Origin of the sequence: Bradyrhizobium sp. 172 (assembly GCF_023101065.1) — a bacterium.
Taxonomy (GTDB): Bacteria; Pseudomonadota; Alphaproteobacteria; order Rhizobiales; family Xanthobacteraceae; genus Bradyrhizobium; species Bradyrhizobium canariense_D.
This window is the reverse complement of sequence record NZ_CP064702.1, coordinates 115,343-171,854: the sequence shown is the minus strand read 5'-3', so window position 1 is coordinate 171,854 and position 56,512 is coordinate 115,343. Positions and strand designations below refer to the sequence as shown.

General features: G+C 60.9%; 48 protein-coding genes and 7 pseudogenes (2 of these 55 cut by a window edge). 33 read left to right on the top strand and 22 right to left on the bottom strand.

What is annotated here, in order from left to right; translation table 11 throughout:
- From IVB07_RS39385 to IVB07_RS39340, 10 genes and pseudogenes are all read left to right on the top strand, one after another.
- A protein-coding gene (locus tag IVB07_RS39385; RefSeq protein ID WP_247768014.1) for an MDR family oxidoreductase crosses the window boundary here: on the top strand, window positions 1–885 show its 3' portion. It extends 99 nt beyond the left edge of the window; only the last 885 of its 984 coding nucleotides appear in the window; its start codon lies beyond the left edge, outside the window; its stop codon occupies window positions 883–885.
- Between the two features lie 97 nt (window positions 886–982).
- A complete protein-coding gene (locus IVB07_RS39380; protein ID WP_247523885.1) occupies window positions 983–2,191 on the top strand; it encodes a PLP-dependent aspartate aminotransferase family protein in 1,209 nt (402 codons plus the stop codon).
- Window positions 2,192–2,229: 38 nt separating this feature from the next.
- Window positions 2,230–2,721, top strand: a complete 492-nt coding sequence (locus tag IVB07_RS39375) for an ester cyclase (RefSeq protein ID WP_247768013.1) — start codon at window positions 2,230–2,232, stop codon at window positions 2,719–2,721.
- A gap of 1,312 nt (window positions 2,722–4,033) precedes the next feature.
- Window positions 4,034–4,300: a DUF2939 domain-containing protein gene (locus IVB07_RS39370; protein WP_247376622.1), complete on the top strand. Its 267-nt coding sequence runs from the start codon at window positions 4,034–4,036 to the stop codon at window positions 4,298–4,300.
- A gap of 19 nt (window positions 4,301–4,319) precedes the next feature.
- Window positions 4,320–4,835 carry a hypothetical protein gene (locus IVB07_RS39365; protein ID WP_247367233.1) on the top strand — a complete coding sequence of 172 codons (516 nt, stop codon included), beginning with the start codon at window positions 4,320–4,322 and terminating at the stop codon, window positions 4,833–4,835.
- A 441-nt stretch (window positions 4,836–5,276) separates the two neighbouring features.
- Window positions 5,277–5,894, top strand: a complete 618-nt coding sequence (locus IVB07_RS39360; RefSeq protein ID WP_247367234.1) for an NYN domain-containing protein — start codon at window positions 5,277–5,279, stop codon at window positions 5,892–5,894.
- Window positions 5,895–6,145: 251 nt separating this feature from the next.
- Window positions 6,146–6,324 (top strand): annotated as a pseudogene (locus IVB07_RS39355) (Fic family protein); the annotation flags it as partial.
- 83 nt (window positions 6,325–6,407) lie between these two features.
- Window positions 6,408–6,881 carry a transposase gene (locus IVB07_RS39350; protein WP_247564001.1) on the top strand — a complete coding sequence of 158 codons (474 nt, stop codon included), beginning with the start codon at window positions 6,408–6,410 and terminating at the stop codon, window positions 6,879–6,881.
- Window positions 6,862–7,215 carry an IS66 family insertion sequence element accessory protein TnpB gene (gene tnpB / locus IVB07_RS39345; RefSeq protein WP_148750250.1) on the top strand — a complete coding sequence of 118 codons (354 nt, stop codon included), beginning with the start codon at window positions 6,862–6,864 and terminating at the stop codon, window positions 7,213–7,215. The genes IVB07_RS39350 and tnpB overlap by 20 nt, the downstream gene beginning before the upstream one ends.
- 52 nt (window positions 7,216–7,267) lie before the next feature.
- Window positions 7,268–8,839 carry an IS66 family transposase gene (locus IVB07_RS39340; protein ID WP_247384585.1) on the top strand — a complete coding sequence of 524 codons (1,572 nt, stop codon included), beginning with the start codon at window positions 7,268–7,270 and terminating at the stop codon, window positions 8,837–8,839.
- Window positions 8,840–8,844: 5 nt separating this feature from the next.
- Here the strand turns inward: IVB07_RS39340 and IVB07_RS39335 are convergent, their stop codons facing one another.
- Together IVB07_RS39335 and IVB07_RS39330 are read right to left on the bottom strand one after the other, a co-directional pair.
- The gene (locus tag IVB07_RS39335) at window positions 8,845–9,033 is read right to left on the bottom strand and encodes a hypothetical protein (RefSeq protein WP_247768012.1); all 189 of its coding nucleotides are present in this window, start codon (window positions 9,031–9,033) and stop codon (window positions 8,845–8,847) included.
- A 653-nt stretch (window positions 9,034–9,686) separates the two neighbouring features.
- Entirely contained in the window at window positions 9,687–11,102 is a 1,416-nt protein-coding gene (locus IVB07_RS39330) for a caspase family protein (RefSeq protein WP_247768020.1), read from the bottom strand.
- Window positions 11,103–11,464: 362 nt separating this feature from the next.
- Here IVB07_RS39330 and IVB07_RS39325 point away from each other — a divergent pair, with 362 nt between their 5' ends.
- Both IVB07_RS39325 and IVB07_RS39320 read left to right on the top strand, forming a co-directional pair.
- Entirely contained in the window at window positions 11,465–12,106 is a 642-nt protein-coding gene (locus tag IVB07_RS39325) for an OmpA family protein (protein WP_247768011.1), read from the top strand.
- Window positions 12,107–13,202: 1,096 nt separating this feature from the next.
- Window positions 13,203–13,436: a hypothetical protein gene (locus IVB07_RS39320; RefSeq protein ID WP_247768010.1), complete on the top strand. Its 234-nt coding sequence runs from the start codon at window positions 13,203–13,205 to the stop codon at window positions 13,434–13,436.
- Window positions 13,437–14,517: 1,081 nt separating this feature from the next.
- On the opposite strand, the pseudogene IVB07_RS39315 reads toward IVB07_RS39320, so the two are convergent.
- The 4 genes and pseudogenes from IVB07_RS39315 to IVB07_RS39300 form a co-directional block, all read right to left on the bottom strand.
- Window positions 14,518–15,061, bottom strand: a pseudogene (locus IVB07_RS39315) (NYN domain-containing protein); the annotation flags it as partial.
- Window positions 15,062–15,446: 385 nt separating this feature from the next.
- Window positions 15,447–16,346: pseudogene (locus tag IVB07_RS39310) on the bottom strand (IS3 family transposase); the annotation flags it as partial.
- Window positions 16,347–17,714, bottom strand: a complete 1,368-nt coding sequence (locus tag IVB07_RS39305; protein ID WP_247337952.1) for an IS110 family transposase — start codon at window positions 17,712–17,714, stop codon at window positions 16,347–16,349. It lies immediately after the preceding pseudogene.
- Between the two features lie 237 nt (window positions 17,715–17,951).
- Window positions 17,952–18,206, bottom strand: a pseudogene (locus tag IVB07_RS39300) (transposase); the annotation flags it as partial.
- 258 nt (window positions 18,207–18,464) lie between these two features.
- Here IVB07_RS39300 and IVB07_RS39295 point away from each other — a divergent pair.
- From IVB07_RS39295 to IVB07_RS39280, 4 genes are all read left to right on the top strand, one after another.
- Complete coding sequence (locus IVB07_RS39295) at window positions 18,465–19,346, top strand: metal ABC transporter ATP-binding protein (RefSeq protein ID WP_247768009.1); 882 nt, start codon at window positions 18,465–18,467, stop codon at window positions 19,344–19,346.
- Window positions 19,347–19,396: 50 nt separating this feature from the next.
- The gene (locus IVB07_RS39290; protein WP_247367300.1) at window positions 19,397–20,212 is read left to right on the top strand and encodes a metal ABC transporter permease; all 816 of its coding nucleotides are present in this window, start codon (window positions 19,397–19,399) and stop codon (window positions 20,210–20,212) included.
- Entirely contained in the window at window positions 20,209–21,147 is a 939-nt protein-coding gene (locus IVB07_RS39285; RefSeq protein WP_247768008.1) for a zinc ABC transporter substrate-binding protein, read from the top strand. Before IVB07_RS39290 ends, IVB07_RS39285 begins: the two co-directional genes overlap by 4 nt.
- 83 nt (window positions 21,148–21,230) lie before the next feature.
- Window positions 21,231–22,496 (top strand): choice-of-anchor tandem repeat NxxGxxAF-containing protein, encoded by a 1,266-nt coding sequence (locus IVB07_RS39280; protein WP_247452603.1) that lies wholly within the window; start codon window positions 21,231–21,233, stop codon window positions 22,494–22,496.
- Window positions 22,497–22,498: 2 nt separating this feature from the next.
- Here the strand turns inward: IVB07_RS39280 and IVB07_RS39275 are convergent, their stop codons facing one another.
- Entirely contained in the window at window positions 22,499–23,512 is a 1,014-nt protein-coding gene (locus IVB07_RS39275; protein WP_247452604.1) for a substrate-binding domain-containing protein, read from the bottom strand.
- A gap of 34 nt (window positions 23,513–23,546) precedes the next feature.
- Window positions 23,547–24,566 carry a cyclase family protein gene (locus tag IVB07_RS39270; protein ID WP_247385343.1) on the bottom strand — a complete coding sequence of 340 codons (1,020 nt, stop codon included), beginning with the start codon at window positions 24,564–24,566 and terminating at the stop codon, window positions 23,547–23,549.
- A gap of 961 nt (window positions 24,567–25,527) precedes the next feature.
- On the opposite strand from IVB07_RS39270, the gene IVB07_RS39265 reads away from it, so the two are divergent.
- The 3 genes from IVB07_RS39265 (at window position 25,528) to IVB07_RS39255 (ending at window position 28,102) form a co-directional block, all read left to right on the top strand.
- Window positions 25,528–26,631, top strand: a complete 1,104-nt coding sequence (locus IVB07_RS39265; protein WP_247452605.1) for a DUF2336 domain-containing protein — start codon at window positions 25,528–25,530, stop codon at window positions 26,629–26,631.
- Window positions 26,628–26,951: a PilZ domain-containing protein gene (locus IVB07_RS39260; RefSeq protein ID WP_247452606.1), complete on the top strand. Its 324-nt coding sequence runs from the start codon at window positions 26,628–26,630 to the stop codon at window positions 26,949–26,951. The genes IVB07_RS39265 and IVB07_RS39260 overlap by 4 nt, the downstream gene beginning before the upstream one ends.
- 101 nt (window positions 26,952–27,052) lie before the next feature.
- On the top strand, window positions 27,053–28,102 hold the full coding sequence (locus IVB07_RS39255) for an HD domain-containing phosphohydrolase (protein WP_247768007.1): 1,050 nt from the start codon (window positions 27,053–27,055) through the stop codon (window positions 28,100–28,102).
- A 261-nt stretch (window positions 28,103–28,363) separates the two neighbouring features.
- Here IVB07_RS39255 and IVB07_RS39250 read toward each other — a convergent pair whose 3' ends face one another.
- Together IVB07_RS39250 and IVB07_RS39245 are read right to left on the bottom strand one after the other, a co-directional pair.
- Window positions 28,364–28,573, bottom strand: coding sequence for a hypothetical protein (locus tag IVB07_RS39250; protein ID WP_247768006.1), 210 nt, complete (start codon window positions 28,571–28,573; stop codon window positions 28,364–28,366).
- A gap of 446 nt (window positions 28,574–29,019) precedes the next feature.
- Window positions 29,020–30,345 carry an extracellular solute-binding protein gene (locus IVB07_RS39245; RefSeq protein WP_247768005.1) on the bottom strand — a complete coding sequence of 442 codons (1,326 nt, stop codon included), beginning with the start codon at window positions 30,343–30,345 and terminating at the stop codon, window positions 29,020–29,022.
- A gap of 370 nt (window positions 30,346–30,715) precedes the next feature.
- Between IVB07_RS39245 and IVB07_RS39240 the strand changes: the two genes are divergently transcribed.
- Window positions 30,716–31,108: a recombinase family protein gene (locus IVB07_RS39240; RefSeq protein ID WP_247452610.1), complete on the top strand. Its 393-nt coding sequence runs from the start codon at window positions 30,716–30,718 to the stop codon at window positions 31,106–31,108.
- 209 nt (window positions 31,109–31,317) lie between these two features.
- Here IVB07_RS39240 and IVB07_RS39235 read toward each other — a convergent pair whose 3' ends face one another.
- Window positions 31,318–34,278: an adenylate/guanylate cyclase domain-containing protein gene (locus IVB07_RS39235; RefSeq protein WP_247768004.1), complete on the bottom strand. Its 2,961-nt coding sequence runs from the start codon at window positions 34,276–34,278 to the stop codon at window positions 31,318–31,320.
- An 81-nt stretch (window positions 34,279–34,359) separates the two neighbouring features.
- On the opposite strand from IVB07_RS39235, the gene IVB07_RS39230 reads away from it, so the two are divergent.
- Window positions 34,360–34,536, top strand: a complete 177-nt coding sequence (locus IVB07_RS39230; protein ID WP_247452612.1) for a hypothetical protein — start codon at window positions 34,360–34,362, stop codon at window positions 34,534–34,536.
- Between the two features lie 342 nt (window positions 34,537–34,878).
- Window positions 34,879–35,255, top strand: a pseudogene (locus tag IVB07_RS39225) (transposase domain-containing protein); the annotation flags it as partial.
- A 616-nt stretch (window positions 35,256–35,871) separates the two neighbouring features.
- On the opposite strand, the gene IVB07_RS39220 reads toward IVB07_RS39225, so the two are convergent.
- From IVB07_RS39220 to madL, 3 genes are read right to left on the bottom strand one after another with little or no spacing between them, the layout of a single operon-like run.
- Window positions 35,872–36,573 (bottom strand): GntR family transcriptional regulator, encoded by a 702-nt coding sequence (locus IVB07_RS39220; RefSeq protein WP_247298853.1) that lies wholly within the window; start codon window positions 36,571–36,573, stop codon window positions 35,872–35,874.
- The gene (madM, locus tag IVB07_RS39215; RefSeq protein WP_247385324.1) at window positions 36,574–37,338 is read right to left on the bottom strand and encodes a malonate transporter subunit MadM; all 765 of its coding nucleotides are present in this window, start codon (window positions 37,336–37,338) and stop codon (window positions 36,574–36,576) included.
- The gene (gene madL / locus IVB07_RS39210; RefSeq protein ID WP_247452614.1) at window positions 37,335–37,769 is read right to left on the bottom strand and encodes a malonate transporter subunit MadL; all 435 of its coding nucleotides are present in this window, start codon (window positions 37,767–37,769) and stop codon (window positions 37,335–37,337) included. Before madL ends, madM begins: the two co-directional genes overlap by 4 nt.
- Window positions 37,770–37,962: 193 nt before the next feature.
- Between madL and mdcA the strand changes: the two genes are divergently transcribed.
- Genes mdcA through IVB07_RS39175 form a run of 7 tightly spaced genes read left to right on the top strand, consistent with a single transcriptional unit; the run spans window position 37,963 to window position 43,974 of the window.
- Window positions 37,963–39,609, top strand: a complete 1,647-nt coding sequence (gene mdcA, locus IVB07_RS39205) for a malonate decarboxylase subunit alpha (RefSeq protein ID WP_247375541.1) — start codon at window positions 37,963–37,965, stop codon at window positions 39,607–39,609.
- A 10-nt stretch (window positions 39,610–39,619) separates the two neighbouring features.
- Window positions 39,620–39,937 carry a malonate decarboxylase acyl carrier protein gene (mdcC, locus tag IVB07_RS39200; protein WP_018456505.1) on the top strand — a complete coding sequence of 106 codons (318 nt, stop codon included), beginning with the start codon at window positions 39,620–39,622 and terminating at the stop codon, window positions 39,935–39,937.
- Complete coding sequence (locus tag IVB07_RS39195; protein WP_247298863.1) at window positions 39,934–40,848, top strand: biotin-independent malonate decarboxylase subunit beta; 915 nt, start codon at window positions 39,934–39,936, stop codon at window positions 40,846–40,848. The genes mdcC and IVB07_RS39195 overlap by 4 nt, the downstream gene beginning before the upstream one ends.
- Entirely contained in the window at window positions 40,835–41,572 is a 738-nt protein-coding gene (gene mdcE, locus IVB07_RS39190; protein ID WP_247452617.1) for a biotin-independent malonate decarboxylase subunit gamma, read from the top strand. Before IVB07_RS39195 ends, mdcE begins: the two co-directional genes overlap by 14 nt.
- The gene (mdcG, locus tag IVB07_RS39185) at window positions 41,565–42,212 is read left to right on the top strand and encodes a malonate decarboxylase holo-[acyl-carrier-protein] synthase (RefSeq protein ID WP_247298867.1); all 648 of its coding nucleotides are present in this window, start codon (window positions 41,565–41,567) and stop codon (window positions 42,210–42,212) included. The genes mdcE and mdcG overlap by 8 nt, the downstream gene beginning before the upstream one ends.
- Window positions 42,209–43,063 (top strand): triphosphoribosyl-dephospho-CoA synthase MdcB, encoded by an 855-nt coding sequence (gene mdcB / locus IVB07_RS39180; RefSeq protein ID WP_247369435.1) that lies wholly within the window; start codon window positions 42,209–42,211, stop codon window positions 43,061–43,063. The genes mdcG and mdcB overlap by 4 nt, the downstream gene beginning before the upstream one ends.
- The gene (locus IVB07_RS39175) at window positions 43,057–43,974 is read left to right on the top strand and encodes an acyltransferase domain-containing protein (RefSeq protein ID WP_247768003.1); all 918 of its coding nucleotides are present in this window, start codon (window positions 43,057–43,059) and stop codon (window positions 43,972–43,974) included. Before mdcB ends, IVB07_RS39175 begins: the two co-directional genes overlap by 7 nt.
- Before the next feature lie 1,169 nt (window positions 43,975–45,143).
- Here IVB07_RS39175 and IVB07_RS39170 read toward each other — a convergent pair.
- Window positions 45,144–45,566, bottom strand: coding sequence for a hypothetical protein (locus IVB07_RS39170; RefSeq protein WP_247298874.1), 423 nt, complete (start codon window positions 45,564–45,566; stop codon window positions 45,144–45,146).
- Between the two features lie 18 nt (window positions 45,567–45,584).
- Window positions 45,585–45,806 (bottom strand): hypothetical protein, encoded by a 222-nt coding sequence (locus tag IVB07_RS39165; RefSeq protein WP_247298876.1) that lies wholly within the window; start codon window positions 45,804–45,806, stop codon window positions 45,585–45,587.
- 1,050 nt (window positions 45,807–46,856) lie between these two features.
- Here IVB07_RS39165 and IVB07_RS39160 point away from each other — a divergent pair.
- A pseudogene (locus IVB07_RS39160) lies at window positions 46,857–46,988 on the top strand (serine acetyltransferase); the annotation flags it as partial.
- Here IVB07_RS39160 and IVB07_RS39155 read toward each other — a convergent pair.
- The 5 genes and pseudogenes from IVB07_RS39155 to IVB07_RS39135 form a co-directional block, all read right to left on the bottom strand.
- A complete protein-coding gene (locus IVB07_RS39155) occupies window positions 46,985–47,854 on the bottom strand; it encodes an ABC transporter permease (protein ID WP_247768002.1) in 870 nt (289 codons plus the stop codon). The pseudogene IVB07_RS39160 and the gene IVB07_RS39155 overlap by 4 nt on opposite strands.
- Entirely contained in the window at window positions 47,847–48,707 is an 861-nt protein-coding gene (locus IVB07_RS39150) for an ABC transporter ATP-binding protein (protein WP_247371431.1), read from the bottom strand. The genes IVB07_RS39155 and IVB07_RS39150 overlap by 8 nt, the downstream gene beginning before the upstream one ends.
- Window positions 48,704–49,654, bottom strand: a complete 951-nt coding sequence (locus tag IVB07_RS39145) for an ABC transporter substrate-binding protein (RefSeq protein ID WP_247768019.1) — start codon at window positions 49,652–49,654, stop codon at window positions 48,704–48,706. The genes IVB07_RS39150 and IVB07_RS39145 overlap by 4 nt, the downstream gene beginning before the upstream one ends.
- A 129-nt stretch (window positions 49,655–49,783) precedes the next feature.
- Complete coding sequence (locus IVB07_RS39140) at window positions 49,784–50,710, bottom strand: TauD/TfdA family dioxygenase (RefSeq protein ID WP_247768001.1); 927 nt, start codon at window positions 50,708–50,710, stop codon at window positions 49,784–49,786.
- Between the two features lie 302 nt (window positions 50,711–51,012).
- Window positions 51,013–52,451: pseudogene (locus IVB07_RS39135) on the bottom strand (NAD(P)/FAD-dependent oxidoreductase).
- A gap of 373 nt (window positions 52,452–52,824) precedes the next feature.
- Between IVB07_RS39135 and IVB07_RS39130 the strand changes: the two are divergent.
- The 3 genes from IVB07_RS39130 to IVB07_RS39120 are packed head-to-tail and all read left to right on the top strand — an operon-like array spanning window position 52,825 to window position 55,308.
- Window positions 52,825–53,661, top strand: coding sequence for a class I SAM-dependent methyltransferase (locus IVB07_RS39130; RefSeq protein WP_247298889.1), 837 nt, complete (start codon window positions 52,825–52,827; stop codon window positions 53,659–53,661).
- A 45-nt stretch (window positions 53,662–53,706) separates the two neighbouring features.
- Entirely contained in the window at window positions 53,707–55,050 is a 1,344-nt protein-coding gene (locus IVB07_RS39125; protein ID WP_247369460.1) for an LLM class flavin-dependent oxidoreductase, read from the top strand.
- A gap of 45 nt (window positions 55,051–55,095) precedes the next feature.
- Window positions 55,096–55,308 carry a hypothetical protein gene (locus IVB07_RS39120; RefSeq protein ID WP_247298893.1) on the top strand — a complete coding sequence of 71 codons (213 nt, stop codon included), beginning with the start codon at window positions 55,096–55,098 and terminating at the stop codon, window positions 55,306–55,308.
- Between the two features lie 750 nt (window positions 55,309–56,058).
- Here IVB07_RS39120 and IVB07_RS39115 read toward each other — a convergent pair.
- Window positions 56,059–56,512: the 3' portion of an NUDIX hydrolase gene (locus tag IVB07_RS39115; protein WP_247298895.1), read on the bottom strand. The gene runs 170 nt beyond the window's last position; the window shows 454 of its 624 coding nt (coding positions 171–624); its start codon lies beyond the right edge, outside the window; its stop codon occupies window positions 56,059–56,061.

Below are 56,512 nucleotides of genomic sequence, written 5' to 3'. Positions count from 1 at the left end.
GAAGTCGAGTTCAGCACGCTGAACTACAAGGATGGACTCGCGATTACCGGCAAGGGCCCGATCGTGAGATCCTTCCCGCTGGTGCCCGGGATCGACTTCGCTGGCGTGGTGTCGTCGAGCTCCGACCCGACCTTCACGCCGGGGGACCGGGTAGTTCTCAACGGCTGGGGTGTCGGCGAACAACATTGGGGCGGCCTGGCGCAGCGAGCAAAGGTCAAGGCCGATTGGTTGATCAAGATGCCGCCCTCAATGCCTTCCCGCCGCGCGATGATCATCGGTACCGCGGGCTATACCGCGATGCTGTCGGTCGTAGCCCTCGAGAAGTATGGCATCCGTCCAGGCGCGGGCGACGTGCTGGTGACCGGGGCCGGCGGAGGCGTCGGCAGCATCGCAATCATGCTTCTCCACAAGCTCGGTTTCCGCGTCGTGGCTTCGACCGGCCGACCGGACGAGGAGCCCTATCTCAAGAGCCTGGGTGCTGCCGAGATCATCGACCGGTCACAATTGTCACAGCCCGGCAAGCCGCTGCAGAAGGAACGATGGATCGCCGCGATCGACTCTGTAGGCAGTCATACGCTCGCCAATGTTTGCGCCGGAATCAAACCGGACGGAGCGGTCGCCGCGTGCGGCATGGCGCAAGGATTGGAATTTCCCGCAAGCGTCGCCCCCTTCATCCTGCGAGGAGTGGCGCTGTTCGGCATCAACAGCGTGACCCGCTCGAAGGCAGAACGCGTCGAAGCCTGGGATCGTCTCGCTTCCTTGCTAACCGAAGCCGATCTGGAGAAGACGGCGGTCGAGATCGGTCTGAATGAGGTCATCGCCGCGGCTCGCGGCCTGATGAGTGGCCAAGTGCGCGGGCGCACCGTCGTCAACGTCAATAGATGACATCGTCCGAAAAGTAGAGAGATGCGGCCGTGGCGGTCCGCCTCGGGGCAAATCTGAAAGCAATGACCGCTCGTCCAAAAATGGGAGATCCCCAAATATGGCTGCTTCGGAAGGAATTGGAACGGACGAACCTGCGTTCGGGTTCTCGACGCGAGCGATCCACCATGGGTATGACCCTGCCCATCACTCTCGCGCGGTATCCCATCCCATTCATATGACCTCGACCTTCGCCTTCGACAGCGTCGCCGAATTAGATGCGGTGGCCGCATTGGGGGGCAAACTGTATGGTCGGGAGTTCAATCCGACGACCGCATTGCTGGAATCCCGTTTGGCAAACTTGGAGGGTGCCGAAGACGCCGTCGTACTGGCCTCGGGAATGGCCGCGTTCGGCGCCCTGGTACTTTCGCTCCTATCCCAAGATGACGAACTCATCGTCCATCGGACCTTATATTCGAATACGACGACCATGACGGAACAGGGCTTGCCGCGCTTCGGCATAAAGACCATCCCTGTCGATCTCAATGACCCCGCCAATCTGGATACTGTTCTCACATCTCGCAGTAGAGCCATCTACTTTGAGACGCCGGTCAATCCCACAGGAGACGTGCTCGACATCGAAGCCATTGCGCAACGTGCTCGGCGGGCCGGCCTCTTGGTCATCGTCGACGGCACATTTGCATCTCCCGCACTGCAGAGGCCTCTCCAATGGGCGGACATCGTGCTCCACTCCCTTACCAAGTATATCAGCGGGCATGGAGACGTTCTCGGAGGGGCTCTGCTGGGGCGGACCGAGTTGATCGACAAAATACGTGATCGCGGCTTGCGCTACATCACCGGTGCCGTCATGTCGCCGATGGTTTCTTCTCTGATTTTGCGCGGGATCAAGACGCTTCCTCTTCGAATGGACCGCCACGGGTCCAACGCACTTGCGATTGCGCACATGCTCGATGCCCACTCGGCGGTAGAGTGGGTGAATTATCCATTTCTGCCGTCCCATCCGCGGCATGCAATCGCAAAGAGACAAATGTCAGCGGGCTCTGGAATGCTGTCCTTTGGTCTACGCGGGGGTTTTGATGCCGCCCGCTGTTTTCTCGACCACCTCAAGCTCGTTACGCTTGCCGTCAGTCTCGGAGATGCTGAAACGCTTATCATGCATCCCGCGAGCCTGGTTCATGCCCGGCGCGCCGTTCGTCCCGAAGCGCGCCTGCAAAGGGGAGTCGGAGATGACCTGATTCGCCTCTCGGTTGGTCTGGAAGACGAGGCAGATTTGCTCGGCGACCTTGAGCAGTCCCTGAATCGTCTCTAGGTCGCCCGCAACGAACGTACGTCAAGGAGAGGCCAAAGATGATTGCGCCGCCGCCAGGACTCGAGCCCGCCATGGACTTTGCTCGGAATACTCTATGCCCTCAGAAAGAGATCGTCCGAAAGTTCTACAAGGAAATGTGGGACAATGCGGACGTTGCTCTAATTCCCGAAATATTTCAGCCTGGCTTCACCTTCCGGGGCTCGCTCGGCCCCGTCCTGGTCGGCTTCGATCAGTTCGCGGACTACGTCCGATGGGTGACAGACTCTCTCGAGAACTATACGTCTGACATCCTTGATCTCTTCGAGGACGGCAACGTGGTCTCGGGCAAGCTGCGCTTCCACGGCATCCATCGAAAGCCGATGTTCGGCCATGCGCCCACCGGACGCCACGTGTGGTGGTATGGTGCGCCGATCTTCACGTTTCGAGGCGACAAGGTGAGCGATCTGTGGGTCTTGGGCGACATCCATGGACTGATCGGTCGTCTCGCGCCGGATGCGACTAGCGAACCGGAATTCACAACAAACAAGTAGCCCATGCTCCATGACCCTTCGCGCCGAGCGGACCACCTCTGGAAACGCAGACAAGCGATGTATACGCCTCCAACCTTCAAGAACGAAGACGTCGAGAGTATCCGCTGAGGGCGGGCGCCTCGTTGTGCGGTAAGACGCGGCGGCCTCACCATTCCCTGCTTTTCCGTAGGGTTTGGCGGAGCCAGCATAGAGGACTTGTAGCAGCGCCTTTTACGGCTACTCTGTGTCCAGCACCCCTCTCGCTTCGCAGCAAAATGTCGATGTCTCCTGTCGCGCGTTTTACGCACGCGATGTACCTCAAAGCTCGGTTAAGATTTCAGCCGCGGCCAAGCCGAAGGTTTGATCAGCGTCTACCGCGCCCTCGGTCCACTGCTTGGGTTTGTCGTTTGGCACCGCCAAGCTCTGGCTCGTCGGGAGAACAGCAAAATCGTTCCGTTCTCGGAACTAAATGCCCGTTAAGTTGAGTTCGGTTCCGCCGAAATGGTGGTTGCAAACGAGACAAAGCTAGGGCAGATTTTTGTCACCGGGGCTGGCTACATATTTCACTTGGTCCTTTTAACCCGGCTTCATTCGACCGTGCGCAGGCCGCAGCGGTTTAAACCTCCCGCTGCGGCCTTCGTATTTGCCATTCGCCCTCCAGCATGAGCCGGCGACCACCACAGATTCCTAAGGTCAATAGCTATGCGCGGCCGCAAAGGCCCCATAGCCGACGATGAGGACGGCTCCGTCGCCAAGGGCCAGCAGCAATAGAAGGGCTGTGACCTTCGAATCGTTTCCTGCCTAGAAGAAGGGGCTGTACGCCAGGGACGTTCTCGCCAACAAGATGCAGATACGTCGCCATTCACCCCCTCGGCCACGGCGTTGCTCGACTAGCCCGCGAAGTAAGAGGGCTCGACTTTGAAGTTTAGCAACTGCTGTTGGGGACGGCCGTATTCCTGACCGTCTGTTTCGGAGTGTCAGCCTGGCGCATCTCGGACGAGAGGGACGTCGAAACCGCCGGTCAAATCCCGCACCAGTCCTTTGGTTTGAAGCCGGCCGCTCAATAGAACATATCGACATCCAGAGAGTCGCATGCCCATAAAGCCTCCCTCAGACCAATGGATAAAGCGGTTGCCTATGCGATCTCGGTATTCATCGCCGTCCTCGGCGTCGGGATCTTTATTGCCGGTATCGGCTCCAGCTCGCCAGCCTTATGGACGTGCCTTGCGGTCGTTCTCATTTCGATTGGTCTAGTGAGTGCCTTTGGCGACTGTTAACGAGCGTCCGGCGCGCGGGCCTTGGAACAAAGCTCATTTGGCTCCATTGCAATTCCATGAAATGGCTGATCGGCGTCGTCTTGGCCGTCCTGGTCTGTGTAGGAATCTATGGCGGATCGGCTTTCGTTTCGCTGGTGGGTTTGGTTTCCGCCGTCCGGGGTGACGATATTGCGAAAATCGTGGCTCGGACGGATATGCCCCGCGTCCGCCATTCCATCGTTGACCAGGTGATGACGGCCTACCTGGACCGGCTCGGACAAAAACGCCTGCTGCGACCGATCGAGCGAATAGCCATCAACGCATTTGGTGCAACGAATCGCTGATGATCTGGCAGCCAAGCTCATGACGCCGGAAAACCTGTCGCTACTTCTGAAAAGCGGGCCTGTTCGCAACGCGGCGGAGAACTTCACTTTCGGAACGATGTGGTCACTGGCCGAGTTCGACATCTCGAACATCTTTGCCTTGGCCGGACGGATCACCTTTGTGAAGCCCGTCGAGTCTGCATTGCGGCTTGGGGGAGGCCAGGAGGCAGGCAGCATCAGCATGCATCTTGAAGGGCCAACTTGGAAGCTTTCTGGCAGCGGGCTGCCACCGAAGGTTCTCACCAACATCGTGGACCGGCTCCCGGCGATGAGGCTTGCGACGAAGCGCTTTCGGAATCTCGTTCGGGTGGCCGGTCTGCTCGGTGGACCAGTCCTTCAAGGTCTCCGTGGCACCCCGCTTCTATCCGGTCACCCGCTCCGACGGCGTCTGCAGACCCGCCTCAATGGCCGGGATGTCCGTCTCGGCCCAGGCGATGCACCTCCGAAAGCCCTTGCTGGCATTCAGGTCGATGCCACCGTGCCGACCTATCTTTAGATCTCATTCCGTTGCGATAAGGAGCGGTCAGCAGCAACTGGAATATGGCTCGAGAAGCCATGTAACGCGCTGCGGACCGGCTTCTCTCCCTTCCGACCAACAAAAGGTTTCCGGATGGACTCGAAACAGACCACCGCCAGCCGCGGCCGCGCCGATCAATCCAAAGATCAAAGAGAGCAAAATCGCCAACTCTCATGGCGCGAGCACCCCGAAATAAGGACCTGGAAATAGACAAGACACATTACAAATCTGACAGCCCAACTTTCGGCTAATGTCGGGTTTCCAAGGCGTGATACCATTTGAAAAAAGTAGAAGGTTAAGCGTCCGTCTACTCGACGATCTCCGGTAGTGATCTATATAGAATGCGACCGCCCGTGCGCATCGCGTATCCGAGATGCTTCCAGGCTTGCTCCGAGCTGCTCCACTGAAGGCGTGAATCGAATGTCACCTTCCTCTACGGACAAGATCGCGCTCTTCATCGATGGAGCCAATCTCTACGCGACGGCGAAAACTCTCGGCTTCGACATCGATTACAAGCGCCTGCTGAAGGAGTTTCAGAGCCGCGGGACGCTGACGCGAGCGTTCTATTACACCGCCATCATCGAGGATCAGGAGTACTCCTCGATCCGACCGCTGATCGATTGGCTCGACTACAACGGCTACACCGTGGTCACCAAGGCGACCAAGGAGTTCATCGACGCCTCCGGCCGCCGCAAGGTCAAGGGCAACATGGACATCGAGCTCGCCGTGGATGCCATGGAACTCGCCGAGCACATCGACCAGATGGTGCTGTTCTCGGGTGACGGCGACTTCCGCTCCCTGGTCGAGGCGGTTCAGCGTCGGGGCGTGCGGGTCACGGTGATTTCCACTATCGCCAGCCAGCCGCCGATGATCGCCGACGAACTGCGCCGCCAGGCTGACGTCTTCACGGACCTCGTCGAGCTGCAGTCCAAGCTCGGCCGCGATCCGTCCGAACGCCCCGCTCCGCGTGACCGCGAAGCGCGTGCACACCTGCCGAAATTCTTGCAAGAGCCGAAAGGAAACGACCCACACGATTAGACTGCTAAGGCGCGCGTGTTTCGATCAATTTGAGCAGGTTAATCACGATCGATTTCAGAAGAAAAAACGTCGCCTGCTTGAATAATCGCAGGCGGTTCCCAGCCCCGGGGAGCAAAATCCCGATGGCAAGTCCCGAGCATAAGTCGTGCCAAGAATTGGCATCGGTTCTGACTTTCTATGTCAGCGCCCAGGCATCCCTCTTGCTAGGTCGCCCACTGGAGCGTTCTTTTCATGCAGAGCATCAGGGTATTCCCCTTCTGATCAAAGCCGCTCTAGCGCACGTCCAGTTTGAAACGATCCATCCCTTCTTGGACGGCACTGGTCGCCTTGGCCGCCTGCTCATCACCTTCCAACTCTGCGAAGCGGCGAGCTCAAGCAGCCAGAGCTTTATCTCAGCCTCTATTTCAAGGCTCACCGGAAGCGGTACTACGGTAAGCGCGAATTTCCCTGCACCTTTTGCTTTTGAGTGCTCTGATGCATGAGGTGTCCACCAAAATAGGTGGACACCTTGTGATGGCAGACGATGATCAGAAACTGCGGGTCAGGCTTGTTGGTCGGAACGGTCGCCGGCGCTACGAGGCGGCATCGAAGGAGCGTCTTGTCGCGAGTTGTCTTGAGCCTGGCGTTTCGGTATCGAGACTTGCGCTCGAACACGGGGTCAACGCGAACCTGCTTCGGAAATGGATCAAGAAGCACACCGCGACCAGGTCTCTCCCGCGGTCTCCCCCATCGGCGTTCATCCCGGTTCAACTTGAGGGGGCTTCCGATCGCGCCCTGTCGCGGGGGAGCAGCGTGGCGATGATGGGTTTGCCGGCGGCTTGCGATGAAGTGCGCGGGTCGGAACCCAAGGGGACTACAGCTTTTTGTTCTCCGGCCAAAGTGAGCGCGTCGCTGCCGAACGGCGTGAAGGTCGCGCTGGAATGCGGCGATGTGGATGCATTGACGGCGATCATCGGAGCCCTGGGCCATGTTCAGACTGGGCGGTGACCTGCAGGTCTATCTGCACCGTGAGCCGATCGACTTCCGGGCTGGCATCAACAGCCTTGCGGTTCTGGTCCAGGAGACGATGGCGCTCGATCCGTTCGCTCCGGCGGTTTTTGCGTTCTGCAATCGCCGTTGCGACCGGATGAAGTTGCTGTTCTTCGACCGGTCCGGCTTTGTGCTGGTCCTGAAGCGGCTGACCGAGGACAAGTTCCGATGGCCGCGCCGCCAGGAGGCGGTCGTCACGCTGACGACCGAGCAATTGCACTGGATCCTTGACGGCATCGATATCGATGCGATGGTCCGCCATCCGGTGCGGCAATATCAGGTTGCCGGCTGAGCTCTCGACTTGAGCGGTTGACGCGTCGGTACGGTTCAGATTCAAGAATCCGATGAATCGAACCGGCGAACCGAGTGTCGAAGCGCTGTTGGCGCGCATTGCTGCGCTGCAGGTGGAGAATCGTCAGCTCACGGAGCGCGTCGTCAGGCTCGAGGAAGAACTGGCGCTGGCACGCCTGCATCGTTTTGCGCCGCGCAGCGAAAAGCACGTCGACCGTCTGTTCAATGAAGCCGAGCAGGCCGCCGACGAGGATGATGCCGGCAGCGAAACGGACAATATCGCCGAACTTCCGGACACGGGCTTGCCACCCGTCGAAAGCACAACGGGAAAGAAGCGCGGCCGCAGACCGCTGCCGGCGAACCTGCCGCGTGAGCGGGTCGAGTATGACCTGCCCGACGATCAGAAGGCGTGTCCTTGCTGCCGTGGCCAGATGCATCGCATGGGCGAGACTGTCACCGAGCAACTTCATATCGAGGTGAAGGCGAAGGTTTTACAGAATGTGCGCTTCAAATATGGGTGCCGCCATTGCGATCGCACCGGGATCAATGCCCCTGTCGTGACCGCGCCGATGCCGACGCAGCCCTTGCCGGGCAGCGTTGCCACGGCCTCAACGCTGGCGTTCGCGCTGGTTCACAAATATGTCGATGGCACGCCGCTCTACCGTCTGGCGCAGGCCTTCGAACGCGCAGGTGTTCCTGTCAGCCGCGGCGCTTTGGGTCACTGGGTGATCGGCTCGAGCGAGAAGCATCTGCATCGCATCTCAGACGCCCTGAAGCTGCGGCTCAGACTGCAACCTCTCATCCATGGCGACGAGACGACGGTTCAGGTCCTGAAGGAGAAGGACAAAAAAGCCACCAGCACATCGTACATGTGGGCTTATCGCAGCGGCCAGGGCAGTCACGAGCCCATCGTTCTTCTGGATTATCAGCCGGGCCGCGGCCAGATCCACCCGCAGGCCTTCCTCGGCGATTACCGTGGCATCGTGATGAGTGACGGCTATACCGCATGGCGCACGCTGGAAGGGACCACCCACATTGGATGCATGGCCCACTCCCGACGGCGCTTTGTCGATGCCCTCAAGGCGAGGAAGAAGGGCGGCGGCCCGCCAGAGCAGGCGCTGCGGTTCTTCGAACAGCTTTACCGGGTTGAAAGGCAGGCGCGGGACGAAAAACCAGACAGAGGCGAAACGCCAGATCAATGCATTCGCCGCTTCCGCCAGCAACACAGCATTCCCGTCCTGAACGCCCTCAAGGAATGGCTCGATCAAATCGCCCCGAAGGTCTTGCCCGACAGCAAGCTTGGCGATGCCGTATCCTACACTCTGAACCAATGGTCATATCTGACGCGCTACACGCAAGACGGCAGGATGCCGATCGACAACAATCTCCTGGAGCGCGATATCAGAATCTTTGCCACTGGCAGAAAGAGCTGGCTGTTCAGCGACACCGTCGAGGGAGCCAGGGCCAGTGCCGTCGTCTACAGTCTGATGCTGACCTGCCGCGCCTCACGCGTCGAGCCGTTAGCCTGGTTGCGCCACGTGCTCACCGAATTGCCTCAGCGCGCCGACGACGCCGATATCACCGACCTGCTGCCCTTCAACTTCCCCAAAACCGCCGCTGCCTGAACGGGTCAGATGCCGCCCTCGATACGAAGGCCATCCGTCAAAAGCGCGGGCGTCATCGTGCGGAGAAAATCGCGCTTACGTACTACGAACTCCTCCAGAGCGTCCGCGAGACCGGCGATTGGGATAGCTGGATTTTGTTTTTCCTTGAAGGCGTTGTCGAAACCGCTACGCAGCCAACTGACACCGCCGGCCAACTTCTGGACTTGTTCGAGAAGGACCGGCGAGCCACATCGGCACTCGGCCGGCCTGCAGCATCGACGCTACGTGAGCACGAACTGCTGAAGAAGCGTCCGCTTCTTTCCGTCCCTGCGACCACAATGGAGCTTGGTCTTTCAAGGCCCACTGTGGCTAAGGCGATTGAGCATCTTGCAAAACCAGGCATCGTCCGAGAAATCACTGCGAAGTAGCGGCGCCGTGTCTATGCTTCGGCTCGCCGTTGCCAAGTTCACCGACTTGTTAGCGCGTCGGGTCTTTCTTTGGCTGCGGTCGGTCGACCTCAAAATGCCCGTCATCCTGCGCAATTGCGCAATATTGATCACAAGCTGATCTGGAAGGCGCCAGCCTACCACAGCGTTATGCAGATTCCTGCGGCCTACGCCGAATGGATACGTTTGGAGTAAGCAGCATTTGGAAATAAATCGGCGGGTCGCAGGACATCAGCTACTTAACACCCAATTCGACCGTCATGCTGTCGGCAATGGATGCCAGCGGTTCAATCTGGTCTCCCCACCGGGTCCACAGACCAGAGTTTCAATTTCTAGCACGAGGGGCGCAAGCTTGCCTAAGTATTGCGGCCCTCGCTTTGGAATGATCTTAAAACTTGAACCTGAGGTCCTTGATCACCGTGTTACCGTCGAAACATACCGCGCATCATACCTCCGAAAAGCTGCCCCGGACCTGCAAACGCTCCGCCACCGCCACCGCTATCACCCCCGCCGCCGCTCCGGCGCGCTCGCCGGGCGGGCTTGTCCTCGGAAGGTTGGTCGCTGCTTCCTGAGTTGCTCGCAACAATCTCCCCAAGTAACGCTTTATGCTGAAGCTTGTTGAGATAGCCGGTCGAGGGATAGCCGCGGGCGGCCTGCCATCGCTTGAGGACCGAGCGGGTATCACCGTTGAATGCACCGGTGACCTTGATGTCAAACCCGAGCCCGTTGAGGCGACGCTGCACGTCGCGGCGTTGACCCTTGTCGAGGCCGATCTGATCTTCGGTGAGCTGGCTGGCATCGTCGGTGAAGGTGGCAGGATCGACACCGGAGGTAAGGTTACGGGCTGTGGTCGACGGGCCGTTCTCGATGGCCGCGAGCCGCGCCAGCGCCAACGCCCTGAACTGACCGTTTGGATATGCCGAGATATATGCGTTCAGTTCTTCGGGCTTGTTGGTCTCTTTCACCGAGCGCCAGTACTCAAGCTCGATACCGTCGGAATGACTGCTGGTGTTGGCGGCCGGTGCGCTGGTGGAAGTGCTCGGTGTGGCGTTGGCAAGCTGAGTCTGCTGCGCCGGATTGAGGTAGACGGCACCGATCAGGTTGGTGTGGCCCCAGGGAAGCTGACCTTTTTGCGTCTCCTCGTTGACCTGCGCGCGGACTGAGGTCATCGCCTGCTGAATCTCGACCCCCGGCTTGGCGATGTTGTCGACCAGCGCCCGAGTGAAGGGGCTATTGTTGCCCTCCTGGCCGTCGAGCGCCGTCTGCCCCGGACCAGTTGCAAACGCAATCAGAGTGCCTTCACCGGACTTCATTTCAGCCAAGCCACTCTGCACGTTGACGCCGCGGGTCGTCGAGTTGGCCTTAATCTTGGCAGCGAACGGATTGTCTCGGCAGGCGTCGAGAAAGACCAGCTTGACTTTGGCGTCGCTCATGGTCTGGTCGAGGGTCACGTCGATATTGATGGCCGCGCCAAGCTTGACGTCCATCTCGGACTTGATGTCGGCGTCGACGGGCAGCAAATAGTTGCTGCCGTCAACCGCGATTCCGTGGCCGGCATAATAGAACACGGCGACGTCGGAGCCCTGTGTTTTGCGGCCGAAGTCCAGCAGCTTCGCGGTCATCTGATCGCGGGTGAGGTTCGAGCCTTCGATTACCTCGAAGCCGACATTGCGCAGCGTCGCCGCCATCGCCTTGGCGTCGATCGGCGGGTTGGGCAATGGCGTCACGTGTCTGTAGGCGCCGTTGCCGACGACGAAGGCGACGCGCTTCTCAGCAAGGGCTGCATTCGCGCTCGCTAGAAGAGCTGCTGCCGTTGATGTTGCGATCAAAAAGCGCATGAATGTTGCAAATAAGAAGCGCATGATCGTGTCTCCTCGCTTGCCGCAAATGATGCTCCATTCCCGCCAACCGGACAGTTGAGTGCAATACTGAACCGATCCCGGAGAGCCGATTGTGATCTAAATCACTGCAGTACGTGGGCCTTCATCGAACTGGCGGCGCGCTCTCCCGGAAGCGCAAGCTTATTCTTCGCAAACGCGACCGCCAAGCGCGAAGGTCAAGCGACGAAGCGGTGCTGAAGTAGTGCAAATATCGCCCAATCGAAAACCTTATTGTGCGTGACGTGGGTCACAGTCGGATTCCAGGATGCATCTATGCTGACGACAGTAACTGAACCTCAGCGCTCCCAGGGGATACGATCATGGCTCGTTTTCATCAGCTTTCTGCCATAAAGGCGATTGCGCTCGGTGCTGCATTTTCGATGGCAGCAGGATTCGCGCTCGCCGGAGAGGTCAACGTCTCAGCCGACCAGATCCTCTCCGCGCTGAAGCCGAAACCGCTGACCCGCAGCCTTTCTGTTGCTCCGCAAGCGGACCCGTCTGCGAAGGCGCACACAGATGCCGTCCTGGACCGCGTTCGTGACCGCAAGACCCGATCCCTGTCGTCGAGCGAACGCGAGGAGATCGCGGAGATCGCCTCGACCAAGCCAAATATCGATCTGGAAATCAAGTTTGACTTCAACTCAGCCGCCATCAGTCCGATCTCCCTGACCTCGGTCGAGGCGCTTGGCAAGGCCCTGTCGGATCCGAGCCTGAAGGGTTCGGTTTTCGTGGTCGCCGGGCACACCGATGCGATTGGCAGTGATGCCTTCAATCAGGATCTTTCCGAGCGACGAGCCGACGCCATTAAACGCTATCTGGTCGAGCACTACGGTCTCTCAGGCAGCGATCTCGTTACCGTCGGCTATGGCGAGACTAGGCTGAAGGATTCAGATCATCCTGACGCTGCGGTCAACCGCCGGGTCCAGGTCGTCAATATGGAAACGAAGACCGCTTCAAAATGAAATGTCCCAGTCTGATCGAGACTTCGAGCAGCTAGGCGCCTTCGAGGTCGCTCCGTCCTCTCGGCGTGAGTGCCAGCTTGCACCACAAAAGTTCATTTGGGAGATTTCGCATGAAAACGACCCCTGCCAGATTGGCGATCGCAACTATGCTTCTTGCCGCAACCTATGCCCAAAGTCGTGCGGAAGATGCTGTGCTTCCTGCGCCTCCGGCAACGCCTGCCGCGAGCGCGCCCGCTGCAGAAGCTAACACTCGGCCCCCGGGCGGATCGCCGCCTGCCTCGGTGCCGCGCCCGTCGCTGGTGCCAAACACCACCGATACAGCGTCCGAAAAGCCGACCATCACGGCAGCGCGTCCCTACCGGCGGCATGTATACCGCCGCTCCCAACGCTATGCCTATTGGGAGCCGTTTCCGCTTTATTTGCCGCACGTTTTCCACCAGCGGGTCCATTGGTCGCGCGTCCGCTGGTTTGGCTTGTAGCGGCTGGAACTCCAAGCTCGGGAAGGTCGGCACCACGATCCCCATTGGCAGGTTCAGGGAGATTGCGATCGAGAGCGGCAAATAGGCCCTGCAAAGTGCCGTGCTGCTGCTCGGCCGTCATTTCGACCAACAGCTGAGCGACTTCGCGCTGCCGCAGGAGAGTGTTGCCGAGCTCAAATCCCACGCAATCGAGGCGCCGGACATCTTCCGCAGCGAGATGGGCACTTATGGTGCACGAAGTGCTGCGCCCCACGGATGTCGGTGTTCCCTCCTCTCGACCTAGGAGCGATATTCTCAGTGATTTCCATTCAAGCGCCGCATTGCAGAGGCGCACGACGAAGCACGTAGCTGGACGGCAACTTGGTCAGGTGTGCTGCTGATGATGCTTCGTGGTTTCTCAATCCTAAGCTCGAGCCGCAGGCTTCTGCACGCGGTGAGATTACGCCAGTGAGGTAGCGCAATAGGCTAGGCACGTACGCGCGCCGCCGCGCGATCGCTGCAGGTATAGCCGAATTGCCACACGTAGAAAGGTTCCGCGCGCCTGCACTTAGTTTGCCCACCGCCTTAGACGGACATTCAATTACGATGACGGTCCCCCGTTGGGATCGGATTGCGTAATGCGGTACAAAGCATTCGTGGTGGACAGCAGCCGGCAAGTGATCTGCGTGGCGAAGCTCGACTGCATTGACGAGCAGGCGGCGAGGCGTCGCACCGAGCAAATGCATGGCGAGCACGACGTTGAGCTTTGGGAAGGCGATCGATTTGTTGCTGTGTTCCGAGCTGCAACGACGAACGAAAATCAGGGTGAAGGCGGGATCCTGAATAGACGGCCGGTCTCGCGGCCGAGTTGACGTTCGAACATTGTGAGGCACGCCGGCTGGCGCAGGTTTGCCGACATGTCGCAGGGCCACAGTCGGCGGGGCTCGCTACTGCGCGATGAAGGCGCCCGTCTTCCTCCAAATAATGGCAGATGCGAGGATGAATCGCGCGAGTGAGCCAACGCGAGCCACCCTTCGGACCCGGCGGTCCTAAGCGGCTCTTACTCTGCTGCCGGCTTTGGTACGCCGTCTTCTGCCGATTGCTCTCGCTTCTACATATCGGAGCTTACTTCGAAGCGTCTCCACCTCTCTAAGCTCCGCCACAAGCGCTTGGAGTTCATTCAGAACAGCACAAGTATAAATCTGACGCATACTGGCCATGATCGGCCTAAAATTAAAATTGAGCTAAGAAGTCGATGTAAACGAGAAAGGACGAAAAATCGCTCGGCCAACCCCTCAGTGAGCCAAAGCCGCAGCCGCCAGATGCTCCCAGTACTCTGCCTCAGCGAGCAGTTTCCAGCTTCTCTCAGATTGGTGTGCGGCACTCTGCCGGCAAAGCAACGCCATTGCGCGAAAGCGGCGGGCAGCTTCCATTCTAACCTCTCATGGTTTCCTAAACATATTTTCAGTTGTGTGATGGAGTCATCATGATTATCGGCCATAATCAAACTTTATGGTTCAACGGCAGTCAATATTAGCGTCCCGCAACGAAGCTGACCGGCACTGGTTTCAGTTTGGTTTCACCTCAGTTTCGGATGCTACTTGCTAGGGCTTTGTTGCGCGCTAAAGCCCCCCGGCATCATCGCGCGCGTGCCGAGGAGCCGCGGAATGCAACACGATCATGCGAAGCTCGCGAGCAAGCAGCACAATGTCAGAATCCGGACCGACCGGCCGGGAAGACTATTCTCTAGTTCGTCCGTTCCTGAGAACCGAACCATATTGGCGATCAGCCCGGCGCAAATGCCGGGCTTATTCGCCGCGCTGGTCTCCGGGGCCACGTGCGCCGGCACGGAGCTTGTACGAATGACTGGAGCGAGCCACGGGGCTCACTCCTCAAGCAGGCTATCATTTCCCTTGAGCCTAGGGTGGTCTCACGCTCCGGGACCTGCTCCGCGCGATAGCGCGCCTCGCGCGCGGCAGGGCGTTCGGACGGGTCGCGGCCGAGCTTGGACTGCAGCTCGCCGACGTCGGTGAAGACGTCGTCCTGCCGGCGCAGTTCGTCGGCGATCATCGGCGATCGTGGAAATCACGGTGACCCGCACGCCGCGGCGCTGAACGGCCTCGACGAGGGAACGGAAGTCGCCGTCACCCGAGAACAGCACCATCTGGTCGATGTGCTCAGCGAGCTCCATGACGTTCACGGCGAGCTCGATGTCCATGTTACCCTTGACCTTGCGGCGGCCGGAGGCGTCGATGAACTCCTCGGTCGCCTTGGTGACGGCGGTGTAGCCGTTGTAATCGAGCCAGTCTCGATCAGGGGGCGATCGAGGAGTACTCCTGATCCTCGATGATCGCGGTGTAGTAGAACGCCCTAAGCAGCGTTCCGCGGCTCTGAAACTCCCTCAGCAGGCGCTTGTAATCGATGAGCCGAGAGTTTTCGCCGTCGCGTAGAGATTGGCTCGATCGAAGAAGAGCGCAACCGTGCTAGGAGATGACATGACCCATGCCTCTGTAAAGCGAGGCCATGCCGCGGGCTCAGCGCACATTACCGGAGGCGGCACGTACAGAAGCGCATGCGATACCTAGGAATCATGAGCCTTCAAAAAGATAAATTCGGTAGACCTCCCGGCAGGGTCAGCCTTCCGGTATTCTCGCCCTGCTCGCAATTTTGTGCAGCGCAATGGCTGGCCAACTCACCCGTGCCCACAATCCTTGAAGCACCGACAAGACAGCGAGCCGCATTCGCGCGGCCCTCCTCACTTGTTAGCCTCCTTCATCGTCATCGTCAGCGACTCTGTCCTCGTCTTCGACCTCCTCGTCAACGTTGGCTTCTACTTCATTCTCATCCTTGAATGAGCTGCTGCCGGTTTGATGGACACCGGGTTAAGCTAATCCCACCTTGCGCTCGAACTCAACAGGGCTGAGGTAACCGATCGTCGAGTGACGTCGGGTCGTGTTGTAGAACCGCTCGATGTAATCGAACACATCTGCTCTGGCCTCGTTCCTGGTGCGATAGGTTTTGCGCTCGGTGCGTTCGGTTTTCAGCGACGAGAAGAAGCTCTCCATCGCCGCGTTGTCCCAGACGTTGCCGGACCGACTCATGCTGCAGACGATGCCGCTATCAGCCATCAAGCGCTGGAACTGCTCGCTGACGTACTGGCTGCCGCGATCGGAATGATGCATCAGGGCATCCGGCTTGCCGCGCCGCCAGACCGCCATCAACAGGGCGTCCGCAACCAACTGGGCGGTCATGCTGGCGTTCATCGACCAGCCGACCACCCGGCGCGAGAACAGGTCGATCACCGCCGACACATAGAGCCAGCCCTCAGCCGTCCAGATGTAGGTGAAGTCGGCGATCCACTTCTGGTTCGGGCGCTCGGCCTCGAACTGCCGATCCAGAAGATTCGACGCCACGTTCGCAATCTGGCGATGGCCTGCGTCCTTCGGCAGACGCCGGCGTCGTGGCCGCGCCCGCAGGGCCTGCAGGCGCATCAGCCGTTCGACCCGGTGCAGGCCGCATTCGACGCCGTCCGCCAGAAGGTCTCGCCAGACGCGCCGCGCGCCGTAAGTCCGGTCACTGGCAAGGAAGCTGACCTTGACCTGCTGGCCTACGGTCTCGTCGCTCCGGGATCTGGCGCTGGGCGATCGGTTCAGCCAGGCATGAAAGCCCGACCGCGACACGCCCATCGCTTCGCATAGCCATGCCACCGGCCAGATGCCCCGGTGCTTCGCGATGAAGCCGAACTTCATGTCGCTTCCTTCGCGAAGTAGGCAGCGGCCTTCCTAAGAAACAGCCGGATTGGCGTCCGTCGGAATGGCCTGCAACACGAAGCCCAGAGATTTGGCCCGGCGCTGAAGGTTGGCGAGAACGCGGCTGCGATATTGTTGCTCATATTGGTTGGCACCTGGATCCCTGTAGCTCATGCCGTGCCGGAGGGTGTTGTAAAATAGAACCGCAATCTTGCGGGCGGTCGCTGTCACCGCCTTTGACTTACCCGCACGTAAGGACAGGCGGCGATAGAATGCTCCGAGCGCCGTATCGCTTCGCCCCACCGTGGTGGCCGCCAACCGCAACAGTGCGGCAGCCCGGCTGGAAGATCTCCGGGTGCGCGAAGAAAGCACTTTGCCGCCGGAGATTTTGTTGCCCGGTGCAAGGCAGAGCCAGGACGTGAAGTGCTTGGCGCTCGGCCATGCCCTCAAATCCGTGCCGCACTCGCCGATAAGCTTCAATGCGAGCGACGGACCCAGTCCATGGATCTCAGTCAGATCGACGCCGAGCACGCCGTGCAGCGCGGTCCTGACGTCAAAGGTGGGCGTGTTGATCTGTTTGGTCTTGATGCGCGGCTTGGATAGCTTCCCGACCGGCTTTGCCCCTTTATTTCCTAGCGCGGCGATCAGGACTTCGAGCTTGCGGTCACAGTCCAGCATCTTCGCCTGGTAGACGTCGTAGAGTTCTAGCGATTGGCTCAGGGCGAAGACATGTTCGTGCCGGTCGTTGCCTACCAGTGCCGCGCGAATGGTCTCGGTGGATGAATGGCATCGCACGTCCCGATAGGTTGCCAAAACATCAGGATTGCGCTCGCCTGCAACAATGGCCCGGATAATCCGCATGCCAGTGGCGCCCGTGATGTCCGAGACGACATGATGGAGCTGCAGGTTCATCTCCATCAAGGCCTTTTGCATATGCTGGATATGGGCGGCGGCATATTCCACAAGCCGCTCGCGCTGCCGCAAATAGGCCCGCAGTGTTGCGATCTCGGCATCGGGTCGGAAGCTGCCTCGTAGCAGTCCATAGGAATGAAGCTGCCGTAACCACGCGGCATCGCTGACGTCGGTCTTGCGTCCGGGCACGTTCTTGGCGTACCGGGCGTTGACCAGAATAACCTCAAATCCACGCTGCTCCAGGATTTCATAGGCTGGGATCCAATAGACCCCGGTGGATTCCATCGCGACACTGGTCACGCCGCATGCGCTAAACCAATCCGCCAGATCATGGAGATCTTGTGTAAATGTGCCGAACGCGCGCACGGGAATGTCAGTGCAGTCCGGGTTCACCGCAGCCATGTGCATCTTTGATCCGATGTCGATGGCGGCCGCGCTGACGTTGACTGGCTTCAATTCCGGCCGGTCACCGGTCGTCCTCTGGGGCATCGCAAATCCTCCATTCACTCATGAGCGGAAGGGTCTGGGTTATGCCAATCGTCATCTTCCTATTCGGGATCGCAGCCGAAGCGGCGTCACCACTCTCAAGTCCGCATGCACCCATGGACCACGTTTTTTAACGGGGACAGTGCCTCCAATAAGCTGACGGCCGCTACCCTCCCAGCCGCAGAGGATAACACAGTGCTGTTTCTACCCCGCACAGGCGCGCAACGGCCCTGGACAGTTTTTTAGGATATCCCGCTCCGCCTTCAGCTTGTTGACCTCGCGCCGCAGCCGCTCGATCTCCAATTGCTCAGGCTTCAGTTGCCCGTGGCCGGGGAACGACTGCGCAGCGTCGAAGCCGAACTCCTTCACCCATTTGCGCAGCACGTTCTCATGAACGCCCAGGTCTCGGCCAGCTTGCGCCACAGATACCCCGCGCTCCCTGACGAGCTTGACCGCCTCGATCTTGAACTCTCGACTGAACTTCCGTCTCTGCATGACCCACCTCTGGCTCGATAAAACACCCAATCTCGGTGTCCATCAAACCGGCAGCAGCTCAGTGCGGCATTCTTGGCGGCTGCAGCAACAGCGCCTAGTCCAGCCACTCCAAGCATGACCATCCTAATCACGTGGCGGATCCATGGGGCAGGATTGACCCGCCTAGTTGCGTTGCCTAGACTACTTCTGACATGTTCACCGGGACGTGTAATGGCCAATTCTTCGGATCCCGCGCGACGACGTTGGTCTGATCTCACCGTGCTCGGGCTGATGCGCGCCGGCACCGCACCTCTCACGCAATCATTTGCCGTCTCGCTCGCAGCGCTTGGACATAACGCGCAAGCTGCCTTTGTCCGTCTTTTCGACAACGGCTACCATCCCAACGCATCCGGAGAACACACTCGCCGGCTGGAAGGGATCTCAGTTCGCAATCTTTCCGTTCGATATGGTGATAAATACGCGCTTGAGAGCTTGACTGGCGAGTTTGGGCCCGCGAGCCTCACTGCCGTCGTCGGCCCAAACGGCGCCGGGAAGAGCTCGCTCCTGAAAGCGCTCGCCGGGATCCTTAGGCCTGCCATCGGTCAGGTCACTTGCGCCGCTGCTGAGTGGCATCGCCTGGCGTATCTCCCGCAGCGGGATGAACTCGACCGCGGCTTTCCGATCACGGTCGCCGAACTCGTGGCGCTGGGCGATTGGCGCGATTTTGGTGCGCTCCGCAAGCCGCCCCGGCGCCTCGCGGCGAGCGTCTACGAAGCAATCGCGGCCGTCGGCCTCTCAAGCCTCGCAGATCAGCAAATCTCTGAACTTTCCGTTGGCCACTTCCAGCGGGCTCTGTTTGCACGGCTGCTCCTGCAGGACGCCGACGTCATCTTGCTCGATGAGCCCTTCGCCTCGCTCGACGAGAACACGACCCAGGATCTGCTGCCTATCCTACAACGTTGGCGGACAGAAGGACGCACCGTCGTCGCGGTGCTGCATGATCTCGACCAGGTACGCCGATATTTCCCCTCGACCCTTCTGCTGGCGCGTTCGCCCATCGCATGGGGGGAAACCTCGGTTTCGCTTTCGGTCGACAATCTTGCGCGAGCAAAGCAAGCGCTAAATCCGCCAGAGAGCGCGCACATCGGATTGGTCGCGTGAGTGGACAGATCCTAGGCGTTTTGATCGATCCATTCGCGTCATTCGGATTCATGCGAATCGCACTCGTCGCGTGCTTCGCGCTCGCTTTGGCAAATGGGCCAATGGGTACACTTCTGCTCATGCGCCGCGAGAGCCTGGACGGAAACGTATTGTCGCATGCCGTCATGCCTGGCGCTGCGCTCGGCTTTCTTTACGCTGGCTATTCCCTGGCCGCTCTGACAATCGGGGGTCTGCTAACCGGGCTTGCGGTTGCGGCCCTCGCCGCACTTTCGGCAGGCTCGAGGTGGCAGCGCCAAGACTCAAACTTGATCGCCTTCTATCTGATATGTCTCTCATTCGGCGTCCTGATCGTCGCCGCACGCAGCAGCCAAGCCGACTTGGTGCACGTTCTTTTCGGCACGGTGCTTGCGGTCGACGTGAAGGCGTTGCTGCTAATGGCCAGCATCAGCAGCGCGACCATGCTCGTTGTGGCTGCGCTCTATCGACCCCTGGTGGTGGAATCCTTCGACCCCGCTTTCCTACGCGCTGTCGGGGGTGGCGGCGGCGCATTCCGCGCGATTTTCGTCACGCTCGTGGTTCTCAATCTCGTCGCCAGTTTCCAGGCCTTTGGCACGTTGCTTGCGATTGGCCCGATGCTGCTGCCCGCCGCCGCGGCGCGCTGCTGGACAAACAAAGTATTCCCGATGATTGTCCTTGCGACGGTCTTGGGAATGGCTGCGGCGCTTGTCGGGCTCCTCATTTCCTACTACGCGAATCTGCCCTCGGGGCCTGTCATTGTGATCAGCGCGGGAGTGATCTACGGCATGTCGCTGCTGGCAGCTGGCCGAACATGGCTTAAACCCGAGGGCCTTAGGAAAAAGCCATGAAAAGCGATCTTTCAATCCGCGCTCGGTTCGGCGTTGTTCTTGCCAGCGTTTCGATATTGCTCGGCGCCAGCACGGCCGGCGCGGAAGACAGGATCAAGGTAGTGGCGACATTCAGCGTGATCGGTGACATGGTCGCCAATGTTGCCGGGGATAAGGTCGATCTTGTCACCCTGGTCGGGCCCGCCGGCGACACCGAACTTTTCAAGCCGTCACTCGCCGACGGCAAAAATGTCGCCGAAGCCAAGATCGTCTTCATGAACGATCTCAATGACCAGTTCGAACCCTGGCTCGAGCCCCTGCTGAAACAGGTCAAGTTCAGCGGTGCCAAAATCATCGTCAGCAGGGGCGCGAAGACACATACTTCGGCGGAGGAACGCGGACCGCGCAGCAAATTTGGGGAGGAAGAGATCGACCAGCACGCCTGGCTCGACCCGAAGAACGGTGTCATCTACGTCCGGAACATCGCAACCGCCCTGGCAAAAAGCGATCCAGGCAATGCCGCGGAATATCGTGCGCGCGCGGATGCCTACATCAAGGAATTGCAGGCTGTCGACGCCTGGGCCAAGGCCGAGATCGCCGCGTTGCCGGCCGCAAAGCGGCGTGTTCTGGCCTCGCACGATTCGTTGCAATATCTGGCGAAGGCCTACGGCATTACGCTGCTGTCCATCAATGGTTGGACCAACAACAGCGAGCCGTCCGCGGCCGAGCTGGCGCGACTCACCCGACAGATCCAGCAGGAGGGCATACACGCGCTGTTCCTCGACAGCATCACCGATCCGCGCGCCATGCAGCAAGTGGCCAAGGAGACCGGAGCCTCGATTGGCGGTACTCTCTACGGTGACGCCCTTTCCAAGCCAGGCGAGGAAGCCGACACTTATCTGAAGATGCTCCGTCATGATGTGACGGCGCTCAAAGCCGGCATGATGAAGAACTGACGGAAATGGATGTCCCCCAACGGTCGCCTTTCCGCGGAGCATTGCTTGCTAGCGCGCGTTCCCGCCTAACGGTGGCAGGTGCGGTGGTCGTATCCCTTTGGATCGCGGTGTTATGGGCCAGTCTGTCAGAACCCACCCGCAAGGCTGAAGCGCCAACGACCTCTCAAGTAGTCAATGCGTTGCGGCTGGTCGTCGCCTCCGGACAGGCCGCGCCCGGTGGCGGCAGCTTCGACCGATTCGACGTCGGCTCGCAGCCGATCGTTGCGCCCGTCAACAGTCGAGGCCAAATTGCGTTTTACGCAAGCCTCGCGCGGGCGAAGGCGGCCGAGGGTATTTTCCTTGCAACCGCCTCGGGGATTACGAAGGCGGCGGCGGTGGGCGATGCGGTGCCGGGAGGTGGCGTGCTGTCCGAATTTGCGCGGCATCCACTTCCCGCGTTGAATGATGCCGGCAAGATTGCATTCGGTGCGAGTGTTGCCGGAGCGCGTGCCAACGAGGGGATTTTTCTGGTTGTGGAAGGCCGCCTTAAAGTGATTGCGCTGAGCGGGACGGACGCGCCGGGTGTGCGAAGCGGCACGTTTGCAGAATTCGATACGCCGGTGCTCAACAATCGCGATGAAATCGCTTTTGTGGGAACGGTCAGGCGAGGCCGGGAAACGCTGCAGGTCTTGTATCTGTATAGCGGGGGCGCATTGCGTAAGCTCGTGGCGAGCGGCGACGTAGCCCCGCGCGGCGGTACTTTTGATCGTTTCGGTCTACCGGCAATCAACAACAAGGGAGTGGTTGCCTTCCCCGCGGTCGTTGAGCACGGGGCGATTTTGGGCGGAATTTTTGCCGTCGGCGCCAGCGGTTTGAACGTTCTTGTGGGCGCGGGAGAGACCGCCCCCGGGGGCCAGATGCTGGTACGTTTTTCTGAGCGGGCTGCGATCGATGATGACGACAACGTAGCCTTCGTCGCCCATCTTGGCTCGAGCGCCGCATCCGAGGCGCTACTGGTTGCGAATGCAGGCGGTTTGACACAATTGGCGGTCACGGGCGAACCGGCGCCCGGCGGCGGTCGCTTTTCCGCCTTCGGCCCTTGGCCGAATTTCGGCCGAGACGGCACCATTGCGTTCGTGGCTGGCGTCGACGACGCGCCTGGTCCCCTCGGTATTTACATCGGAGGCGCCGGAGCCATTCGGCGGGTCGCGATGGTGGGAGACCGTCTTGCCAACGGTGCCTTCCTTCCCGCCCTCGCGCTCAATTCCGTCACCTCGGCAGGATCAGACGGCAGCTTGACATTCGCCACCATGACCAATCCGGAGCAGGGCCGCAATGGCATCTACTATTATGGACCGCCGGGGAGCTGAGGTCAGTTCATGTCAACCGGCGGATATTCGGCAAATACATTCTTCGCCGAAATCAGGACATGTTTGGTGAAAATCTGCGGCGGCACCTGCTCGCCTCGCAGCATCCGCAAGGCGATTGGAAGGATCTCGTAGCCATAGCGGTCGAAAAAATAGGCGACCGACCCCAGAATGACACTTCCGCGATTGGCGGGATCAATCTCCTTCTTTTCGCTGGCGCCGCCATGAATGCTGCGATCAGCACCCTGGCTAACGATGACGCAGTCGCTCATGCGCCCGGCCGTTTCGACCGCAGATTTGGCGGCGAGCGCCGAGGCATCGTCGAGCGCGGCAACAAGTATTTTGCGCCGGGTTTGAGTGGCTAGAAATTTAGCGAGCACGCTCCCGGCGCGAACCGAATGACCGGCACTATCCAATTGCACCGGCGAAAGGTCGGGCAGTTCCTGCCGCAACCCCTCCGTCAAACCCCGAACGCGCGCGGCGACGGCAGCGCCCGGATCGGAGACGTCGCCGAGGATTGCTGCGACCAGGGTCTGATCGGGCCAGGTCTCTTTGGCGAATTTGCCGAGGGCTTGGCCGGCGATCCGGCCTGCCGCGATATTATCGGCGGCATAGAGCGGCGCGCCTGGAATGGAATAATTCACTGCAAGGAAAGGAATGCCCGCCGTTTTCAGTTGGCGTCCGATTTCGGCATTTGCTTTCGCATCGGAATTATACTCGATCAGCAAGTCGACGTTTTTGGAGACGGCATCACGTGCGTTGACGACCGCCTTGTCGGCGTCGCCGCCATTGTCGTAGTAGATCATGTTCAAGGGCAAGCTTCGCGAGGCGAGCTCAAAGCTGCGGCGGATCTCCGCGCCGGTGAAGCCGAGACCATCGATCCGCGTGCCTGGCTCCTCGTTCAAATTAGCAAAGGCCACTCGGAAGCGTCGAGATTCCGCGTCGGCAGCGCGGTGAGCTGAAATTACAGCGAGGGTGGCCAACAAGAATCGACGGCGTCCCATCCGAAACGCCGTCATGGGACCTTGTTCGCTCCACCCTGCCCCAGGCACGCTACCGGATTGCATCGATGTTGACGAAGGTGCCGGTCGTGCCGACCGCCTTCGGCACGGTCATAGAGAGGAAGAAGGTCGCACGTTTGCTGCTCGCCGCCTCAGCGGCGATCAAATCCGTGCGAACGTTCTCGATGATGTGGATGCCATTATCCGTCAGCAGGATCGCGTGGACGGGAAAGGCTTCCATCGCATCCTCGCTAGGGATCACCTCAACCGCCCAGGTGTCGCTTCCGACCAACACCACCTTCTGATCGGCAAGCCATTGCGCAGCGGCTTTGCTAATTCCTGGCTCCGACTTATTGTAATTGGCGTTCTGCGCGGGGAATTGATTGAATAGGTCGCCCCAGCCGGTATGTAGAAAAACGGCATCTCCGTCACGCAGGGTGACGTTGTACATTTTCAAACCAGCCTGAATGTCGGCATCGGTGATCACCGTGCCGCCGTCGAGACATGGCATTCGGCATGCGGCATTGGTTTGCAGTTTTCCCGCGTCCTGGAACACCTTGACCATGTCAATGATCACGCCGCGCGTCGCAAAAGTCTTGAGGTTTTCAAGCCCCAGCTTCTTCAAGCCATTCTGGGTGACGAACTTACCCATCGGCGTCTGATTGTAGTAGCAATCCATGATGCCGATGTGGCCCATGCCGTCGATATGCGTACCGACATGGCTTTGACTGAGATAGGTGTCTTCCATATAGGTCAGTTTGTTTTTGCCGTATTCGGCACCGGGCACGAGCGAGGCGGTCGTCAGCATTGTCTTGGTGAAGCGGGTACCGAACAGAGGCACGCCGTCGACTAGATTGTAGGCCATGGGAACGACAGCGCCGGTTTGGATTTCCGCAGCGGCAGCCTTTGTCACGGCCGGAGTGATGCGATTGGTCGCTCCGATCTGATCGTCTGGGCCGAACGGAGATGGCTTTACCAGAGTCTTGCAATCGCTCTGAGCGTTAGCGATGCCAAAAGTGCAGAAGAGCGCCAATACCGATAATGCGGCGCCAATGATCACGCTGTGCTTCATGATCGCCTCCCTAAGATCTGCAGTTCAGATAGTCTGCTTGGATGTGCACGATCATGGCAGGCCCAGCCCGCCGTTTCAATCTGCGCGTTCGTGACGGTGGGTAGGTGCCAAAAGACCGGATGAGCCCTAGCTCCGTTGATTTCGGAGCCGGTGCGACAGCATCGCTGTCGCTTTAGGGAGCCAGAACTGAGCGGAAGACGCGCGGGGTCGTATCGCCCGCGTACCGTTAACCCGAGCAGGATCAGTTACGACCAGGTCAATGTCCGAGTTGGGTCATTCGAGTCGCTTTGACCATGAGATGACGACGAGTTCCGCGCGATCCCCCCGTGAGCGGACGTTCTCAGGACGGGCGAGCAAGTCTCAAAGGGGCCTGACGTCCGGTTCTCGCTGCCGCTGCCACGAACCCAAGTGTCGAAGGGTGCTGGACGGATGCCGCGGCTCAGGCTGCGGTGATAGCAGCACACAGGCACCTCTTCGACCAACTTCCGCCGCCACTGCAGCGCCAACCGGCTCGGCTTGAAAACCGCAAAACGAAGGTTGGCTCTCGGCCCATGGCGACTTATGACCTGCCGCCGCAACACGAGCGAGGCCCATTGCCGCTCAACTATCTGCATGGAGCAGCAACACCCGCCGCCAGCGATGACGATCGCCGGCCGCCAGCCCCTTTCGTCAAACGATCGGCAGCTCATAGACTTCCACGGCTCGCACCGCCGCACGACCGGCGTGAAGCCTACGTTCAGCGACCTTGTCGAGCTGCGAAGCCGGTCGATGTCGTTGAAGCAAAGGTTCTGTGTGGGCGCGCTTCGGTCATGAATGGAAACGGCGCGCCTGCCGATTTCAAGGATACCTCCCAAGTAATCACGGTTCCTGCCGGTGAGACACAGATCATAAACCTATGTTAACAACTTGGGCGCGTAATACGTGTGATTGCGTAGTTCCTTTTGACACTAAGGCCCCGCCGATGACGGGAATTGCCGCAGCCGATGTTATTGTCGAGTTGGACGCTACCATTGCGGGGAGCTCATCTGAACGTTGTGTTCGGATACTTCGGCGCATCGTCGAACTGCTTGTCGCCGGGAACGGTCGGTTGCAAGAGCCGCATATCGACCTGCTCGATGAGCTCCTTGTTCGGCTGATCGCCCCGATGGCCCCCTCCACACTTGTTGAGCTCAGTACAGCTCTTGCAGACCTGAGGGCGGCTCCCAAAAAAACGTTGCGGCGTCTTGCCTCATGCGAAGACGCCGCAATCGCGGTCCCCGTTCTGCGCCAATCTCCGGCCCTGTCGCCGTGGGATCTTATGGACATCGCGGGGTCCAGCAGCGAGCGTCACCTCCTCGCCATTGCTGACAGGCGCGAGATCGAAAATGTGGTGACGGACGTCCTGTTGCAGCGCGGCAGCAGCAAGGTCTGTCTGGCGCTTATCGGAAATCCAGCGGCGGGATTCTCCGACGCCGGCTATTCCATCTTGATCGGCAAGGCCGAGCAGGATAACGAGATCACCAAGGCTCTGGCCTTGAGGCCAGGCACACCGGACATGGTTGTCCGCGCGCTGCTATCGGCATCTCCACGACCAGCAACCGGCACGAACGCCGAAGCGCGTCCGTGCGCTTTTTCAGGGGCAGCCACGTCCTCCGAGATGCCGGTGACGGTGAAGCGCCCTCGGGACGCAGAATACGCTGCTGCGAGGCCGGAGATCGTATTGCTCAACCGCGGGGGCAAGCTGAACGACTCGACCGTTAATCGGTTCGTGATCCGGAGCGAGACCGCCAATCTGTACACCGCGCTGTCGGTGTTGTCCGGAGCGCCCGTCGAGGTCGTCGAGCACGTAATGGCGGAGCCCGATTGCGAAGGCTTGGTCATGGCGTGTCGGGCGTCGCGCCTGAATTGGCAGACAACGCTGGCCATCCTCAACAGCCGCGGCCCGCGCCTGTCATTCGGCGAACGCGAACGAGCTCAGGAGCTGTTTGAAAAGCTTCATCTGTCGACCAGCCAATGGTCCGTTCGTTGGGGAGAAATCTCCGCGGGCGCCGACGATCGGACTGCGAAATCGAGAGCAAGCCGATGAAGTTCGACGGTCGCAAGGCCTCTCGGGTACGGATGGACCACAGGCACGCCGTCAACCTGATGGGCTCCGACGGCACTTGGCGGCGAAGCTGCGTCCTGCTCGACGTCTCGGACACCGGCGCCAAGATCGAGGTCGAGGGATCGGTCGACGTTCTCAAGGCGAAGGAGTTCTTCATGCTGCTGTCGTCCACGGGACTAGCCTATCGGCGCTGCGAGTTGGTCTGGATCGACGGAACCATCGCTGGGGTTCACTTCATCCACGCAGATGGCAAGAAAGCCCAAAAAACGGCCAGCGACAGAGCGGCACCGAAACAAACTTAAGCCGAGCAGTGTCATCGAAATCTGATCTGATGCAATGATCATGCAGAATCTGACGACGAGGCCCAATTCAGACCGGCACCTGACAAAAAGAGGTATCAGTCATGTTGGTACATGTCCTGGCTGATGCTTCCGATAAGCTCTTCGGGCTCTGCTCGGTCCTTGAAAGGCAGTTCACTGTCGCGGGCGAGCGGCTCGACGTGGAGGCAAAGCTACCGCATGCGCCTGCCGCCGTGGTCATCCGTGCCGATCTACGATCTGTCGAAAACATTGCCGCACTGAAAAGGAGAGCTTTGCGTCTCGCAAAGACCGGAAAGCGCATCTTCCTCGTCGAGCAAACCTCCCACGTTTGCGTCTCGCAGGCGTACGCGCTGGGCGCCACCCTGGTTTTGTCCGGCAAGATCGATCCGACCAAGCTCACGGCCGCGCTATCTGATCCGGCCGGGAGCGAAGCCGGTTCGACGTGCGACATCTCGCGGCCTGACGATGCGGTCGAGGTCGGGGCCTACGCCATCGCATCGTTGTTCACTTTGGTCACACTCGGAGAGCGGATCGACGTCGACGGCACCAAAGAGGCCGGCCGCATGATCACTGACCGGATTGCCGAGCACGGGTTATCCGAATGGCTGACGACGGTGCGGCGCCATCGCGAGGGAACCTACCAGCACTGCCTTCTCGTAACCGGCGTTGCGATCGATTTTGGCCTCAGTCTCGGCGTCCGCAAAAGCGACCTCGAACGGCTCTCTACCGCTGCCATGTTCCACGACATCGGCAAGGCTAGGATTCCCCTGGCGATTCTCGACAAGCCGGGCCGCCTCGACGACAAGGAGCGCGCGCTGGTTGAGACCCATCCGGCGGCGGGTTACGACGTGCTGAAGGAGCACGGCTCCATCTCACCCGAAATACTCGATTGCGTCCGGCACCATCACGAATATCTCGACGGCAGCGGCTATCCCGACGGCTTTTGCGCCGAGAGCATCACGGACATCGTTCGCATCCTTACCATCTCGGATATCTTTGCGGCGCTGATCGAGCACCGGCGGTACAAGCCGATGATGCCGCGCGAGGCGGCCTACGGCATTCTCTGCGGCATGAGGGGAAAGCTGGAAAAGGCGCTGGTATCCTCGTTCAAAGACGTTGCGCTCACCAGATGATTTCGATGCGTTTCGCGGTGCTCCTCATCAGCTTCTCCCTCAAAATCAGGAGCGAATTATAGCAAAGCGATAGTCTTTTCACTCCGTCAGGGGCAGTCGCTGATCTAGCGTGAGCATGCGACGAGGTCTGCTGTGGGGTTAAAATCTGGAGAGCTCAACCTGTGAGAAAATCAAGTCCCCCCTGTCCCACTGAGCGGGCATTCATGAGGCCGGACGCTACTTCGCAATGTGTGGACGGGTCAGGGTTGGCAGGGAGAATCTTCACTTGCGGCGTTGGTCCCGTGCCGCCGCGTAGAGGCGGCCCATCACGCGCGCCGTCTCGACGCCACCGAAGCGGCCGTTGCCGATGAGGCGACGGACGACCGCACCATTCTTCTGCTCGACGAACGCCTGATCGTTCTTCTTGTACGCGCGCCAGCGTGTGACTTCGAGCTTCTGTTCGCGAGGCCATGGCACGACGACATCGTTCATGAAGGCATGTCGTTGTCCAAGTCCACCCCGCGCAAGAACCAAGGCGCGCGCGCCCGAAGAGGCTCTGTGCCCGATTGATCGCCTCGACGACGAGCAACCTTCCCGCGTCACCAACGGCAGACACTCCGTCCAGCGCGTGGCGACATCGACCGTCGTCAGGGTCTGGATGAACGAGTCAGCCACCGACGCGCCGCCATGAGCGACCATGTCAACCTAGCAAAACCCGGGCGGCGGACTGTTCCAGTCATTGAAGTGCGGATCGGGATCTCGCGCCGGATTGCCGAATAGAATCCGGCACGGCGCCGTCTGCCGCCGCTCGCCGCGATCTTCACGTCGGCGAGCAGGCGGTCGATGGTTGCGGCGCCGATGAGCAGAACACGATCACCTGTACTTGCTAGCTTTGATGGCGCATGCGCGCTCAACCGTCCAGGTGGACACCCGCGCTATCAGGTTCGCATGAACCCTTCGCACTCGCCTTCGGCCCACGTGAGCGTTTTCTCCAGTGGCTCGCCCTGCGAGTAGCGCAGCGCCATCTTGGTCATCGTCGCGCGCGTGTAGATCTGCTGTGCGACCTTCGGCGGGGCCGGCCAACCCGCAATCGATAGGCTTTGATGTTTGAACGGGTTAGCATAGTGAAAGAGCGTACCCTTCGGTGGCTCCGCTTCCGCCCATACGGGCAACGTCGTCAGCTTTTCATAGGCCGGCAGGTCATAACCGGCGCTGGCGACCACAAGCTTCTCGGTCGAGGACGGCTGCGACAAATGCGCAAGCAGGCTCTTTGCTGCTTTCTTGTTCTTGGAGAAAGCCCAGATTGTCCAGAACGCGGGAAGATATGGCGCGAAGCGCCCCTTAGGCCCAGCCGGGAACCCGTAGGTCCACAATTGTTCGGCGAGTCGCGGAGCGTCGCGCTTCGCAACTGCCCACGCGCTCGGCGGATTGAAAATTAGGGCGGCTTTTCCGGCTATCAGCAGTTTGTTGTTCGATGCATCGTCCCATGCGCCCACATCTGGCGGCAAGAAAACCAACAACCTCCTATAGAATTCTAGTGCCTGCCGTACTTCATCGGTTTTGACCGTGAGATTACCATCGGCATCAACAAGATGACCGCCGAATGACTGGAAGATAGCTCCGGCGGTACACACGCTATCGTTGGTATCGCCGAGTCCAATCCCGAACGGGAAACCCGCCTTGTGACAGGCTTCGGCTGCCTTCAGGAACGTATCCATAGTCCAATGTTCGGCTTTCGGCGGCAACCCCGCTGGATACATCGCCTGCACATCGATCTTGGCATGCTCCTTCATGAGGTCGATGCGGGAGCACGGGGGCTGGATCTGGCTGCCCTGGCAAGCGGGAACCCCGATCCATCTATCGTTAGCTCGAGCAAGATAGTTGACGGTTTCATTCACGCTGCCATTCTGTTTGAGAACGGGCTCCATCACATCGTCAACTGGCTCAAGCAACTCGGCGAAACTGTGGGGTTGCCATGTGGCCTGACGCAATACGTCGTGACCGGTCTTCGCTTGTGCTTCGGCTTGGCCCGTCAGGAGAAGCTTGTTGCCTTGGCTCGTGATGTAATCAATCTGAACCTCAACTCTTTCCCGCTCGGCCCATTCAGTAACAAGATCCGTCGCGCTCTTGTTCGCTCCGGGAACCCAGTGATCCCAGAAGCCTATGGTTAGCTTGCCGGCCGCATAGGCTCCGCGCACATACGGCGCAGTGACGAGTGCCGTAGATGTCGCAGCTACGAATTCTCGTCGTGACAGTTTGGACATTTGCTTCTCCTGCTTGGCGCCTTTGTCCTCTTCGGTCACGCCGTGCTGAAGAGTGCGGGCTGGAAGCCTGCGTCGCTTGCCAGTTAGCGACGAGAGCGTAATCGCGGTGGTGGAATTGAATGCCTAAAGCGGCGTTGGGACAAGCAATCTAAAGCGGCAGTCGCACTGCCTTAGTCTCTTGCAACAGTCAATTGTCAGAAGCTCTCTAGATAAGCCCTGCTCCGCAGCGCTAGCCTCCAAGTGGCAGTACCATTTCGAGATCCGCCTCGGGCTAGCAGCCGAGCATCGGAGTGATGCTCGGCATTATTCCAGTTGTCGTGGACGCGCGCTCACATCGCAATGCGTCCTCGTGCTGACCAGGGGATCTCAAATGGTCGCGCTTAAACCGATTCCGGTCGTGCTTGGTGCCGGCATTGTTTTCCGGATGTACTCGGGTGATCTCGGTACCGATGTGGTCCTCGCCATACCCAGCGATCTCCTCAATCTCCTAGGCAGTGCCGAAAAGCCAGTCGGCTTTAAATCACTCAGGAATGCCTGGACTGACATGGCGACGGCGCATGGCCGCCTCATGCTGACACTGTTGAGCGTTCTTGCCGAGTGCGAAATGGAGCTTATTCGAACGCGCACTGGGGCGAGCGTGCAAAAGCGAGAAGAGTGCCTCTTGTACGCCAGCCTAGAGGAAGCACCTAAGGTGATGGCAATACGTGAGCGACCGAACGGCTTGCGCGAGATCATTGAGAAGCTCCGCCGTTGCCAGAACTAGGCCCGCACCGCACTATCGAGCTGAGTAAGGACTATCACGCCCTCTCTTCCTCGAAGCCGCAATCAGTCGCGCCAGTTGTCTGCGATCAGATTGGGCGCCGATGATCGTTTCCTGCGCGCCGGGCAGGACGGCAGCGGAGTGCCTGGGACCGGTGCGCTGGTCGCCGGAAATCGTCCCCTTCGGAGGGGAACGGGGTCAGGGGAATAGGGCTAGCGCACCTCCGGACGGTGAGGCTTGCCGCTAACGATGATGATGCCGCGTTCGGTGAGCGAGCCGCCGATGCCGTCGGGTGCGGTCGCGGTAATTTCGTGGTGGCCCTTGCCTAGCTGCGCAACGAGCTCGCGGCCGAAGCCGAGTTCGCCCTCGAGGCTGGACGTCCAGCGTATTTCCTGCGGTGCAGGTGCGCCGCGACCCCGGCTGTCCACAAAAGCGCGGAGTGCCACGGCGCCCGATTTGATGCTGCACTTGTCGTCCGGCAGATCGAGGTGCAGCTTGCGGCGGCAAGGTGCCAGCTTGAAAGGCTCGGTATCGGCATGGGCCGCGCGCAACCCGGCCGTGGCGACGGCACGGAAGCGGCAGCGTTCTCCGCCGGGCAAGCGATCGGCATCGACCAGCACCTCGCCGTTGGGGGGATCGACGGCGACCGGCTGCCAGGTCACTCCGTCATCGCCGCTGAACAGCACGACAACCGAGACCGGTGCGGTCGTATTGTTGTCACCGGAAGTCTCACCCGGGAGGGAGGCTTGGGTTTGCAGCTGGACGGCAAGGCTTCCGTCGCGGCGTTCGGGGCCGGCAATCTCAACCCGCGGCGCACCACCCGCTTCGAGCCGGGCGAATGGTTCTCCACCGCGATGGAAGGACAAGGCGGCCACCTCGTCGCCGGGTAATTCGATTGCCTCGTGCATATCAAGATAGGGCTCGCGTTCCGGCGACACCATCTCCGCGCTAGAGCCGCAGCCGCAGCCGCAAGTACCGCCATGGCCCGGCACATAAAAGCAATGATGGGTGGCGAGGATCTTGCCGCTGCCATCTAGGAGATCGATGGAGAGGGGCGACATCGTTGCGCCAATATGCTTGGGCGGCAGGCCGGCCGCAGCGACGAGGTGCGCCTGACGTATTTCCACGCGCCGCGTATCGCGAACACCACGATGCAGCCTGACGCCGACCACTAGAATGGAGCGGACATGCCGGGCATCGGCGGTTACAAAGGCATGCGAATCCCAGCCATCGAGAATCTTTTGGTAGGTGTAGGGTGAGATCCATTGGTTCTGCCCGTATGACATTAGATCGTCGGATGTCGCCGGATCGAACAGCGTCGGCGGTGAAGTACCGGTGTCGATGCCAACCTCGCCGATCGACTTCGTGTCGCCGCCGAAGTTCGGATAGTTGGGATCGCTGCTGGCATCGCCGGCCACCGCGACATGCGAACGACCATACTGGTGCCCTAGTTCATGGGCAAAGCTGGTGTTGAAGCCGATAATGCAGCCGGCAGAGCCGATGCTGCAGCCACTGTTGACGCCGCCGCCCCCTGGTGGGACGACCGCATTCGGCACCATGCCGAAGACGATGTCGCCCAAGCCGAAGAGCGCGGTGAAGATTTTGGTGACGGGGAGCGAGCTGAGAAGACTTTGCCAAGCAAGATTGCAGCCGCCCGAAGCCGCCGGGGGCGCGGCGAAAGCGCCGCTGCGGTTCTCTTCCAGACCAAGGATGGTGGTCTCAAGATAAGGGAAAGGCAGCATGCGTTCGGCAAGACTGGTGGTAGCCAGCATGCTGGCATCGCTCGGCTTGGTGACGTTGCCGGCCGCGTCGGTCCAGTTCACCCGCACCAACGAGACCCGAGGCGCCGGGACTGCTAGAAAGGTGACCACCGACGAGGTAGTCGCGTGATAGCTGGACATGGGACCGTCGTCGGCGCGCCAGAGACGCACCGAGATGGTAGTGCGGCTGCCCCGACAATAATATGCGGGTACGATGAAGTTGAGCGAGGAATAACGGTGCATCAGCTTGATGCTGCCGAGCAGCAGCGAGTAACTCTCAAGGGTTGGCAGGGGCTGGGTCAGGACATGCTCGACCTCGGCATCGAACACGGAAAGATGTACCGCCTGCGCGATGCGATGCGCCAATTCGCTTTCAGGCTGCAGGAGGTCGCCGACTTCCCCGCTCAGGCGATCGCTCCAGACCACCTGGTTGGTGCGCACCACGGAAAGTTCCGCTGTCACCATGAGATGGCCTCCGTTCACAACGTATCCACCGCTGAGAATATACGTTGCACCGAGATGGGCTGACATCTCCGCAACATCGCTCGCGCGGTCACGAAACACATTGGTCGATAATCGAGAGATCACTTTCATGTTCGTGGCCTTGGACAGCCGCCAGATCACGCTATCCGCAATTAGATTGCCGACGTCAAAATGCTCGGGTGCGTTGTTGCGTGAGCCAAACGGAATTATCGCGATGGTGGGTTGCATAGCTACCCCATAGTGGCGGCGTCCGGTGAGGCTTGGGTGCGGACTCGGTGGCCCGACGCGATATGCACGAATTGGCTTGTCAAAATGCTTTAAAATGCATTCTCCCAGGTCTTCGCAGGTCGCATCAACTCCGTGCGTCAGTTCGTCGCGCGCGGCGGCGCTGCCGATGGTCTCGCCCGGATTCGCCAGGGTGGCGAGGTCGGCCGCCAGCTGCTCATGCGCCGAAGCACTGGCAATCGTCTCGCCTGGGCCGGCGAGCGTTGCGAGCCGCGCCGCGAGATTGACACCTGTCCCGTAGATATCGATGCCGTCACTCCACGCGAACGCAGCGTTGATTCCGGCGCGCAGGTGAAAATGCTGATCCTCTGGAATACCTGTGTTTAGCTTAGCAAGCGTCCGATGCATCTCGGCGGCGGCATCTACCGCATCGGGCACCTTCTCGAAACGTGCCATGAGACCATCACCAAGGCTTTTTACCAGGAGACCACGATGACGCGGCAGGATTTCTGCGAGGACGACACGCACGAAATCTGCCCAACGCCTAACAGAAGGACCTTCGTGCTGGCGCATGAGCCGCACGGACTCCACGAGATCGACCAAGAGCACGACGGTCTCCTGCCGCACCAGTGCGGCGCCTAGAACGCCAGATCGCTCGCTAGCTAGGTTCTGCTTTTCGCCTTTGTCCGCGCCTTCATCGCTCATGATAATCCGATTTCGGGACACCCAGCCTCAGGATGCAGCCTACGTGTTAGACCCCTCGCCTATCAACGAAGGAGCGCCAAGTTGGCCAAGAAGAAAACAAGTGTTCGTCGCGAGTGGACGAAGGACGACCTGAAGACGCTGAAGCTACTTGCCAAGCAAAAGACTGGTGTCACGAAGATCGCAAAGAAGTTGAAGCGAACGCCGGGCGCGACGGCGGCTAAGGCATTTGTTCTTGGGGTGTCGCTCAGCACGCAATAGGCGTGCCCCTACCAGATCGTCGGACAGGGCTCGCTTCCACGGAGCTGTGATCTGATCGGGATGTTGCGCGATGCGGTGTCGGCTAATCACCGCCGCATCGCGCGCAGCATTGTCGTTAAGCATTTCTGGCTGACCTGATACCGTGTCGCGCGCCTTGGCGCAGTTGCTATTGCGAGGTTCGGTGAGCGTGGGAGGCGCCGCTTTGACGACGCTCTGCATCGTCGGAGTCTTATGGTTGGCGGCAACGCACTTTCGGGCCAAGAATAAAAAGTCGCCGAAACCGTCGCACTCAAGAGCGGTTGCGTACCCACCCGGTGTGGCACGAGGGCGAGCGCTGGGCACGTGCGGGAGCAGCTCGCCAAGCTGTCCCGGGGACACGATCTGGCCAAGGCGTTCGACTATATCCTGAAGCGTTGAGCGAGCTTCACCCTGTTCCTCGAGGATAAGCGGGTCTGCCTGTCCAACAATGCCGCAGAACGAGGCCTGAGAGGCATTGCCCTTGGACGGAAGTCATGGATGTTCTGCGGCTCTGATCGCGGAGGGCGGCGCGCGGCAGCTATGTACAGCCTCATCATAACCGCGAAAAGAACGGCATCGACCCGCAAGCCTGGCTGACCGACGTCCTCGCGCGGATCGCCGCCCATCCGTCGCATCGGCTTGACGAACTGCTGCCCTGGAATTGGACGCCGCCGTCAGCGAACTCCGCTCGAGCGGCATGAGCACCCACGTCAACAAGGTCCATCACGTCACCACCATCACCTAGATCGCCAAAGACCTCGTCGAAGATGAAGATTCGCTACGAGACGTCGCCACATTGGCGAAGACCGCGTTCAAGCGTTCACCGACTTCGACATCGAGCGCCTCGTCGAGCTCATCCAAATCTATAAAGAAAAATCCGAGGCTGCTTAAGCGCTGGCCGCCAGAATAATCGGATCAGGGCGCGGCAAAGGCATTGCTGATCCACGATTGGTGGCGAAGCACGATCGCAACACCAAATCGCTTCTCAATCTGCTGGACTGCCTGAGACAGCGCCGGCTGACTGCTTCCATGGCTTTTCGGCCAACGGCGAAAATATTCTTGCATGGGCGCGGCCTACGCCGAATGCTTACGTCGCGCCCTGCCAAAATGCCGTTCTCGCGCCAAAACGAGGAGATAGTGCAAATGCTTGATTTGAAGGTTGTCTTCAACCCATGTCGCCCCTAAGTAGCTCGATTCCTACAAGGTGGCTGAACTAGTCGCAACTCCAACGAACGAAGCCTCGGCCTGAATAGCAGGCGGAGATCTCATCCGATCACTCGATTGATCACCAAACGCGCGAGTTGGGGGATCCTACTGTCACGCTCGACCTTCTCCGCCCGCGCGGTCGTCGATGTAGCGCCGAAGCGCCGCGGCGGCGTTCAACATGTGCGCGCGCATTCGGCGAGCGGCCGTATCGCCATCGCCCTCCGCAATCGCCTGCATGATAGAATCATGCTCGTCCCGGGACTTGCGGATACGATCGCCCTGCCGCAATTGCGTGCGGCGGAAGGCGCTGAGACGCGCACGGACCTCCTGCGCCTGCTCGGCCATGAACGCGTTGTGCGTTGCGCTATAGATGCCTTCGTGGAACAGCCGGTTAAACGCATCGTAGGCATCCACGTCGTTGGCGTCGACCATTGCCAGCGAGCTGTCGTGGAGCTCGATCAGATCGCTGCGCTCCAGCGGTGTCATGCGATAGGTCGCGAGCCTGACGCACATGGCTTCCACCTCTGCGCTGGTCTCAAACATGTCCATGATGCGTTCGGGTGTCATCCGTGCCACGACGAGCCCGCGACGGCCCCGCACCTCGACGAGCCCGCTGACGACAAGCTGCCGGAGGGCTTCCCGCACCGGCGTGCGGGAAGCCCCAAAGCGATCGGCAAGCTGCTGCTCTTCCAGCGCCGAACCGGCAGCCAGCGCACCGGAGGCAATCTCGTCGGTGAGCGCATTACGGATGCGATCGGAGAGAAGGCCGCTATCTTCTTCTGCCTCAGCAGCAACTTTAAACAGACCTGCCATTCAGCTTCCTATGATTGCGCGCACCGTGAAGTAGAGAATGGACGGTGCGACGAGGCATCCCAACCCGGTATGAAATGTCGCAGTCAACGCGCCATACGGGACCAGACGCCGATCTGTTGCCGCCAGGCCTCCGGAAACGCCGCTGACCGTACCCATCAAGCCGCCGAACACCATTGCGCTGCGCGGATTATTTAGGCCGATCATCTTCGCAACAAAGGGCGTACCGATCATCACGATCACCGCCTTGAATACACCGGTGGCGATCGACAGCGCAATAACCGGCGAGGAGGCGCCAATCGCCGCTCCCGTGACCGGCCCGACGATGTAGGTGACCGCGCCGGCGCCGATCGTCGTCAGCGATTCGGCGTCAGTGTAGCCAAAGGCTGCGGCGACGAGAACGCCCAGAATGAACGGAACGACCGTCCCCAATCCGAGCGCGACCGCACCGATCAGTCCGGCCTTGCGCGCATGGACGACGTCGACCTCGAAGGCGGTGGCGACGATGGCGAAATCCCGCAGCATCGCGCCTCCCATCAGTCCGATCCCGGTTAGCGCCGGCAGGTCCGCGAGGCCCTTTTCACCGCCGGTGGCGAGGCCTCCGAAAAACGCGAGCAACAGCCCGAGCATGATCGCGATCGCCGAGGCGTGAATGCGCCCGAAGGTGAGATATTTCGAGATCGCTCCGGAGATCCACATCAGGATGCCCACCGCGGCGAACGCCGCGATCAGCGAGTTTGCGGCAAGAACGTGGGATATCATGGTCATCCGATCCTCCCGGACTTGAAGTGGGGCACATTCGCCTCGATCGCCTCGCGCGCCTCGATCTCGTCCATCGTCTCGACACGGCCGCTGAGTCGACTGATCAAAGCGACCTGGGCGAAACACACCGCCACCGCGCCGATCCCCGCAATGACAACGATGGGGCCGCCTTTTGCCGCAGCGACGACGTTCTGCTGCGCGGCCATGGCGACCACGATGGGAATATAGAAGCTGCCCCAGAACTCGACGCCCGTCTTCAGCCCGTGGCTGAGGAGACCCTGGCGTAGCAGCCATAGCCGGGCGGCGATCAAGAACATCATCGCAATGCCGACGCCGCCGACATTGGCCTTCACACCGAGGACGACGCCGAGCAGGTCGCCGAGCAGGACCCCGAGCAGCGTGCAGATCGCGAGCAGAGCTACGCCGGAAATGGTCACGGGCGCCTCCCGGCTGTGAGCGGGGCGCTGACCCCCAGAGATCGAAGCTGTGTATGCACTCGCATCGAAAATTCCCTCCTGTGTATGCGATTGTCTATCGCTTAGCATCGTGCGTATACATTAATTGACATTGGAAGGCAATGCGCATACACTCTGACTCATGGAAGCCAACCTCGCATGCCAAGGAGCCGAAATGAGTAGTTGGGGTATGCAAAGGGCCGCCCTGGGGGAGCGCTTGGCGGCCGGCCGAAAGCACGCGAAGGGAAAGGTCGTCCCGATCCCGAGCCTGCCCGCATTTTTGAATGCGGTGATCCGGTCAGGAGACCGGGTGTGCCTGGAGGGTGACAATCAGAAGCAAGCTGACATCCTCGCCTCGGCGCTCGCGAACCTTGACCCCGAAGACGTCCGTGACCTCCACATGGTCCAGTCCGGGGTGGTCCTCCCATCCCACCTCGACATCTTCGACAAGGGCATCGCGCGGCGGCTCGACTTCTCCTATTCAGGCCCGCAGTCGGCGCGGATCGCGCGGATGCTATTCGGGGAAAAGATCGAGCTCGGTGCCGTCCATACCTATCTCGAGTTGTTCGCCCGCTACTTCATCGATCTGACGCCGAACGTCGCCTTAATCGCGGCCGTCAGCGCCGACAGGGACGGCAACCTCTATACGGGTCCAAATACCGAGGACACTCCGACCGTCGTCGAGGCGACGAGCTACAAGAACGGCCTCGTCGTGGCGCAGGTCACGGAGATCGTCGACAAGGTGCCCCGCGTCGACATTCCCGGCGACCTCGTGCATTTCGTGGTCGAAGCCGGCCGCCCCTTCTATGTCGAGCCGCTCTTCACCCGCGATCCCGCCGCCATCTCCGAGACCCAGATCCTGACGGCGATGCTCGCCATCAAGGGCATCTATGCGCCCTACGGCGTGCGCCGGCTCAATCACGGCATCGGCTTCAACACCGCCGCAATCGAGCTCTTGCTGCCAACTTACGGCGAGAAGCTCGGCCTCAAGGGCAAGGTCTGCACCCATTTCGCGCTCAACCCGCATCCCACGATGATTCCGGCGATCGAATCCGGCTGGGTCGAGCAGATCCACTGCTTCGGATCGGAGGTCGGCATGGAGGATTATGTTGCGGCGCGCTCCGATATCTTCTTCACGGGTCCCGACGGCTCGCTGCGATCCAACCGCGCCTTCTGCCAGACGGCGGGCCTCTATGCCTGCGACATGTTCATCGGATCGACGTTGCAGATCGACCTCGAAGGCCACAGCTCGACGGTGACGACGAGCCGCATCGCGGGATTCGGCGGCGCGCCCAACATGGGCTCCGATCCGCGCGGGCGCCGTCACCCGAGCGAACCCTGGCTCAAAGCGGGTGCCGAGGCCGACCCCGCCTCCAATGCTGCCCTGCGCCGAGGCCGCAAGCTCGTGGTGCAGATCGGTGAGACATTCGGTGACGGCAATGTCCCGCTCTTCGTCGAGCAACTCGATGCGCTAGAGCTGGCGCGCAAGCTCGACCTCGACCTAGCCCCGGTGATGGTCTACTCCGATGACGTTACCCACATCGTCACCGAGGAAGGCATCGCCAACCTGCTGATGTGCCGCAGCAAGGACGAGCGCGAGCAGGCGATCCGCGGCGTTGCCGGCTACACCGACATCGGGCGCGCGCGCGATGCAAAGCTCGTGGAGCAGCTCCGGCAACGCGGCGTGATCCGCCGTCCCGAGGATCTCGGCATCGATCCGCTTGACGCCGACCGGCGCCTGCTGGCGGCCCGGTCGATCAAGGACCTCATGCTGGCTTCCGGCGGTCTCTACCGCCCGCCCAGCCGCTTCCGCAACTGGTGAGGAGTTTCGCATGGAAAAGCTCAGCTTCAGACTGACTGCACCGAACCGCGCCGGCGGCACCCGCGCGCAGGCGATCGTCGGCGTGGTCGCCTCCGGCAATCTCGAAGTGCTGCTGGAACGGACCTCGCCGGCCGACAGCTGCACGATCGACATCGCAACCGCAGCTCACGGCTTTGGCCCCGTGTGGGACGCCGTGGTCCGCGATTTCGTCGCCCGCCGCTCTGCCGGGGGCTTGCGCATCTCCATCAATGACGGCGGAGCCCGACCTGACACGGTCGCGCTGCGGCTCGCGCAAGGCATCCGCAAGATCGAGGAGCCGGAACGATGACGGTGGCCACAGTCAATACGGTTTCGCTGAGCTGGTATGAGGCGAGCGCCCGGCAACGCATAGAAGCGCTGGTCGATGCCGGCAGCTTTGCCGAATTCATCGGTCCCGAGCAGCGCGAGATGAGCCCGCATCTGGCGATCTTCGACCTGCCGGAGCAGTTCGACGACGGCATCGTCATCGGCCGCGGTCGCCTGGATGGCTCGCCGGTGTTCGTCGCCGCACAGGAAGGACGCTTCATGGGCGGCGCCTTCGGTGAGGTCCACGGCGCCAAGCTCAACGGCCTCCTGCGCGCAGCTCGCACGCTCAAGCAAGATCTGCTGATCCTGTTCGACACCGGCGGCGTGCGGCTCCAGGAGGCCAATGCCGGCGAGCTTGCGATCGCCGAGATCATGCGCGCGATCATCGAGGCACGCCGCGGCGGCATCCACGTCGTCGGCCTGATCGGGGGGCGCGCCGGCTGCTATGGCGGCGGCAGCCTGATCGCGGGCACCTGCTCGCGGCTGATCATCTCCGAACAGGGGCGGCTCAGCGTCAGCGGCCCCGAGGTGATCGAAACCAACAAGGGGATCGAGGAATTCGACTCGCGCGACCGCGCGCTGGTCTGGCGCACGATGGGCGGCAAGCACCGCTATCTCATCGGCGGTGCCGATATCTTCGTCGACGACGAAGCGACGGCGTTTCGCGAGGCGGCCATTGACGCGATCAAAATAGCCAGACGATGCGACGCCGAGATTCTCGAGGCCGAGCAGAAGCGCCTCGAACGACGGCTGCAGCGCTTTGGCGAGGCTGAGGACGCCGTCGATATCTGGGAGACGCTCGGCATCGGGCAGCCGACCGAGATTCCCGCACTTCCGACCGGCGCATTTCTTCGCGCGGCAGCCAACAGGGAGAATGCCGATGACGCTCGATGACATCCTGGCCGGCCTATTCCCGAACGGCCGCAAGATCAAAACGACCGGCGCGATGATCGCGGGGGAGGCGACGCTGCCTGACGGCGGACCAATCCACGTGCTCGGCATCACGCAGGGGCAGCCGCTCGGCGTGGACGAAGCCATCGTGCTCGCGGGGCGGCTGGTCGAGATCGTCCAAACGAAGGACCGTGCGCCGATCCTGTTCCTGGTGGATTCCGCCAGCCAGCGCATGAGCAAGCGCGACGAACTGCTGGGCCTCAGCGAATATCTGTCGCATCTCGCCAAGGCCCTGCTGCTGGCGGAAGCCGAAGGACACCGCACCGTCGGCCTGCTCTATGGCGGCAGCGCCGCCGGCGCATTCATCGCCACCGCGCTTGCGGCCGGCACGCTGGTGGCGCTGCCCGGCGCGCATCCCGCGGTGATGGATCTGCCGTCGATGGCCCGGGTCACCAAGCTTCCGATCGACGTCTTGAAAGCCAAGGCCGAAGCCACGCCGGTGTTCGCGCCCGGGCTCGACAACATGGTGCAGACCGGCGGCATTCACGCCGTCTGGGATGAACATGCGCCGCTGGCGCCGCAGCTTGCGTCCGTGCTGCAACGACCGTACGGACAGGACGATCGCGGCCAGATCGGTGCCCAACGTGGCGGCCGGCGGAAAGCGGCCGAACTTGCCGAGCGCGTTGTCGTCTCAGCCACTTCACATCAAGGAGCGCCAAATGGGTGAAGCTCTCGCGCGCCACAGCATGGTCAAGGTCACAGCCGCCGGCTGGACGGCCGTGATGAAGCGTTATCCGGAACTCGCCAGCGAGCCGATCGTCGCAGGCTGGGCGCACGTCGGCCGTCCTCTCGTCGTTCGCCGACCGGCTTGCAGCGATACTGCAGGCCTCGTTCCGCTCGGACTGCCGCTGCCGCCGAGCCATGGTAAACGTCGTATTGCGGTCTCGCTGGCCGCAGCCGATATCGTCGCGTTCGCTCAGCCTCCGTTGCTGGCCGACGCCGTGGCCGCGGCGCCGCCCGCTTGGCGCGAGACGATCGAGAAACTCGTCCAACTCCTGCCGGAGACCCGCGCCTATGGCAGCCTTGCGTGGCAGCACCTCACCGGCCTGCCCTATCTTTCGGAGGGCTCGGACCTCGATCTGCTGTGGCCTCTCTCGTCGGCCGACAAGACAGGAATTCTGTTGTCCGACATCGCGCGGATCGCAAAGCAGTCGCCGATGCGGCTGGACGGTGAGATCACAGGTCCCGCCGGCGGGGTTCAATGGCGCGAACTGACCGGCACTGACGAAGACGAAGTGCTTGTGAAGAGCCCGGCAGGAGTGACCACCACGACTCGCGCGGCCTTCCTCACAGGTCATGTCTCATGACCATTGCGCTCAGATGGCAATCACAGCCGGGCGGCGCGCTTGATGCCGAGCAGCTCGGTCATCTTGCTTCGCTATGCCTGAAGCTGGAAGTAAAAACCTATCCGAAGCCCGGGCTTGTCAGCCATGTCGACAACGGTGCGCATCGCGACATGGACGCCGGGCTGTTGTGCCTGAGCGCTGAGACCTTGATGCCTTTCTTCAGCGATCTCGCCCTCGCGGGCGCCGCAGGTGCGGGCATGAACCGGCTGCGCGCCATCGGGGTTGCCGCGGAGCGCGCGATGATGGCTGCGACCTCCGGCGTCAACACCCATCGCGGCGCGATTTTCGGACTTGGCCTGCTCTGCGCCGCGGCCGGCTATCGGAGTGCCGTCGGCATTCGCAAATCTCTTGGCCGGCTGGTTTCGGAGCGTTGGGGCGAGGACATCCTATCTGGCCCGGTATCGCTGCGCAGCCACGGCGCTGTGGCCGCGCGGCGCTATGGCGCCGGGGGCGCCAGGGGGGAAGCCGCCGACGGTTTCCCGTCTGTCTACGAGATCGCCCTACCCGCGCTGCAGGCAGCGCGCGAGCTTGCACCTCATGACGAGGAAGCCGCTCGCGTTCAGACGTGCATGAGCTTGATTACTAGCGTCACCGACACCAACCTCCTGCATCGAGGCGGGCTCGAGGGACTGTGCTTCGCGCAAGCCAGCGCGTCAGCGTTCCTTTCCGCCGGCGGTGTTGGATCACCGGAATGGCGCAGGCGTGCCGCCGACATTCACCAAGCGTTCCTGACCCGCAATCTCAGTCCCGGCGGCTCCGCAGACCTGCTGGCCATGGCGCTATTCGTCGATGGGATAGATCGCGGATGTTAGCACTGCTCTGCGGCGGACAAGGTGCGCTTTCGGGCAAGATCTTTGATCTTGTCGCGGACCAGCCTGCCGCGGAGTCAATCTTCGCCGCGGCGACGGCTTGGCTCGGTGAGGACCCGCGGGAATTCGTTCGGACGCGCACCCCCGAGCAACTGTCCGAGAATTATGCCAGCCAGATCCTGACCGTCACATCGGCTCTCGCGACCCACGCCTGCATCGCTGACCTGTTGGCCGAAGAGACCGCTGTCACCGGGTATAGCGTCGGCGAGATGGCGGCCTGGAGTATCGCGGGAATCTGGACTGCCGAAGAAGCGTTGCGGATCACCAATATTCGTGCCCGGCTGATGGAGAACGCAGCGGGGCCCACCGGTCGCCTGGGTTACATCCGGGGGCTCGACCGGGCTACGATCGAACCTCTGCTTGCAAAGCACCGCTGCGAGATCGCGATCAGGAATCCGGACCTTCTTTTCGTGATCGGAGGCGTGGAGCGGGAGGTCATTGCGCTCTGCGACGAGGCTGCCCGGAAAGGAGTGCGAACGGGGCTTCTGGCCGTCAAAATCGCGTCGCATACGACAAGGCTCGCGCAGGCCTGCCAACCTCTGCAACAGGCACTCGATGTCAACAGGGACGCGGCCGTCGCAAACCATCGCGTCTTACTTGCCGGCGGTGACGGCGAACGCATCTTCTCGGTCGCGGGCGCGACGGTGAAGCTGGCAAACCAGGTCGCCCATCCTATTGATTGGGCGGCAACCCTGGACGCGCTTACAGAGCTGGGCGTCACCGAGGTACTAGACCTCGGGCCCGGACACGCGCTGGCGGAGATGATGCTAGCATCTCAGCCGGACACGCGCTGCTACGCCGCCGACGGCTTTCGCACGATCGAGGGCCTACGTAACTGGGTTGCTGCCGTATAGCAGGAGATCCGGAAGCGAGCCACGCTTGCGTGCGTTGCAAAGCAGGCCGGATCCACATGGGCCCGAACAGGACTACCAACCGATCGTCGCACGGGTACGGTACCTCCGACAGAAGATCCTGGTTGTTTTCTGCCCACCTCATCGCCTCAGCCGCCAGAGCACGATGCAAGAGCTGGCCAGCATCAGGATGCCAACCCACACGAAGCCGGTCGTCACCAGCATCTCTTGCCAGGCCGGCGCACCTCGACCCGCGGCTGTGATGGGTGAGAGTGCGGCTGTGCCGGTCACAGCGGCGAGCGTTGTCGTCGCCCAATTGCCGTATGTCCCCGCCACCAGCGCTGCAAACGTGCCGCGCTCAAGCGCGGCGGATAGTCCAACCTGCGTCCAACAGCACCCCAGCCCCAAAGGAAAGTCCCGTTCATGACGCCCTAACGGTGCGCCGCAAGCCCACCCTCCTGTTCGAGAAGCTTTGTTCGGCCAAGCCGGTCAGCAACCCCAATAGGAACAGAACCATCCCGTGCCACAGCAGCCAACGTCCGATTGTCTGCACGCTTCGCCGTCTGCGATTTCGGGTTCCGGTATTTAACCTGCAGCCCCGACATCAAGCTTAATTCGCGACTTAGGTTGCCCCGGCCTCCGGCGACGCTAGGCTGAACACCGGACATTGCCCCCGTCCGGGTCCATCAATGGCGAAGTCGGCGCGCCATCACATTGGGCGCGTCGGTTTCGCGTTTTTGCTATGGATAGCGCGAGCCCCGTTTTGACGAATGATCCGGATGATCACCCGCTCGATTTAGTCGAGAGACGAGGACAGATCACGGCGTTGCGCTCGCAACACTCTGACAATCGTCTCGTCACATCGCGATTGAACCGCTTCCTCGTCGAGATTCTTAGAGCCAAAAGATGCGGCGCACACTCGACATCTTCGGTCTGAATCCGCTCGGATGCTGCGAGCTGTCGAGGAAATGGTCTCACGCGGCCGATCCACGAAGCGGCCGAACGTAGTTAGGCCGCGGTTCAAGTAACACTAACGCACGGACGATCTTGCGTCGATCGGGCCCAGCGCCCATGCTGGATGCAGTCGCGAAGTGGTCCGCGTCTCGCGTAACGGCGCCTTCGCGGCGAGGGGTCGCCGCAGTCACAAGCGACGGCCCCGCCCATGATCAGCTCTAGTGACCGCGCCGCACTGCTCGGGGCACAAACGGCAGTCTCGGAGAAAACGACTTCGCGATCGCGAGAACTGCGGCTTCGTCAGTTTCGAGTGCGATCTTCTGGGCGAGCATCACATCGCCAACTGCCAACGCCCGTTCGGGGAGGAAGCACCACCCCACCTTAGGCTCCAGTTGTTCATCCAGCTCCAAAACATTACTCATCGTGCCCTGATAAATTCGGTATCGACGGCCAGTAAGAGAACCAGCGACTTCAAAAAAGCCATTGGCATCAAATTGCGCGCGCTGTTCTGGAGATAACCATTCCCGCAAAAGACGACGTGCACGCGCTTCCGGGCCATTTTGCTCGTTGAAGCTCCGATAAAGGGCACGCAGGGCACGTAGACGCGCGCCCTGGGCGACGTTACGTCCGAACAAAAACATCTTTGATGCTGGACGGTTCTAACCGCCGACTAAGTGCGGATAGAACAGCGTTTCATCCGCTGTTGGATCAAATGACCGTATCAGCTTGAGATCGCCGGCCGGCGTCCGAGTGGCAGCGGTAAATCCCTGGGCGGTGAACTTCTTGAAGCGCCGCTCAGCCTCGGCGAGCCCCTTCGGGTCCTTTCGCTCAAAGAAATGTCTGCTGTCGCCTGTGCTGTCCATTACGATCTGGGTAGCCATGGAAGAGAACTCCGCGATCCCTAGCCTCTGATGAAAAACAAACCTCGCCCCGGTGAATAGTGTTCCTGCTCTCGGCAAATTTCGTTCTGCCGTCTTTTTAGTCGGGATCGTCTGGCTCGCTGAAATCGATGAGAACCTGATCCGCGACCTGAGGGCGGCACAACGGGCGAAGCTGGTCGCAAAGCGGAAGCCGGCTTATGAGGCGGTGCATCCGAGACGAAGAAGGGCGGCGACCGCAGATCAATCCGCCAAATTGGCGGTACGGGCAGCTTCGCAAAGGACACGGCAGAAAAGAGCGGAACACCGCTTCGTACGGTCGAACGGATAGTACGCGCACTCGGAAGCTAGGTCCCGATCTCGGACCATGTTTCAACAAGTTGCGTACCAACCCTCAGGAAATGGAACGAGCAGCGAGGGGCCGTCCTCGTTGTTATCGTTTGCAGCTTCGGGCCTGCCGGTCGCTAGAGGCTCGGCGGCGAACTCTTCCACCTCAACGGCACTCGCCGCGTGACGCCCGGCGCACCTTAAATCGCTTTGCATGAACAAAACTCCCCACCGGGGTACGATCAAATTTGGAGCGTCTTCAAAGATTTCGATAAAGATTTCGATCAAAAGGTTACGGCGGCAAAATATCAGGTCTCCTTCCCAAGCGATAGGAGCGCGACCCTGTCCTTTTCGCATCCTAATCGTGCAGCGCCATCGGCGTTGCAGTGCAGCCAAGAGTCGCCCCTCATCGTTTGAGCAACGGACGCGAGTTGCAACGGCGAAGCTCGCTCGCCACAGTCACGTCCATCTCAGCAGCGCACACACAATGTGGAAAGCCGCCCCCGTGATGCTTTGCGACGGGAGGTGATCGGCCGTCACGACGTCGTCATGGAGCAGCTCGTAGGTAAGGTCATCTTCGTTCTCGAGCCCACTGTTTCGCGAGCACGTAGCACTTTTGAGCCTAGGCCAGAACCGGGGCGCGTCTGCATGTCGTTCTCCTCAACCGCCTCAGCATTGCGCTCGACAGCCTGTGCGACCAGGTCCATCGTGCCGCGCTCTTCATCGGCGAGCGCGACCATCCTCGGCCGGATCACGATCGGCCGCGGCTCGACAATCGGCGGCAACGTTTGGGTGACCCAGGATGTACCGCCGAACAGCATCGTGACGCAGGCTACGGCCCGCAACAAACCCGGCTAGGCCGCTACGGGTGCTTTCCAGCGCATCAGGCGACGTTCCAGCGCCTCGAGAATCGCGTTGAAGACGAGGCCGATCACGGTGATTCCGAGGATGCCGAAATACATCTGAGGGATCAGGAAACTGTACTGGCTGTTGATGATGAGATAGCCGAGCCCGGACTTGGCGCCGACCATCTCGGAAGCCACCAACACCAGCATCGCGGAAGCGCTTGCCAGCCGAATGCCGACGAAGATGGTTGGCAGCGACGCCGGCAGGATCACCTTGCGGAACAATTGGCTTGGCGTCGCGCCCATCGTCCGCGCCGACTTGACCAGCAGCGGATCGACCTGCCGGACCGCCGCGATGGTGTTGAGCAGCAGCGGCCAGGCGCAGCTATAGACCACCATCGTGATCTTCGAGAGCTCCCCGATGCCGAGCAGCAGGATGAACACCGGCAGCAGCGCCAGCGGCGCCGTGTTGCGTGCTATCTCGATGGTCTGGTTCAGCAGATCGCCAAGCCGGGCGTACCAACCCGTGAGCAAGCCGAGCGGCACCATCAGAACGACCGCGATCAGGAATCCGCTCAGCGCCCGCACCAGGCTCGCGCCGACGTCTTCATAGAGTTCACCGCTCTGCGCGAGCTGCCAACCCGCGGCGATCACTTCGGAAAACGGCGGCAGGAACGTCACGTCGATCAGACCCAACCGCGGCGCCGTCTCCCAGACTGTCAGGAACAGCACCAGCAGCAGCGATCGCTGCCCGATGACACCGAACCATCGCGCGAAGCCGCTCGTGGCCGCGGTAAGCGCACCGACGCGTTGTGCGGCCCGGTGCTTCGGACTTCCCTCGGCCAGCTCCAGCAACGTCAGCACCTCCAGATTAGACATGAGCCAGTTCCTTCGCCTTTGCGACGCTCTCGCCGTCCGCTGCGGCGACCTGAGCTCCTTGCGCCTTCAACACCTCGTCGCGCAGCAAGGACCAGACCTCATGCCGCACATGCCCGAACTGAGGCAACGAGCGGACGTCCTCGGTTTCGCTATGTAGTTCGTCGGGAATATCGACGATCTGCTTGATGCGGCCGGGACGCGAAGTCATCACCGCCACACGCTGGCCGAGGACGACGGCTTCGTCGATGCCATGCGTGATGAAGAGGATGGTCTTTCCGGTGCTGCGCCAGATCCGCAACAGCTCGCCTTGCAGCGTTTCGCGCGTCTGCGCGTCCAGCGCCGCGAACGGCTCGTCCATCAGCAGCACCTCGGGATCGTAGGCGAGGCTTCGCGCGATGGCGACGCGCTGCTTCATGCCGCCCGAGAGCTCGTGCGGGTAGCGGTCGGCAAAGCCGGACAGCCCAACCAGGTCGAGATAGTGCAGCGCCCTTTCCCGCCGCTCCCTGGCTTTCAGGCCGGCGATATCGAGCCCGAACTCGACATTCTGCACAGCCGTGCGCCAGGGAAACAGCGCGTATTGCTGGAATACGATGCCGCGGTCGCGCGCCGGTCCGTCGATGACCTTACCGTCGAGCAGGATGCGCCCACTGCTCGGTGCCGTCAGGCCACCGAGCAGATCCAGCAAGGTCGACTTGCCGCAGCCGCTCGGCCCGACCAGCGCAAGGAACTCGCCGGGCCGAACATCCAGCGTGATGTCGTCCAGCGCAGTGAAGCGTTGCGCCGGCCCGCCATCCTTGCCCCGGACCAGGAAGTCCTTCCGGACATGCTCGAAGCGGATCTTGGCCATGGTCATTTGGCCTCCGCGGTCTTGCCGGCGCGGAAATAGTTGAACTCGTTGGTGTAGAGATCAGCTGGCTTGAGCTGGTCCGGCTTCAAGAGACCATCCTTGACCAGCCAGTCGACCCACACCTGAAGCTCGGCATCGCCGATCACGCCGCCCTTGGTCGCAACACCCGTGCTCTTCCAGTACTTGATCGGTGTGGCGTCCTCGTTCCGCTTGCGATCGGCGATGATGCGCTCAAAGCGGGCGCGAACTTCCTCCGGCGGCGTCGTCTGCGCCCAGGCGATGGCACGGGACACGCCCTCGACCAGCCTGCGCGAGGTGTTGGGATTGTCCTTGATGAACTTGTCCCTCAGCACGTAGGACCCGCCGGTGAAGTTTCCGAAGATGTCGGTGTCGGCAAACAGCCTGCGGATGCCGCCGCGTTCGAGCGCCTTGTCGCGCAGCACGCCATTGAGCGTGGTCACCTCGACTTGCCCCTGTCGCAATACCTGCTCGCCGGTGACGGGCGGGATCGCGACCAGCGTCACCTGCTTCGCCTCCGCCGGCGTCAGGCCATTGCGAGCCAGATACTCGCGGAGCACGAATTCGAGATGTGCACCGAGCGTGTTGACGGCGACCTTCTTGCCGATAAGGTCCCGCGCGGTCTTGATCGGGCTGTCATCCTTCACGTAATAGCCGTTGTAGGTGTTGCCGTCCGAGCCGTAGTAGCCAACAACCGCCTTGATCGGCGCCTTGGCCGCGATCAGCTTGATGATCGCGCCATAGAACGCGCCGCCGATGTCGATGTCGCCGGTCACCACCGTCTGGATGTCCTGCGGACCGCTAATGGTGTTGCCGATCCATTTCAACTTGAGCGGGGCGAGATAGCCGAGATCGTCGGCCAGCTCAACGAACGTCACCTGTCCGGCCCAACCCTGGTAGCGGATCTCGGTCCTTTCGAGCTGCGGCTCGGCCATGGCGCTGCCGACGAGTCCCGTAAGCCCGAGGGCGGCGAGGCCAAGTTGCCGTCCTCTTGCACGCAGACCGGCAACCAGGCGACCCAGCGCAGAGATAGTGATTCGCATTGTATTCACTCCTCGCTCGTTTCAGGCGGCCTTCGCCTGTGGCTTGGTCGACTTGACGCGGGTGACGCTGTTGCGGCCATCGATGCTGACCGGCACTTCGCCGTCGATGGTGGCGCGCCGGACGACGCGGTGCTGGTCGCCGTAATCGTTGACGGCGTAGTGCTGGGTAGCGCGATTGTCCCAGATCACCACATCACCCTGCTGCCAGCTCCAGCGCACCGTATTCTCGGGCGCAGTGATGTGGGACTGGAACAGGTCGAATAGCTTCTGGCTGTCGTATTTCGACAGGCCGACGAAGCGCTGGACGAAATTGCCAAGCACCAGCGTCCGTTCTCCGGTCTCGGGATGGACGCGAACGACGGGATGCTCGGTCTCGTAGATCGTGCCGGTGAAGACCTCCTCGAAGTGCTTCCTGTCGGCCTCGCTCGCGCGGGTCTTGACGGCGTAGTCATAGGCGTTGCTGTGCACCGCCCAGAGTTCGTCCGCGAGCTTGCGCAGCGGCGCCGGCAGATCGAGATAGGATGCCGCGGTGTTTGACCAGATCGTATCGCCGCCGAACTCGGGGATCACGACGCCGCGCAGCACGGAGATCTTCGGATAGGCGTCGACGAAGGTAACATCGGTGTGCCACTGGTCGGCGCGGCCGCCGCCGCGTCCGGAATCGAGTTCCAGGATCGACGCCGTTCCCTTGGTCGCGCCGACCGTCGGGTGCGGAACCAGTTTGCCGAGCCTCACGGCAAAACTCTCCTGCCCCGCGTCGTCGAGACGGTTCTGGTCGCGGAAGAAGACGACCTTGTGCTCGAGCAGAACCTGGTTGATCGCCGCGATCGTCCGGTCCGGGAGATCGCCCGAGAGCTTGATGTTCCTGATCTCCGCGCCGATACGTGCCGACCGCTTGACGATATCCGCGCGCGGAATGACGTTGTCGATGGTGATTGCGTCCGTCATGTCATTTTCCCCAAGATCGCGATCCCGTTTGGACAAGGCTCCGCCGTTCGCCGATCGCTGATGCGATGGCGGAGTAAATACACAGCTGATGGTCGTGATCGATCCTCTTGCAGTATCGCCGTCTGCTCTGGCGGCAATCGGGTCTGGCGGGATCTTCCCCGAGAGACGGCATCAATGCAGCCTCTCGCTCAGTCACAGGATGCTAACTCAAGACTTTCGGAAATAGCTTCCAAAGTTGGACGAAGGTGGAAAATAGTTGCGCGCACTCGCACGACGTATCCGATTGATATCTGCGCTTTCTGCTATTCAGCCGCGACGACGCTCTGCGTGCGCCACACCGCAGGCGCATAAAGTGCAGGTTCGAAATCGTCGGCGATCGGCGCATTGATGCGGGCCTCATGCGAGGCAAGATCGTCCAGAAAGAGATCCCTGCTGATTTGCGCGATGACGGCCGGGATATCACGCTTGAAGCTCGGGACGTCTCCAATTGGCAAGCCGAAGCTCACGAACGCCGCAGGGTTGAAGACGTGGATGTTACGGAGATAGGGCGCGCGGCCGGGTGCCTTCTCGAGGAATTCGTGCCCCGACCCGAGATAGGGATGTGCGCTCAGGGTTTCGTCCTGCTCGTCCGCAGAAGGCGAAAAGCGGTCGCGCCACAACAGGATGTTGTCGGAGAAGGCGGCCAGCTCCGGTGTTTTTGCGAGATCGACCCGATAACCCGTACCGGCGATCACGAAACCGAATGCGATATTGCCATCCGGCGTGGTCGCAAGCAGCCGCCGCTCGAACGGCTTGGCCGACGTCCACGGCGCCGACAGATGAAGGTGGAAATTCGGGAACTTGACGGCGCGCGCGACCGCATCAGGCGGTGGCGTGGATCCGGCACGGCGGAAACGGATGGCCTGGTGCCAGCGAAGAGCGTCCGGCAACGATCCGTAATTGTCGTAAGCTCCCGGATAGCCGCGCGTCCTGATCACCGGCTCCGAGGCAAGCCTGTCGCGCCGCGCGAAGAGATGCACCTCCCTCGCCCCGGCTTCGAGCGCCACCGCCGTCGCGTCGAATGCGGAGGCCGCGCTGCCCAGCACCGCGACTAACCTGTCGCGCAGTTTCTCGAAATCGATCGCTTCCAGCGTATGAGCGTAAAGCTCCTTTGGCAGATTGCGCGAGAGCACGTCGGGAACGGACGGACCGCCGTTACTGGGGAAGCCACCGGCAAGAATGATCTTGCGGGCCGTTTCCGTTCGCGCTTCGCCGGCCAGGTCGAGATGAGCCGCAAATGATCAGCGGTCGGCTCGACACGGAGAAGCCGCGTCCGGCAGCGCACGTTGATGCGAAGCGTGCTGCGATATCAGTCGAGGTAGGCGGCCCAATCCACCCGGGCAATGCGATCGATCGCTTCATACGCGGCGGCGCTGTGGCGGGCTTCATACCAGGCCTGGAAACTCAGCCCTGTCAAACCGAGTTCGGGCCCAGGCAACCCTTTCGGCGTACGCAGCTTGTTCATGCGCGCGCTGCTCAACCAGGGGCCGGACGAAGCAGCGTCGCCGGCGGCATCGATCAGGGTGACCTTGCCGATGCCGGCACGACGCAACGCAAAGGCGAACGCGCTTCCGGATTGCCCGCCGCCGATGATGGCGACGCTGTGATCGATCCCCTGACGGTCAGGGATCCAGTTCTGCGGATCGGGTCCAATCAGGCGCAAGGTCTCGCGCGCCGCAGTGTCGACAACGGACTGAAACATGTTCGCACCTCGAGGTTTCAGCATCAAATGCGGTCAAATCGTAGAAGCGAACGATACTCAGTCAATGAAATGGAATCGGCGTTGTTTTTCAACCCGCACAACGAGCCAATCGCCGGGCTTCGGCGTGTTGAAAGATTTGCGTAGTGTCGTGGAGCGAGCCAGAGACCGGGGTGAGACGCTCGGCATGCGCTGGGGCATCCAATTGAGACGATCGGTTTGCAACATCATCTCTTCCAGGGATGCGCGCCGCTAGATTCATGCTCGCATCACACCGAACAACGCAATTCAATTTCATCGACATTCCTCGTTCCGACAACATAAACTTCGTCCAATCAAGCTGTCTCGACGGCCCGTTGGAGATTTGAGAAGCACGATGTCGACCTCCGGCGTCATCAGCCTTGAACGAGACACACCCGAGCTTGCTCGCACCTATGAGCAGGCCGGCATCCTCCAGTTTCATCACGGTAAATTCCTCGTCGGCCCGCTCGCATTGAAGGCCGGGAATCACGTGCTCGATATCGGTGCCGGTACGGGCCGCCTTACCGAATTCGTCGCACAACTTGTCGGGCCTGACGGCCGTGTGACCGGCATCGATCCTCTCGAGAACCGCATTGCCATCGCGCGTCTCCGCGCGTCGAAGACGTTGACATTCGCGATCGGCCGCGCCGAAGACCTTTCGCGCTTTGAACCTGCGGAATTCGATGCCGTCTATCTCAACAGCGTGTTCCATTGGATCTCAGACAAGCGGCGAGCCCTGCACGAAATTCACCGCGTTCTCAAGCCGGGCGGCCGGATCGGGTTGAACGTTCAGGACCCGACCAAACCTCACGAGTCCCGCACTTTGCTTCGGCAGGCGACCGAACAGGCTGGGTTCGCCGAGAGGAGTGGTGAAGCGCACCGGGTGCTCGGAGCCACCGACGACGAGCTCAAAATGCTCTTCGTTGAGGCCGGTCTCGTCGATTACCGAAGCGACCTGCGTTCACTGGTCGATTTGCATGACGACGTGAGTTCGGCGCTCGGATGGTCCGAGGCTAGTGCATTCGGTAACTTCCTCGGCGGCTTTTCCACAGCGGAACGGGAAGCGATCGAGCGCGCCTTTGCTGGCTTGGTCGAGGCGAAGCGTACCCCGGAGGGCCTCCGCCTGGAGCGATATCTGCGCTTCGCGTTCGCTCGAAAGCCGGAGCCACGGGATTCCTCTCCGGGTCTTTAATCGTTCAAGTCTCACCATTGGCCATCGCATCGGAACAAACGAACCATGAGCAACCAACGCCAGCTTCTTCTCAATCTCTTCATCTATCCGGGCGGCCATCACGAAGCGGCGTGGCGCTATAAGGGATCTGAACCAGACCGCATCCTCGACATCACCCATTATCAGGAGCTGGCGCAACGGGCCGAGGCGAGCAAATTCGACGCCATCTTCTTTGCCGACGGGCCGGCGCTGGCCGACAATGTTCGGTACGCCCAGCGCCTTCGTTTCGAACCAATCACCTGGCTCGCAGCGATTGCCGCCGTCACCAGCCGTATCGGGCTGATCGCGACGGCGTCAACGACCTATACCGAGCCGTACAATCTGGCACGGCTGTTTGCGTCTCTCGACCATCTCAGCCGGGGTCGCGCCGGCTGGAACATCGTCACCACCGGTGCGCAGCAGGCCGCACAGAACTTTGGGTTGCCTGAACATCCCCCTCACCACGAGCGCTATGAGCGCGCCCGCGAATATCTCGACGTGATCTCCCGGCTGTGGGATAGCTGGGAGGATGACGCGCTCGTCAACGATCCGGCTTCTGGCATCTTCGCCGACACCAGCAAGATCCACACGCTCGACCATATCGGCAAGCATTTTCGCGTTCGTGGCCCGCTGAACATCTCGCGGGCGCCGCAGGGACGGCCGGTCTACGTACAGGCCGGCTCCTCCGACGACGGCCGCGCGTTCGCCGCCCGGTTCGCGGAGGCAATTTTCACGGCGCATCAGACACTGGAGTCGGCGACGGCGTTCTATGCCGACATCAAGCGCCAGGCCCGCACCTTCGATCGCAGTCCCGACGAGATCAAGATCCTGCCCGGCATCAGCCCCTTCATCGGCAGCACGCAGGCTGAAGCCGATCGACTTCAGGACGAATTCAACGAGCTGATCCAGCCCGAATTCTCCCTGACGCAGCTGCGTCAGATGATAGGCCTCGACCTCACCGGCTACGATCTCGATAGCCCGGTTCCCCGGGATCTCATCGACACAGCGAGCGCGCGCGGAGTCGCGAGCCGCTTCAAGCTCGTGGTCGATATCGTCGACCGCGAGAAGCCGACCATTCGCCAGCTGGTGCAGCGCCTCGCCGGCGCGCGCGGCCACTGGGTCATTGCCGGCACGCCCGAAAAGATCGCGGACAACATGCAGACCTGGTTCGAGCGCGGCGCAGCCGATGGCTTCAACGTGATGCCGCCATGGCTGTCCGGCGGCTTCGATACCTTCGCCGAGCAGGTCATCCCGATCCTGCGCAAGCGCGGCCTGTTCCGCGAGGACTACACCGGCACGACCTTGCGCGAGCACTACGGACTCGCGCGGCCGGCCAGCGTCTACTCCAGCGCAGTCAAGGCGATTGCCTGAGACTGTTTCCGCACCCACATCCAGACTCGCGAACAGTAAGCAGGCATGAAGACGGCGTTCTTTCTCCTCTCCAGCCTTTTGGCCATTTTCCTCCTCGCCGCCGGGTCCTATGTCGATTTCTCAACAGGTGCTGAAGCCAACAACGCCGTGTTCAAGTCCGAGATCGACTCCATCCTGATTCGTACAGTCGTGTCGGCCTTCTTGCTATTAACGATCGGGCTGGCCAACTATTTCATTCTAAATCGACGCGACCGATAATAAGGTCCGGTTCTACGCGAAGGGCGGCCGACCGCGTCAACCGACGCAATCCCAAGGACCGAGTGTTGGAGAGTCGGCAGAAATGGGCGGTCGTTCGCCAAGGGCTAGTAAGTTCAGGTTGCGGGAGCAAACACGGTTTCTTGCGATTGATCGACAGTATAGTTCCGCGACGGATTGCGTGGCGTAAATGTCTTCCGCTCGCCGGTCGCAACGTCAGGCGACAGAAACGACGGTTACTGGGTGCCGGACGAGGATTTCGCGCAGAGCTTGAAGGACATGCTGAGGCAGATGCGGGTTGCTGCGGGATCCCCCTCGCCGACCGCTGACGCGGCGCGTGGACAGCCTCCCGATCATCGGCGCCCATCCCAAGCACGGGGCAAACGCATTTGAGCGTGGCATAGAGGCGGTCACCAATGCAGTCGAGTTTCAGCGCCCTTACGTTTGTTGGTGGACGTGATCGCTGATGAAGCTGCTTGGCCAGCATCAGCTACGTTGGGCTGCGATGACGCAACCGAAACCATTGAGCGTTCTGCGCACCGACCGCTCTACACCACCGAATGAGTGCCGAAGGGCTCGGTCGCGATCTTCGCTAGAAGCGAAGATAGCGACCAGCAACCGACTGTCAAAGCACGCGCAAGGCGCCGTGGTTGATGGCGCCCGAATGATTCTCTCTGTCATGCGGAGCTCTTCATTCGGCAAAGTCGTTATTGGCGGACCAAAGAGTGCGGACCAAGAGAATGGATCGAGCTCTCAATCGAAGAAGGCAGGTCTGTTCGCGTCAGCTGCGAATGCGAAGGCTGCTTCAACGTCACTCTCGATAGTTCTACCTCGCGACAGCGGAGGTAGCCGATCTTTCGGGAAAAAGATCGCCTCGCTCGTCTCCAATCTGGGCCGGGCCTCACCGCCTGAGAGCCTATCGCAAAGAAAGAAAACTTTGTAGAAATCCCGGACATCAGGCGAATAGGAAGTGCCGGCCTTGTGTCGGACCCCGTAGAGGCGACGAACAGACACTTTCAATTCAGCCTCTTCGTACAACTCCTTTGCGATATTTTGGGCAGCAGAAAGGCCAACGTCTGCAAAGCCGCCAGGCAAGGCCCAAAGACCATCGCTCTTCTCACGGACCAGAAGGACCTTGTTCTCTTCTACGATCGCTCCGCGCACATCGACTTTCGGTGTCGCATAGCCCTTCGCGAAATCAGAGATG

What these genes read in the sequence shown, in the direction of transcription:
- IVB07_RS39275 (WP_247452604.1), bottom strand. Translation starts at nt 23,512, where the DNA reads ATGACGGCGTTTCGGATGGGACGCCGTCGATTCTTGTTGGCCACCCTC.
- mdcG (WP_247298867.1), top strand. Translation starts at nt 41,565, where the DNA reads ATGGGTGAAGCTCTCGCGCGCCACAGCATGGTCAAGGTCACAGCCGCC.
- IVB07_RS39270 (WP_247385343.1), bottom strand. Translation starts at nt 24,566, where the DNA reads ATGAAGCACAGCGTGATCATTGGCGCCGCATTATCGGTATTGGCGCTC.
- IVB07_RS39250 (WP_247768006.1), bottom strand. Translation starts at nt 28,573, where the DNA reads ATGAACGATGTCGTCGTGCCATGGCCTCGCGAACAGAAGCTCGAAGTC.
- mdcC (WP_018456505.1), top strand. Translation starts at nt 39,620, where the DNA reads ATGGAAAAGCTCAGCTTCAGACTGACTGCACCGAACCGCGCCGGCGGC.
- IVB07_RS39170 (WP_247298874.1), bottom strand. Translation starts at nt 45,566, where the DNA reads ATGTTTTTGTTCGGACGTAACGTCGCCCAGGGCGCGCGTCTACGTGCC.
- mdcB (WP_247369435.1), top strand. Translation starts at nt 42,209, where the DNA reads ATGACCATTGCGCTCAGATGGCAATCACAGCCGGGCGGCGCGCTTGAT.
- IVB07_RS39265 (WP_247452605.1), top strand. Translation starts at nt 25,528, where the DNA reads ATGACGGGAATTGCCGCAGCCGATGTTATTGTCGAGTTGGACGCTACC.
- IVB07_RS39255 (WP_247768007.1), top strand. Translation starts at nt 27,053, where the DNA reads ATGTTGGTACATGTCCTGGCTGATGCTTCCGATAAGCTCTTCGGGCTC.
- IVB07_RS39245 (WP_247768005.1), bottom strand. Translation starts at nt 30,345, where the DNA reads ATGTCCAAACTGTCACGACGAGAATTCGTAGCTGCGACATCTACGGCA.
- mdcA (WP_247375541.1), top strand. Translation starts at nt 37,963, where the DNA reads ATGAGTAGTTGGGGTATGCAAAGGGCCGCCCTGGGGGAGCGCTTGGCG.
- IVB07_RS39290 (WP_247367300.1), top strand. Translation starts at nt 19,397, where the DNA reads ATGCGAATCGCACTCGTCGCGTGCTTCGCGCTCGCTTTGGCAAATGGG.
- IVB07_RS39375 (WP_247768013.1), top strand. Translation starts at nt 2,230, where the DNA reads ATGATTGCGCCGCCGCCAGGACTCGAGCCCGCCATGGACTTTGCTCGG.
- IVB07_RS39175 (WP_247768003.1), top strand. Translation starts at nt 43,057, where the DNA reads ATGTTAGCACTGCTCTGCGGCGGACAAGGTGCGCTTTCGGGCAAGATC.
- IVB07_RS39320 (WP_247768010.1), top strand. Translation starts at nt 13,203, where the DNA reads ATGCGGTACAAAGCATTCGTGGTGGACAGCAGCCGGCAAGTGATCTGC.
- mdcE (WP_247452617.1), top strand. Translation starts at nt 40,835, where the DNA reads ATGACGCTCGATGACATCCTGGCCGGCCTATTCCCGAACGGCCGCAAG.
- IVB07_RS39325 (WP_247768011.1), top strand. Translation starts at nt 11,465, where the DNA reads ATGGCTCGTTTTCATCAGCTTTCTGCCATAAAGGCGATTGCGCTCGGT.
- IVB07_RS39145 (WP_247768019.1), bottom strand. Translation starts at nt 49,654, where the DNA reads ATGGCCGAGCCGCAGCTCGAAAGGACCGAGATCCGCTACCAGGGTTGG.
- IVB07_RS39365 (WP_247367233.1), top strand. Translation starts at nt 4,320, where the DNA reads ATGACGCCGGAAAACCTGTCGCTACTTCTGAAAAGCGGGCCTGTTCGC.
- IVB07_RS39120 (WP_247298893.1), top strand. Translation starts at nt 55,096, where the DNA reads ATGAAGACGGCGTTCTTTCTCCTCTCCAGCCTTTTGGCCATTTTCCTC.
- IVB07_RS39285 (WP_247768008.1), top strand. Translation starts at nt 20,209, where the DNA reads ATGAAAAGCGATCTTTCAATCCGCGCTCGGTTCGGCGTTGTTCTTGCC.
- IVB07_RS39165 (WP_247298876.1), bottom strand. Translation starts at nt 45,806, where the DNA reads ATGGCTACCCAGATCGTAATGGACAGCACAGGCGACAGCAGACATTTC.
- IVB07_RS39330 (WP_247768020.1), bottom strand. Translation starts at nt 11,102, where the DNA reads ATGCGCTTTTTGATCGCAACATCAACGGCAGCAGCTCTTCTAGCGAGC.
- IVB07_RS39360 (WP_247367234.1), top strand. Translation starts at nt 5,277, where the DNA reads ATGTCACCTTCCTCTACGGACAAGATCGCGCTCTTCATCGATGGAGCC.
- IVB07_RS39125 (WP_247369460.1), top strand. Translation starts at nt 53,707, where the DNA reads ATGAGCAACCAACGCCAGCTTCTTCTCAATCTCTTCATCTATCCGGGC.
- IVB07_RS39305 (WP_247337952.1), bottom strand. Translation starts at nt 17,714, where the DNA reads ATGCCCCAGAGGACGACCGGTGACCGGCCGGAATTGAAGCCAGTCAAC.
- IVB07_RS39340 (WP_247384585.1), top strand. Translation starts at nt 7,268, where the DNA reads ATGAATCGAACCGGCGAACCGAGTGTCGAAGCGCTGTTGGCGCGCATT.
- IVB07_RS39195 (WP_247298863.1), top strand. Translation starts at nt 39,934, where the DNA reads ATGACGGTGGCCACAGTCAATACGGTTTCGCTGAGCTGGTATGAGGCG.
- IVB07_RS39155 (WP_247768002.1), bottom strand. Translation starts at nt 47,854, where the DNA reads ATGTCTAATCTGGAGGTGCTGACGTTGCTGGAGCTGGCCGAGGGAAGT.
- IVB07_RS39240 (WP_247452610.1), top strand. Translation starts at nt 30,716, where the DNA reads ATGGTCGCGCTTAAACCGATTCCGGTCGTGCTTGGTGCCGGCATTGTT.
- IVB07_RS39370 (WP_247376622.1), top strand. Translation starts at nt 4,034, where the DNA reads ATGAAATGGCTGATCGGCGTCGTCTTGGCCGTCCTGGTCTGTGTAGGA.
- IVB07_RS39260 (WP_247452606.1), top strand. Translation starts at nt 26,628, where the DNA reads ATGAAGTTCGACGGTCGCAAGGCCTCTCGGGTACGGATGGACCACAGG.
- IVB07_RS39130 (WP_247298889.1), top strand. Translation starts at nt 52,825, where the DNA reads ATGTCGACCTCCGGCGTCATCAGCCTTGAACGAGACACACCCGAGCTT.
- IVB07_RS39350 (WP_247564001.1), top strand. Translation starts at nt 6,408, where the DNA reads ATGGCAGACGATGATCAGAAACTGCGGGTCAGGCTTGTTGGTCGGAAC.
- IVB07_RS39235 (WP_247768004.1), bottom strand. Translation starts at nt 34,278, where the DNA reads ATGAGCGATGAAGGCGCGGACAAAGGCGAAAAGCAGAACCTAGCTAGC.
- tnpB (WP_148750250.1), top strand. Translation starts at nt 6,862, where the DNA reads ATGTTCAGACTGGGCGGTGACCTGCAGGTCTATCTGCACCGTGAGCCG.
- IVB07_RS39140 (WP_247768001.1), bottom strand. Translation starts at nt 50,710, where the DNA reads ATGACGGACGCAATCACCATCGACAACGTCATTCCGCGCGCGGATATC.
- madM (WP_247385324.1), bottom strand. Translation starts at nt 37,338, where the DNA reads ATGACCATGATATCCCACGTTCTTGCCGCAAACTCGCTGATCGCGGCG.
- IVB07_RS39220 (WP_247298853.1), bottom strand. Translation starts at nt 36,573, where the DNA reads ATGGCAGGTCTGTTTAAAGTTGCTGCTGAGGCAGAAGAAGATAGCGGC.
- IVB07_RS39150 (WP_247371431.1), bottom strand. Translation starts at nt 48,707, where the DNA reads ATGACCATGGCCAAGATCCGCTTCGAGCATGTCCGGAAGGACTTCCTG.
- IVB07_RS39380 (WP_247523885.1), top strand. Translation starts at nt 983, where the DNA reads ATGGCTGCTTCGGAAGGAATTGGAACGGACGAACCTGCGTTCGGGTTC.